This window comes from Streptomyces sp. NPDC006512, assembly GCF_040611935.1.
GTDB lineage: Bacteria > Actinomycetota > Actinomycetes > Streptomycetales > Streptomycetaceae > Streptomyces.
Window position 1 is genome coordinate 1 of sequence record NZ_JBEXPG010000074.1, and the last position, 42,694, is coordinate 42,694.

Consider the following 42,694-nt stretch of genomic DNA (forward strand, 5'->3'; position numbering starts at 1 on the left):
GATGGCGATGCGGCACGGTGTGCTGCCGCGGACGCTGCACGCCGAGGTGCCGACGCCGTTGGTGGACTGGTCGGCGGGTGGGGTGCGGCTGCTGGGCGAGGCGCGGGCGTGGCCCGAGGCCGATCGTCCGCGGCGGGCGGGTGTGTCGTCGTTCGGGATCAGTGGTACGAACGCGCACGTCATCCTGGAGCAGGCCCCCGAGGAGCCGGCCCCTGCCGAGGACGCCTCACCGCAGAGCGGTCTGGTGCCGTGGCTGGTGTCGGGTCGTACGGAGGAGGCGCTGGCCGGGCAGGCGCGTCGGCTGCGCGAGTACGCGTCCGGTCAGGAGTCGTTGGACGTGCGGGCGGTGGGTCGTGCGCTGGCGGGTACCCGGTCGGCGTTCGAGCACCGGGCCGTGGTCCTCGCCGACAACACCGGCGCCTTCCTCACCGGCCTCGACGCCCTGGCCGACGGGCAGGCGCCGGACCACGTCGTCACCGGTGTCGCACCGGGAAAACCGGCCAAGGGCAAGACGGCGTTCCTGTTCACCGGGCAGGGCAGCCAGCGGGCGGGCATGGGGCGCGACCTGCACGCCGCGTTCCCCGTCTTCGCCGAGGCCCTGGAGTCGGTGGCGGCGCACTTCGACGCCCACCTGGACGCTCCGCTGCTGCGCGTGATGTTCGCGCCCAACGACGACCCGCACGGGCAGCTGCTCGACCGTACGGACTACGCGCAGCCGGCGATCTTCGCCTACGAAGTGGCGCTGTTCCGGCTGCTGGAGAGCTGGGGCGTGCGCCCCGACGTCCTGGCCGGACACTCGCTGGGCGAGCTGTCCGCGGCGTGCGTGGCGGGTGTGCTGTCCGTACCGCAGGCGGCCGTACTCGTCGCCGCGCGGGGGCGGCTCATGCAGGCCCTCCCCGCCGGCGGCGCCATGGTGGCCGTGCAGGCCACGGAGGAGGAGGTCCGCGCCGGCCTCGCGGGCAGGGAGGGCGCGGTGGACATCGCCGCCCTGAACGGCCCCTCCTCGGTGGTCCTCTCCGGCGACGCGGACGCCGTCACGGAGCTCGCGGAACACTGGGCGGCGCGGGGACGCAAGACCAACAGGCTCAAGGTGAGCCATGCCTTCCACTCCCCGCACATGGACGCCATGACGGAGGAGTTCGGGCGCGTCGCGGCCGGCCTGTCGTACGGATCCCCGAGCATCCCCATCGTCTCGGACGTCACCGGCGACCTCCTCGGCGCGGGCGAGGCCCGCGACCCCGCGTACTGGGTGGCCCACATCCGCCGCGCGGTGCGCTTCCACGACCAGATGCGCCGACTGCAGCGGTACGGGGTCGGCGCCTTCGTCGAGGTCGGCCCCGACACCGTGCTCAGCAGCGCCGGCCAGGCCTGCCTGGAGGCCGAGCCCGGCAAGAGCGCGCCGCTGCTGGTGTCCACGGCGCACGCCGACCGCGACGGGGTGCCCGCACTGCTGACCGCGCTGGCCGCGCTGCACACCCGCGGTGTGTCCGTGGACTGGCGGGCCTGCCTCGGGGACGGGCCGTCCGCGCCCGACCTGCCCACGTACGCGTTCCAGAAGCAGCACTACTGGCCGCAGGGCGCCACCGGATGGCGCACCGACCCCGCCCGCTCCGGACCCGACACGGACGCGGCGCAGGACGCCGGCCCGGACGGCCGGCCCGGGCCCGCCGCCGAGGCCGCCTCGCGCGTCGCGGCGTGGCGGGCGCTGCCCGCCGGCGAACGGTATGAGGCGCTGCTGCGGATGGTCCGGACCGAGGCGGCCGCCGTCATGGGGCACGACGCGCCGGAGGCGGTGGAACCGGAGCGGGGCTTCCTCGACCACGGCTTCGACTCGCTGATGACCGTGAAGCTGCGCAACCGGCTGGCGGCCGTGACGGGGCAGGACCTGCCGACGACGCTGCTGTTCGACCACCCCACCCCCGCGGCCGTCGCCGACCACCTGGTGACCGGCCTGGCCGGGGCCGGGGCGGCACCGGACCTGTCCCTGTCGGACCAGCTCGACCGTCTGGAGGCCGACCTCGCGCGGCTGCCGGCGGGCGACCGGCAGCTCACCCGGGCCACCGAGCGGCTCAAGGGCCTGCTCGCGGTCCACGCTCCGGCGAGGAGTGCGGGGAGCGCGGGGCACGCGGGCGGCGAGGACCGGGACGCGCTGGACACGGCGACCGACGACGAGATGTTCGAGCTGATCGAGAAGGAACTCCGCCGTGGCTGAACACGTGGACGAGAACAACGAGACGAAACTCCGCGAGTACCTGCGGCTGGTCACGGCCGATCTCCGGCGGACCCGGAACCGGCTGGAAGAGGCCGAGGACGCGGCCCACGAGCCGGTGGCGATCGTGGGCATGGCATGCCGGTTCCCCGGAGGCGACGGGGACATCGCCTCGCCGGACGCGCTGTGGGAGTTCGTGGCTCAGGGCCGGGACGCCATCGCCGGCTTCCCCGAAGACCGGGGGTGGGACGTCGACGCCGTATACGACCCCGAGCCGGGAACCCCGGGCAAGACGTACTCCCGTCACGGCGGCTTCCTGAAGGACGCGGCCGGGTTCGACGCACCCTTCTTCGGCATCACGCCCCGCGAGGCGCTGGCCATGGACCCGCAGCAGCGTCTGGTCATGGAGGTCTCCTGGGAGGCGTTCGAGCACGCGGGCCTCGACGTGACCACCCTGCGGGGCGAGGACATCGGGGTCTACGTCGGCTCCAACAGCAACGACTACCTGCTCAACGTGCTCGACGCGCGGGAGACGGCCGAAGGCTTCATCGGGACCGGCAACTCGGCCAGCATCCTCTCCGGCCGCGTCGCCTACACCTTCGGCTTCGAGGGACCGGCCGTCTCGGTCGACACGGCCTGCTCCTCCTCGCTCGTGGCCCTGCACCTGGCCGCGCAGTCCCTGCGGCAGCGGGAGTGCTCCCTGGCGCTGGCGGGCGGCGCGACGGTGATAGCCACGCCGACCGCCTTCATCGAGTTCAGCCGCCAGCAGGGCCTGGCGCCCGACGGCCGCTGCAAGTCCTTCTCGGCGACCGCCGACGGCACCACCTGGTCCGAGGGCGCGGCGGTGCTGCTCCTGGCCAGGCTCTCCGAAGCCCGGCGCCTGGGATACCCGGTGCACGCCGTGATCCGCGGCAGCGCGGTCAACCAGGACGGCGCGAGCGCGGGACTGACCGCGCCGAACGGGCCCTCGCAGCGCCGGGTGATCCGCCAGGCCCTCGCCAACGCGCGGCTGACAGCGGACCGCATCGACGCCGTGGAGGCACACGGCACCGGCACCCCCCTCGGCGACCCCATCGAGGCCGGGGCACTGCTCGACACCTACGGGCGGGCCCGCGGCGAGGGCCGGCCGCTTTGGCTGGGATCGCTGAAGTCGAACCTGGGCCACACCCAGTCCGCGGCGGGTGCGGGCGGTGTCATCAAGATGGTGCAGGCCATGCGGCACGGGGTACTGCCCCGCACGCTGCACCTGACGGAGCCCACCCCGCGCGTCGACTGGTCCGCGGGTGCCGTGCGCCTGCTGACCGAGGCCCGGACATGGCCGGACACCGGAGAGCCGCGCCGCGCGGCGGTCTCGTCCTTCGGCGTCAGCGGCACCAACGCCCACGTGATCCTGGAGGGCCCGCCCCCCGAGGAGACACGGCAGGAGACACAGCAGGCGGGACAACAGGCGGCACAACAGGAGTCACCCGAGCCGACCCCGGAGGAGGCACCGGACGGGCCTTGGACCGTCGCCGGGCCCCTGCCCTGGGTCGTCTCCGGCCGCAGCGAGGAAGCCGTGCGCGAGCAGGCCGGCCGCCTGGCGGACCACCTGGCCGCGCGCCCGCACCTGGCCCCGGCGGACGTCGCCGCCGCCCTCGCGACCACCCGGGCGGCCTTCGAGCACCGGGCCGCCGTCGTCGGCCGGGACCGCGAGGAACTGCTGGCCGGCCTGACGGCCCTGGCGGGCGGCGCCCGCGCCCCCGGTGTGGTCACCGGCCGGACGGCGCCGACGGGCGGCAAGACGGCGTTCCTGTTCACCGGGCAGGGCAGCCAGCAGCCCGGTATGGGCCGCGAACTGGCCGCGTACAGCCCCGTGTTCGCCGACGCGCTGGACGAGGTGTGCGCCCACCTCGACGGGCACCTCGACCGGCCGCTGCGCGAGGTCCTGTTCGCCGCCGACGGCACGCCCGAGGCCGCCCTGCTCGACACCACGGCCTACACCCAGCCCGCGCTGTTCGCCGTCGAGGTCGCCCTGCTGCGGCTGCTCGAAGACTGGGGCCTGCGGCCCGACGTGGTGGCGGGCCACTCGATCGGCGAGCTGACCGCCGCCTACGCGGCCGGAGTCTGGTCCCTCGCCGACGCCTGCGCCCTGGTCGCGGCCCGCGGCCGGCTGATCCAGGCACTGCCCGGCGGCGGAGCCATGGTCGCCGTCCAGGCGACCGAGGACGAGGTGCGCGCCCAACTCGCCCACGGTCGTGCGGGACTGGACATCGCGGCCGTCAACGGGCCGGACTCCGTCGTGGTGTCCGGGGACGGGACGGCGGTCTCGGAACTGGCCCGCGAATGGGCCGCGCGCGGCCGCGAGACCAAGAGGCTGAAGGTCAGCCACGCCTTCCACTCCGCCCACATGGACGGGATGACCGAGGCGTTCGCGGAAGTCGCCCGGGGCATCTCCTACCGGGCCCCCGCCCTCCCCGTGGTCTCCACCCTCACCGGCGGGCCCGTCTCCGACGAGATCCGCCGCCCGGAGTACTGGGTGCGCCACGTCCGCGAGACGGTGCGCTTCCACGACGCCGTCCGCGCGCTGCGCGACCGGGGAGCCACCACGTTCCTGGAGGTGGGCCCCGGGGGAGTGCTGACGGCCGCGGGCCGGCTGTGCCTTCCCGACGCCGCCCCCGAGACGTTCGTGCCCGTGCTGCGGCGCCGCGTGCCCGAGCCGGAGGCCGTGCTCACGGCCGCCGCCCAGGCCCACACGGCCGGCGTGTCACCGGCGTGGGACCGCCTGCTGCCCGTGGGCCGCACCCGCGTCGAGCTGCCCACGTACGCCTTCCAGCGCCGGCGCTACTGGCTGGCGGGCATGGCGGGTGCGGGAGCCGGGCAGAACCCGCGGCCGTCCGCCGCCGAACCGTCGGCCGAGCCCGTACCGGGGACGCCGCCGCTGTCGCAGCGCCTGGCCGGAGCCTCCGGGGAAGAACGCGGCCGGCTCCTGCTGGACCTGGTCCGCGAGCAGGCGGCCGCCGTGATGGGCGGCGCCGGCACCACGGAGATCGAACCCCACCGTCCGTTCCTGGAGATCGGCTTCGACTCCCTGATGGGCGTCGAGCTGCGCGCCGCGCTCGCCGCCGACTGCGCGCTGACCCTGCCGGCCGGACTGATCTTCGACCACCCGACCCCCACCGCGCTGGCCGCGTTCCTCGGCGAGCGCCTCGACGCGGCCGGCTCCGGCGCCGACACCGCCGCGGCGCCCTCCCCGTACTCCCTGGAAGCGCTGTACCGCAACGCGAACACCCTCGGCCGGCCCGAGGACGCACTGGAGCTCACCAAGGTCGCCTCCCGGCTGCGACCGGCCTTCCACACCGTGGCCGGGGCCGGGCAGGACCCGGTCACGCTGGAGCTGGCGGGAGCCACCGACCGGGCGGGGCTGATCTGCTGCCCCGCACCCGTACCGCTGTACGGGGCGCAGCAGTACGCCCGTCTCGCCGCGGCCTTCCGCGGGACCCGGGGTGCGGCGGCCCTGCTCGCCCCCGGCTTCTCACCGGGCGAAACGCTGCCCGCCGACTTCGAGGTGATGAAGGAGTTCCTCGCCGAGGGGATCCGCCGGCAGGCCGACGGCGCGCCGTTCGTCCTCCTGGGCCACTCCTCGGGCGGCTGGTTCGCCTACAGCCTCGCCGCCCACCTGGCGCGCACCGGGCCCCGCCCGGAAGCCGTGGTCCTGCTGGACACCTATCTGCTGAACGACCCGGCGCTGCACCGGATGGAGCGCGAACTCGCCCAGGGCGTCCTGGACCGCGAGGAGGACTTCGGGGCGATGACGGACGTGCGGCTGACCGCGATGGGCAAGTACTTCCAGTTCTTCACCGACTGGGTGCCCGAGGAAGCGGGCGTACCGACGCTGCTGCTGCGGGCGTCGTCGCCGCTGGGCGAGGTGGCGGAGGGTCAGGAATGGCGGCCCGACTGGAAGTTCGACAGTACGGTCCTCGACACGGAAGGCGACCACTTCACGATGATGGACGAACACGCTCCGCAGACGGCCCGGGCCGTGAACGCCTGGCTCGCGGGCCTCGCCGGCGGCAGGGGCTGATCGGCGATGACGACGACCAGCGCGCGGGACCCGCGGCCCTTCCCCTCCGGCGACCTGTGGATACGCCGCTTCCATCCGGCTCCCGAGGCCCGGACGCGGCTGCTGTGTCTGCCGCACGCCGGGGGCTCGGCCAGCGCCTACTTCGCACTGTCCAAGGAACTGACACCGCGGGTGGAGGTCCTGGCCGTCCAGTACCCCGGGCGGCAGGACCGGCGGGGCGAGCCGCTCCTCGACTCGATCGAGCAGCTGCGCGACGGGGTGGCCGGGGCGCTGACGCCGTGGCTGGACCGGCCGATCGCCCTGTTCGGCCACAGCATGGGAGCGGTGGTCGCCTACGAGGTGGCGCGGCTGCTGTCCCGGGACGGGGGCACGCCGCCCGCCCACCTGTTCGTCTCCGGGCGCGGGAACCCCGCGCAGGGGGTGAGCATGCCGCTCGACGAACTGGACGACCGGGCGATGATCACGGCCCTGGACGAGCTCGGCGGCACCGACATCGGCCTCCTCGCCGACGAGGACGTCCTGCGGATGGTCGCGCCGGCCATCCGCAGTGACTACCGCGCGGTGCGGACCTACCGCCACGGGTCCGGTCCGCTCCTGCCGTGCCCCGTGACCGCGCTGGTCGGTGACGCGGACGCGATGGCCCCGGTCGACGAGGTCGACAAGTGGCGTGAACACACCTCGGCGGACTTCCGGCTGAAGGTATTTCAGGGCGGGCACTTTTTCCTGTCGAACCAGTTCCGGGAAGTGGGGGAACTTGTGTACGATAGGCTGAGTTATTCGCTCTCCATGTGAGCGCCCGGCCGACGGATCGATTCATTCTCCGTACGGCCCCCCGCATTCCGAATCTGCAGTGGCCTGCTGCCGCGCAGCATTTCTTCCGAATTTCTTCTGATCCGGCACGAGTTTGTATCCAGACGGGGTTCCGCGTGCGACATACTCTTTTCGAATTGGGTGACATACCCCCGATCGGCACCGTTCCAGAGCAGATGTACGCCTCGGTGATCCGGCGGGACCGCTACGGCCCGCCGCACCAGGCGTTCCGCAGCGAGGTCGTGGACGTGCCCGAGGTGCGGCCCGGCCAGGTGCTGGTCCTCGTCATGGCCGCCGGCATCAACTACAACAACGTCTGGGCCTCCCTCGGGCAGCCGGTCGACGTGATCTCCGAGCGGCTCAGGCGCGGCGACACCGACGACTTCCACATCGGCGGGTCCGAGGGCTCCGGCGTGGTGTGGGCCGTCGGCGAGGGCGTCAGCCAGGTCGCGGTGGGCGACGAGGTGATCCTGTCCGGCTGCCAGTGGACGGAGACCGCCTCCGACATCCGCATGGGCGCCGACCCCATGACCTCCGGCTCGCAGTCGGTGTGGGGGTACGAGGGGAACTACGGCTCCTTCGCCCAGTTCGCCCTCGTCGACGACTACCAGTGCCACCCCAAGCCCCCCGGCCTGACCTGGGAGGAAGCCGCCTGCTTCCTGCTCACCGGAGCCACCGCCTACCGTCAGCTGTGCGGCTGGGCACCCCACGACGTACGGCCCGGCGACCCGGTCCTCATCTGGGGCGGAGCCGGCGGCCTCGGCTCCATGGCCATCCAGATCACCCGGATCCGGGGCGGCGTCCCCGTCGCCGTGGTCTCCGACGAGGAGCGGGCCCGGTACTGCCGCGAACTCGGCGCCCAAGGCACCGTCAACCGCCTCGACTTCGACCACTGGGGGCGGCTGCCCGACATCGGTGACCGGGAGGCGATGGCCCGCTGGACCGAGGGCGTACGGGCCTTCGGCCGGAGCTTCTGGGAGGCGCTGGGAGAGCGCAGGGCACCCCGCGTCGTCCTGGAGCACAGCGGCCAGGACACCATCCCGACGTCCATGTACCTGTGCGACAACGCCGGAATGGTCGTCATCTGCGGCGGAACCACCGGTTACAACGCCGATGTCGACCTGCGCTTCCTGTGGATGCGCCAAAAGCGTTTGCAGGGCTCGCACTTCGCCAACCTCCGCCAGTGCCGGGACGTGATCCATCTCGTCTCCACCGGACAGCTCGACCCGTGCCTCTCCTGGACCGGCGGGTTCGACGACATCGGCAAGGCCCACCAGTTGATGTACGAGAACCAGCACCCCCAGGGCAACCAGGCGGTGTTGGTCAACGCCCCCAGGACGGGCCTGACCACGCTTTCCTGAGACACCCCCCACCAACCCCACCCCAACCGCGCCGTCCGGGCACGCCGCGGCAGACCCCGGCACGCCCGGAACCACCAGAAACAGCGAACCGAGGAGAGACCACGATGGACCAGCTCGACATCCTGTGGAGCGAGCGCGAGATCCGCACCGTCCTGCAGCGCTACTGCCGCGGGCTCGACCGGCTCGACGAGGAACTCGTCAAGTCCGCCTACCACGAGGACGCGCACGACGACCGCGGCGTCATCCGCGGCAACGCACACGACTTCGTCAAGCAGATCGTCCCGATCCTGCGCGACGCCTACACCGGCACCCTGCACACCCTGCACGGCAGCACGATCGAGATCGACGGGGACTCCGCGGGCGTGGAGACGTACTGCACCGCCTACCACTACCGCGAGAGCGAAGGCGTCAAGCGGGTGGAGCAGTACGCCGGACGGTACGTCGACCGGTTCGAACGGCGCGACGGCGTCTGGAAGATCGCCCGCCGGCTCGTGCTCAACGAATGGAACCTCGTCCAGGAGGTGCCGCTCGACCCCGCCGAGGCCCAGGCCGGCTTCAACCCCTCCCTGCGCGACCGCACCGACGCCAGCTACCAGGTACTGCCGCTGAACGGCCCGGACGCGCCCACCCTCTGAGCCGCGCCGCCCAGCCCCGCCCGCACCGCACCACGTCCCGAGGAGTCTCGACCGTGACCGACACCGAACAGCAGCCGGCCACGCTGCCGCGGCAGCGCACCTGCCCCTTCTCGCCGCCCCCCGAGCTCGAAGAGCTGCGGGCGACCGACCCCGTCAGCAGGATGAGGTTCGCCGACGACTCCGAGGGATGGCTGCTGACCCGCCACGCGGACGTCCGCGCCGCGCTCGCCGCCCCCCGCGTCAGCTCGCACCCGGGCAAGACGCCCCAGCCGTGGCGGAACCTGGCACCCGAGATGCGCGGCGAAGAGTACCTGCCGGGCTTCCTGATCTTCATGGACCCGCCGAACCACACCCGCTACCGCCGCCTGCTGACCAAGTGGTTCACCATGCGGGCGATCCGCAAGCTCGAACCGAGGATCGAGCAGATCGTCAGCGACACCCTCGACGCCATGGAGGCCGAAGGCGGCCCCGTCGACCTGGTCCAGTCGTTCGCGCTGCCCATCCCGCTGCTGGTCATCTGCGAGCTGATGGGCATCCGCTACGACGACCGGGCCGAGTTCATGGACATGGTCCTGCGACTCCAGGACCTGGAGGCCACCCCCGAGGAACTCGGGGCCCTCGGCGCCAAGATGAACCAGTTCATGATCGACCTGTGCGCCGCCAAGCGCGAGAACCCCGGCGACGACCTGCTCAGCCACCTCATCCAGGACCCCGACGCCGTACCCGCGCTCACCGACCTGGAAGTCGCCGGCATCGGCGTGCTCATGCTGATCGCGGGGCACGAGACCTCCGCCAACATGCTGGGCGTCGGTACCTACACCCTGCTGGAGAACCCGGACCAGTGGGCCCTGCTGCGCGACGACATCACCCTGGTCGACCAGGCCGTCGAAGAGCTGCTGCGGCACCAGACCATCGTCCAGCAGGGGCTGCCGCGCGGCGTCACCGAGGACATGGAGGTGGCCGGTCACCCGGTCAAGGCCGGTGAGGCCCTGCTCGCCTCGCTGCCCGCGGCCAACCGCGACCCCGAGGTCTTCCCCGACCCGGACCGCCTCGACATCACGCGCGAGCACAACCCGCACCTCGCCTTCGGACACGGCATCCACCTGTGCCTGGGCATGGAACTGGCCCGCGTGGAGATGCGCTCGGCATGGCGCGGCCTCGTCAAGCGCTTCCCCACCCTGCGCATGGCGGCGCCGCCCGAGGACATCCGCTGGCGCGACGACCAGATCGTGTACGGGGTGTACAACCTCCCGGTGACCTGGGACGACGCTTCGTGACCGGCCGGCAGGCCGCCGCGCCCGGATGCCCCTTCGGGGCCGACGAGGCTCCCGCCTACCCCTTCCACGCCCCCGACCGGCTGGAGCCGGACCCGTACTGGGAGCCCCTGCGCCGGGAGCGGCCCCTCCAGCGCGTCACCCTGCCCTACGGCGGCGAGGCGTGGCTGGCCACCGCCTACGAGGACGTACGCAGGGTCTTCGCGGACCGCCGGTTCTCCCGCGCGCTCGCCGTCGCGCCCGGCGCCCCCCGGTTCCTGCCCCACCAGCCGCCGCCCGACGCCGTCCTGAGCGTGGAGGGCCCCGACCACGCACGGCTGCGCCGCCTGGTGGGGAAGGTCTTCACGCCCCGCAGGGTGGAGGAGCTGCGGCCCCGCATCCAGCGCACCGCCGATGCGCTGCTCGACGCCATGGAGGAGATGGGGCCTCCCGCCGACCTGGTCGAGGACTTCTCCCTGCCCTTCGCCGTGTCCGTGATCTGCGAGCTGCTCGGCGTGCCGCCCGAGGACCGGAAACGGTTCTGCACCTGGTCGGACGCCCTGCTCACCACCACCGCGCACACCCCCGTGGAGGTGCGCGACCACATGATGCGGATGCACGACTACCTCGGCGGGCTCGTCGCGCAACGGCGGGTGCGGCCCACCGAGGACCTGATCGGCGCCCTGGTCACCGCGCGGGACGAGGAGGACGGCCTCACCGAGGGCGAACTCGTCCGGCTGGCCGAGGCCATCCTCATCGCCGGCTACGAGACCTCGGCCAGCCAGATCCCCAACTTCCTCTACGTCCTCTTCCGCAACCCGGAACTGCTGGAGCGGCTCAGGAACGACCACGCCCTGATCCCCGCCGCCGTCGAGGAACTGCTCCGCTTCGTGCCCATCGGCACCGTCGACGGATTCCCCCGGACGGCCACCGAAGACGTCGACCTCGGGGGAGTCCTGGTCAAGGCCGGGGAGACGGTGGTGCCGTCGATGGGCGCCGCCAACCGCGACCCGGCCCTGTTCACCGACCCGGACGGACTGGACCTGGCCCGGCAGCCGAACCCGCACCTGGGATTCGGAGCGGGCCCGCACCACTGCATGGGCGCCCAACTGGCCCGCGTCGAACTCCAGATCACGCTGACCACACTGTTCCGCCGGTACCCCGGCCTGCGCCTGGCCGTGCCCGAGGAGAACCTTTCGTGGAAGGCGGGACTGATGGTCCGGGGCATGCACACCATGCCGGTCACCTGGTGAGGACACCGCGATGAAGCCCAGGCAGCCTTCCGACACCAGCGCACAGAGGGTGGACCGACCGCAATGAACGCCATCAACGAACGGGAACACGACCCGAAGGCCGCGGGCATGGACCCCGCGGTCCTGCGACGACTGACCGAGGTGGTGCAGGGGAGGGGAGGCGCGGCACAGCTGTGCGTCCTGCGGCGCGGCGCCGTGGTCCTGGACCGCTCGTTCGGCTGCTCCCCCGACTCCCTCTTCCTCGCCTACGCGGCCACCAAGCCCTTCGCCGCCCTCGCCGTGCACGCGCTCGCCGAGCGCGGCCTGCTGGAGCTCGACCAGCCGGTGGCCGCGTACTGGCCGCAGTTCGCCCAGCAGGGCAAGGGCCGGGTGACCGTCCGCCACGTCCTGCAGCACCGGGCCGGCGTGCCGGTCGGCCGGGGCATGCTGCGCACCATGCGGACCGCCTCCGACTGGGAGCGCTCGGTGGGCGACCTCGAAGCGGCCCGGCCCCGGTGGCCGGGAGGCGAGGTCGCCGCCTACCACTTCATGAGTTACGGATTCATTCTGGGCGAACTCGTGCAACGCGTCACCGGCCGGTCGTTCCGCGATTTCGTGACATCTGAGTTCTTCGTCCCGCTCGGTCTGGACGATTTGCACATGGGACTGCCTGACAATGCCTGGGACCGGCACGTGCCGGCGCGTGCCGACCATCCTTCCGAATGGCCCAACCAGTGGATGAGCAACAGGCGCCGATACCGGCAGTCCGTCATTCCGTCCGCCGGACTTTCCGGCACGGCAGCACAACTGGCCCGCTTTTATCAAATGCTTTTGGGAGGCGGGATCCTCGACGGTGTCCGCGTACTGCGGCCCGAGAGCGTGGCAGAGGCCGTCAAGCCGTCCAATGACGGGGAGAACGACGCCTCCCTGAAACGCCCGGTCCGCTGGTCCCACGGATTCATGCTGGGCGGGCCGGGCCAGGACCCGCGGGATCTGGCGCAGGTGATGGGCGGGGCGAGCGGCAGGAGCACCTTCGGGCACGCGGGCACCACGTCCAGCGTCGTGTGGGCCGATCCCGCGCGCGAGCTCGTGTTCGCGTACCTGTCCAACGTTCAACCCGAGTTCGGAGCCGGTATCGGGCGGCTTCGCGAGGTCAGCGATCTCGTACTCGACGCCTGCGAGGCCGGCTGATCCCGACCGCCGGCCGCCCGGCCCGCGCGTGGACGGACCCTCCTCCACCGTCCCCGCGCGGCGCTCCGCCAAACCTCTCCCTCAGGTCTCCCGCACCGCCCTTCTCCGACCCGGCCGTTGGCCGTGTGACCAGCGGCGGGTGATCTACCGCACAACCTGACGCATCGCTCGGTAGTCGCTTGATCGTGACGGATGCCAATGCAACTATGTTCATCCGCCACCTTATTCCGGCTTGCCGGAAGCAGGTGACCCCGGAGGAGGGCCGGTGCTGAAGATGCCTGAATGGATGGAACACAAAAACCCACAATGTCCAATTCGAGTGGGAGTATTAGGCCCCTTGGAGGTCCGATTCACCGAAAGGTCCGGATCGGAAGTACCGGTCAGTGGTATTCGCGTTCGCTCATTGCTTGCCGCATTGACCGCACAGCTGGGCGAGGCGATGTCGACCGAGCGCATCCTCAAAGAAGTCTGGGCCGACAACCGGCCCACCACCGACCGCAAGGCGGTCGCCGTGGCCGTCCTGCGGCTCCGCCGGGCCCTGGGCGATCCCGAAGGGCAGTGGCTGCTCACCCGCCCCTCCGGATACGTCCTGGACATCCCCCCGGAGCACCTCGACGCCGTGCGGGCCGAGCGCCTGGTGCGGGAGGGGAAGGCGGCCCTGGCCGCAGGTGACCCGCGCAGCGCGTCCCAACTCCTCACGAGCGCACTCGCCCAGTGGCGGGGAGACCCCTACGCGGATGCCCAGGCCACCTCGACGGTGGTCCAGCGCGTCATCGAACTGGAAGGCCTGCGCGCCGAGGCCATCCAGGCCCGCATCGACGCCGATCTCGAACTGGGGCGCCACCAGGAGCTGGTCGGCGAACTGCGTTCGCTGACCGCCGCGAACCCCCTGCACGAACCCCACTGGCTCCAGCTGATGCTCGCCCTCTACCGGTCCGGCCGGCAGGCGGAAGCGCTGGCCGCCTACATGACCCTGCGCCAGGCCCTCGCCGACCACCTGGGCGTGGACCCGGGCCGGCAGCTCCAGGAGCTCCACCTGCGGATCCTGCGGGCCGACGTCGGCCTGCTGACCGGATCCGCGACCGCGGTGTCACCGCGACCGCTGCTGATGAGCCGTTCCTAGCGCGCGTACCGGCAGGGGCTGCTCGTCGGCGTTCCCACGGCGAGCCCGTCACGGCGCAGCCGACACGTCCTGTCTGGAGGGAATCGAAAATGCCCACTGAGGAGCTGACGGACAGCTTCCGGCACGCCATGTCCTCATTCCCGAGCGGAGTGACGATCGTGACCACGGTCGACGCCGAGGGGAAGTGGTGGGGATTCACCGCCACTTCCTTCTGCTCGCTCTCCCTCGACCCACCGCTGGTACTGGTCTGCCTCTCCGTCAACGCACAGTGCCACCCCGCCTTCTCGGCGGCGAGCTCGTGGGTCGTCCACGTGCTCCCGCCCAGGCACCGGGACCTCGCCCTGTGGTTCTCCTCCAAGGGCGTCGACAAGTTCTCCCGGGGCGAGTTCACGACGAACGCCGAAGGCCACCCCCTGCTCGAGGGGGCCAGCGCCGTACTGGAATGCGCGGCGACCGCCCGCCACGACGGCGGCGACCACTCCATCCTCGTGGGCGCGGTCACGCGGGCGCGCGTGAACGAGGAAGAGCCGGCGGTGTACTTCCGACGCGAATTCCACACCCTGACCCCGCTCCTCGAACCGAGCTCCCAGGGCTGACCGGACACGCGAACCGTTGTAGTCTGCGGCGACCGCCCTTGACCTGCGCACAGCGGGCAGGGAGCAGACACACCGGGAGTATTCGCATGCTTCGTACCATGTTCAAGTCGAAGATCCACCGGGCCACGGTGACCCAGGCCGACCTGCACTACGTCGGGTCCGTCACCATCGACGCCGATCTGCTCGACGCGGCCGATCTGCTGCCGGGTGAGCTCGTCCACATCGTGGACATCACCAACGGTGCGCGGCTGGAGACGTACGTCATCGAGGGGGAGCGGGGCTCCGGTGTCATCGGGATCAACGGGGCGGCGGCGCACCTCGTGCACCCCGGCGACCTGGTCATCCTGATCAGCTACGCGCAGGTCGACGACGCCGAGGCCCGTGCGCTCGTGCCGCGCGTCGTCCACGTCGACGCGGACAATGCGATCATCGAGCTGGGTGCGGATCCGTCCGCCCCCGTACCGGGCACGGACCAGGAGCGCAGCCCCCACGCGGTGGCTGTCTGAGGGGAGTCGGGGCGATGGCGGTCGAACTGAGGGACGAGCGCGGGGCCGGGCGGCTGCTGGCCGTCGAGGACGGCGGGGTGGTCGGACACATCGCCTACTTCGTCCTCGCCGCCGAGCCGCACGCCCTGGTGGCGGTCCACACGGTCGTCGAGCCGGGCCACGAGGGCCGGGGGATCGCCGGGACGCTGGTGGCCTCCTTCTACGAGCGGGCCGCCGCCGAGGGCGTCCCGGTCGTCCCGCTCTGCCCCTACGCGGCGAGCTGGGCGGCCAAGCACCCCGACCAGGCGCCCGAGGCCCCGGCCGAGGTCGTCGAGGCCGCCAAGGCGCAGCTCAAGGGCGACCCCGACCTGTGGTGACGCGGCTGACGCTGCTCCCACACCTCGCCGGCCCACGTACCGGTCTTCGACGCGCTCCGGGACCGGCACCATCCGGGCGCCGTACTGCGGCACCTGGTGGCCCCCGAGCTGCTCGACCGGGCCCGGGCGCACGGGCCCGGCCCGGTGGCCCCGGACGTCCTGGCACGGCTCGACGGCGCCGACGGCCCGGTGCTGGTCACCTGCTCGACGATCGGGGCGGTCGCGGAGTCCCTCGCGCCCGCCCTCGGCGTACCGGTGCTGCGGGTGGACCGGCCGATGGCCGCCGCGGCCGTCCGCACCGGGCGGCGGATCGCCGTACTGGCCACCGTGGAGTCGACGCTCGCCCCGACGGCCGCCCTGCTGGCCGAGGAGGCGGGCCTGGCCGAGGAGGCGGGACAGGCTGGTGGAGCGGCCGGCCGGCCGCTGTCGGTCCGCACCCACCTCGTCGCCGGGGCCTGGGCGCTGTTCGAGGCCGGGGACACCGCCGCCCACCTCCGGGCCGTGGCCGCGGCGGCGGACGCCGTCACCGACGCGGACGCCGTCGTCCTGGCCCAGGCCTCCATGGCCGGAGCCGCCGACCTCGTACGCACCCGGCTGCCCGTGCTCTCCAGCCCGCGCCCCGGCCTCGCCGCCGCACTGGACCTGGCGGCCCGCGCGTAAGGCGCCCCCAAGTACCCCCCAAGTACCCCTGAAGTACCCCTGGGGCGGCGCTAATCCGCGTGCGCTTGCCCCGGGCCGCCGCTAGGGTCGCGCTGATCGTTTTCAGTCAGGGGAGGGCTCGTGATCATGCAGCAGACCAGGCCGGGGGGCCGGGCCGGAAGCGCGCTCAGACGCGCCGCAACGCTCGCGCTGGCCGGCGCGACGGCCGCGACGGGACTCGTCGCACTGGCCCCCGCCGCAACCGCCGCAACCGCCGCGACTGCCGCAACCGCCGCGACCGCCGCACCGGCGGGTACCGCCGCGACCACCGCCCGGCCGGACGGCACGGTGCACGGCGCCGTCGAAGGCTGGACCCGGGTGTCCAGGAAGCACCCGAACGCCGCCTACTGGAAGTCCGCCGACGCCCTGCGCGCCGGCAACGAGGGCGGCTCCGCGGGCCTGTCCCGCTCCTTCCTGCGGCTCGGCACCGGCAACCTCGACGGCGCCCAGGTCACCGGCTCCACCCTGCGCATCCGCAACACGGGCGCGGGCTCCTGCACGGCCGAGCCCGTCGAGCTGTGGAGCGTGGACCCCGTCTCCGCGAAGACGACCTGGAACAAGCAGCCCGCCAAGCGCACCAAGCTGGCCACGGTCACCGCCGCCAAGGGCCGCCCCGGCTGCGCCGCCGGGAACCTGGAGTTCGACGTCACCGCGCTCCTCAGGGACGCCGCGGCCGCCGGCCGGAGCGACGTCACCGTCGGCCTCTACGCCACCGACGAGAACGACACCTCGGCCTGGAAGCGCTTCGACGCGAAGACCGCCTCCCTGGAGACCTCGGTCACCACACCGCCGGCCGTCTCGGGCCTGCGGACCGCCCCCGCGACCGCCTGCACCGGCGGCCTCGTCGGCAACACCCAGGTCAGCCTCCTCGCCGTCGCCGAAGGCCCGGCCGGCGACCTGAAGGCCGAGTTCCAGCTCTTCGGGGCCGGCGCCACCACCCCCGTGCGCACCATGGCGGTCCCCGCCGGTACGAACGGCCAGCCGGCCGTCTGGCCCGTCGCCGACGCCGACCTGCCCACGGGCCACTACACCTGGAACGCCCGCGCCGTCGCCGCCGGGCAGGCCTCCCCGTGGTCGCCGAGCTGCGCCTTCTCCGTGGACCGCGAGCGGCCCGGTGCCACCCCGGTGATCTCCTCGGCCGAGTTCCCCGACGGCTCGGGCGGCGCGCCGGAGAACACCGGCGCCGCCCGTACCCCGGGCACCTTCACCTTCGCCGGCGGCGGGGTCGAGGACCTGGCGAAGATCGTCTACTGGTCGGACGAAGATCCGGCCGGGCGCACCGTGGCCGTCGGCGGGAGCGCGGTCATCACCCCGCTCCGCACCGGTCCGCACACCGTGTACGCCTACAGCGTCGACAAGGCGGGCAACCGCTCCGACACGGCCGTCTACCTCTTCTACGCGAAGCGCCCCGCCACCCCCGACGCCCCCGGCGACCTCAACGGTGACGGCCACCGCGACCTGTGGACGCTCGGCCCCGACGGCCGCCTCCAGTTCCGCGCGGGCAGGGGCGACGGCACGTTCGCGGCGCCCACCGACGCCGGCGCCACCCTCGCGCCCGGGTCCCGGATCGTCGCGAGCGGCGACTGGGGCGAGGACGGCTACAACGACCTGGTCGTCCTCGCTCCCGGCGTCGACGGCCGCGAACTGTGGGTGTACCCGAACAACGGCCTCGGTGCGGTCGAAGCCGACGACCGGTTCGACCTGAGCGTCCGCGACGACGCCAACAACCACTGGCGCGACGCCTCGCAGCTGGTCTCCGCCGGCGACGTGAACGCCGACGGCCGCGACGACCTGCTGGTCGGGCAGGGCGGACGGCTGTGGCTGTACCACGGCGCCGTCGGCCTGCTGGACCGGCGCACCGCCCCCACGCCCGTGGGCGGGACCGACTGGGCCGCGTACACGGTCGTCGCCCCCGGTGACACCGACGGCGACGGCGCCGCCGAGCTGTGGCTGCGCGAGGACGCCACCGGTGACCTCCACTCCGTCGCCGGGGCGAAGACCGCCGACGGCACCCTCGACCCCGCGAGCTGGGGTTCGCCCGTTCGGGTGAGGGTGGGCACCGGATTCGGTCAGGCCGCCCACCCCGTAGTCGGCTCCGGGGGCGACCTCACCGGTGACGGGCGCGCCGACCTGTGGGCCACCGGCTCCGACGGCCGGACCGTACTGTTCCGCGGCACTGCGACCGGAGTCGACCCCACCCCGGTCCCCCTGGGCTGACCAGCCCCCGCGCCGACACGGCGCCCCCCCGGCGGCACGGGCCGTCGGGGGGCGCCGTCCGTTCGCCCGGATCCGGGGGGCGTGGCCGGCCGGATCGGGGGAAGGTGGGACACATGGTGCGCAACGCAGAGCAGACCCAGCCCCCGCCGCCCGAGCCCGATCCGGTCCCCGCGCCGGTCCCGCCGCTGCCGGACCCCTCGCCCGTACCGCGCCCGGTACCGCCCGTTCCCGGACCGTACCCCGAGCCCGACCCGGTGCCCCCGCCGCCCGGGCCCGCGCCGATCCCGCAGCCCGGCCCGCTGAGCTGAGGACGGTATTGAGCAGGAGCCGGAGTTCTGGGCAGGGGTACTGAGCAGCAGTCCTGAGCAGGACATGGTCAACTTGCCCTTGAGTGCGGCTGGTTGTGGCCCTTGCCAGACATGTGGCACGCCGTTAGGTTGTGCGGTTCCTGCATGTCTTCAAGGGGGCTCCCATGGGTGTACGGGGCCGGCACCGCCGGTACCAGCCGAGCAGCATCAACCGGGCCTCGCTCGCCGTCACCGCCGGTGGCGCGGGGATCGCCCTTCCGCTGATCGGCGCCGGGGTCGCGAACGCCGCCTCCGTGGACACGTGGAACAAGGTCGCCAACTGCGAGTCGACCAACAACTGGAAGATCAACACCGGTAACGGCTACTACGGCGGACTCCAGTTCAGCCAGAGCACCTGGCGGGAATTCGGCGGCACCGCCTTCGCTCCCCGCGCCGACCTGGCCACCCGCGAGCAGCAGATCGCCGTCGCCGAGAAGGTCCTGAAGGGCCAGGGCCCCAAGGCATGGCCGGCGTGCGGCCCGCAGGCCGGCCTCAGCCGCAGCGGCCCCGCACCCGCCCTCGGCGGCACCCAGGCCGCACCCCCGGCGCAGAAGCCCGCCGCGCAGAAGACCGCCCCGGCCCCGCAGAAGACCCAGCAGCCGCAGGCCCCCAAGGACCGGATCCAGCCGACCAAGGCCACCACGGGGGCCCCGGTCACCCTGCCCCGTCCGACCGGGACCTCCGTCCTGCCGAACCCGTACGTCGTCGCGCCCGGGGACTCGCTCTCGGCCATCGCCACCGACCAGCGCGTGGAGGGCGGCTGGCAGGCCCTGTACGAGACCAACCGGGCCACCGTGGGCGCCAACCCCAACCTGATCTTCCCGGGGCAGCGGCTCACCCTGCGGATCACCACCGCCCCGCCCGCACAGAACCCGGAGAAGCCGCCGCGCACCGCGGACCCGGTCAAGCCCGTGGAACCGGCCGCGCCCAAGCCGGAACAGAGCAAGCCCACCGAGAAGCCCAAGCCCACCGAGCAGCCCCGGCCGGAGCAGAGCAAGCCGGCCGAGAAGCCGAAGCCGACCGAACAGCCCAAGCCGACCGAGCGGCCGAAGCCCCCCGAACAGGCCAAGCCCGCCGAGAAGCCGAAGCCGAAGCCGGAACCGGCCGCCAAGCCCGCCGAGAAGCCCGTCCCCGCCCAGCCTGCCGCCGGCGGGTTCTCCGCGCCGGTCGACGCCGCCCTCGGCACCGCCTACCGCGTCGCGGGATCGTCCTGGTCCAGCGGCTACCACACGGGCGTCGACTTCCCGGTCCCCACCGGCACCACCGTCAAGTCAGTGGGCCCCGGCACGGTCCTGTCGGCCGGCTGGGCCGGAGCCTACGGATACCAGGTGGTCATCAAGCACTCCGACGGCCGGTACTCCCAGTACGCCCACCTCTCCGCGCTCGGCGTCAAGGCCGGGCAGCAGGTCTCCGGCGGCCAGCGGATCGGCCGCTCGGGCTCGACGGGCAACAGCAGCGGCCCCCACCTCCACTTCGAGATGCGCACGGCCCCCGGGTACGGATCCGACATCGACCCGTTGAAGTACCTGCGCGGGCACGGCGTCCGCATCTGACCCCCGTACGTGCGGCGGCACGGCCGTGAGCAGGATCAGGCCGGCCGCCGCCAGCACGCCGCTCGTCACCGCCGCCAGCGCCCCGGCGGTCCCGTAGCGGAAGCCCTCGTCGAACAGGGAGATCCCCACCGCCGCCGCGACCACCGGATTGACGACCGTCACGGTGGCCAGCGGCGCGGTCAGCCCCGCGCCCCGGTACGCCGCCTGCGACAGCAGCAGCCCGCAGGACGCCAGTACGGCGATCGCGGCCAGGTCCGGCCACAGCCCCGCCAGGGCGTCCGGGGCGAAGCCCTCCGCCACCGACTTGGTGAACACCGACGCCATTCCGAAGGCCGTGCCGGCCGCCGCGGCCAGCAGCACGCTGCGCAGCACCGGCCGCTCCACCCGGTGCGCCGCCAGGAACAGGGCCGCCCCGCAGGCCGCCGTCACCAGCAGCAGCAGGACCCGCTCCCCGCCCGCCAGGGCCTCCCGGCCGGCGCCGTCCCCGCCGGTCAGGGCGAGCAGCCCGGCCAGGCCCGCCGTCGCCAGGACCGCGCCCCGCCACGCGGCCGCGCCCGCCCGGCGGCGCACGAAGACGGCCGCCATCGGCAGCGCGAACACGATCGTCAGCGCCCCCAGCGGCTGGACCAGGCTCAGCGGCCCGTACGCCAGCGCCACCACGTGCAGCAGCGCGCCCACGCCGTTCAGCCCGACCGCCACCCACCAGACGGCCCGCCGCAGGGGCGCGTACCCGCGGCCGGGCGAGGTCGCCGCGACACGTTCCTGGACGATCGCACCCCCCGCGTACGCGACGGCCGACACCAGGCAGAGCAGAACCGACAAGGCCAAGGCACTCATGAAATCCACCATGCCCCACCCGTGCGGGCGATTCATCCGCCCAGAGGCCCCATGATCAGCATCTGAGTCATCCTCCTGGCATACACCAGGAGGAGTACGACGAGGCTCCGCGCGGGCGCGAGCGAGTACGTCGCCACCCCGCTCCGGGCCGGCTCCGGCGGCGTACGGAGCGTCACGATCCCCTCCATACCGTCACAGATCGCTCGCGGTGCGTGAGGCGGACGGGGACGGGTTTGGTCCCCGGCGCGTCGGCTCCGTACAGTGGCGGTTTTGGGGACTTCCGCAGTGCGCGGATGCGAACGAACGAAGAAGGAACGGCAGCGGCCATGACGGTGACCGAAGACAACCACGCATACGGGCCGGGCATCGACCCCGAGCGGCTTGCCCTCTGCCTGAGCGTGATCGACGAGCTGGACAAGCTCGACGTCGACCACCCGGACGCCATCACCGTACGCCGTGCCACCGCGGGCCTCTACCGGACGGTCAAGCAGCGCCGCCGCCAGGAGCGCCGCGCCGCCAAGACCGCCAACGACAAGGCCGTCACCGAGGCGACCGCGACCGGTTCCGCCGAGCGCATCGACGACGAGACCCAGGGCAACGCCCTGACCGCCGCCGCCAAGGGCCCGATCGCCGGAATACTCCAGCGCCCCCGCTCCTGCTACATCTGCAAGACCCGCTACGTCGAGGTCGACGCGTTCTACCACCAGCTCTGCCAGGACTGCGCCGCCTTCAACCACGCCCGCCGCGACGCCCGCACCGACCTGACCGGCCGCCGCGCCCTGCTCACGGGCGGCCGTGCCAAGATCGGCATGTACATCGCGCTGCGGCTGCTGCGCGACGGCGCGCACACCACCATCACCACGCGTTTCCCCAACGACGCGATCCGCCGGTTCAAGGCGATGCCCGACAGCTCCGAATGGCTGCACCGCCTGAAGATCGTCGGCATCGACCTGCGCGACCCGGCCCAGGTCGTCGCGCTCGCCGACTCGGTCGCCGCCGAGGGCCCGCTCGACATCCTGATCAACAACGCGGCCCAGACCGTACGCCGCTCCCCGGGCGCCTACAGCGAGCTGGTCGCCGCCGAAGGCGCCCCGCTCCCGGCCGGCGAGCTGCCCGCCGCCCAGGTCATCGGCACGTTCGGCAGCGGCACGGTCGACCGCGTCGCGGCGCTGCCCGCCGGCAAGGGCGAGAAGCTCACCGCCCAGGACGTCACCGAGCTCGCGCTGGTCTCCGGCTCCGCCTCCCTGGAGCGGATCGCCGCGGGCACCGCCATCGACGCGGGCGGCCTCGTCCCGGACCTGCACGACACCAACAGCTGGATCCAGACGGTGTCCGAGGTCGACCCGGTCGAGCTCCTCGAAGTCCAGCTCTGCAACTCCACCGCGCCGTTCATCCTCATCAGCAAGCTCCGCCCGGCGATGGCCGCGGCCGAGGCCGGACGCCGCTACGTGGTCAACGTCTCCGCCATGGAAGGCGTGTTCAGCCGCGGCTACAAGGGAGCCGGCCACCCGCACACCAACATGGCGAAGGCCGCGCTGAACATGCTGACGCGCACCAGCGCGCAGGAGATGTTCCAGAAGGACCAGATCCTGATGACGGCCGTCGACACCGGCTGGATCACGGACGAGCGCCCGCACCCGGACAAGATCCGCCTCGCGGAGGAGGGCTTCCACGCTCCCCTGGACCTGGTCGACGGCGCCGCCCGCGTCTACGACCCGATCGTCCGCGGCGAGGCCGGCGAGGACCTGTTCGGCGTATTCCTCAAGGACTACGCCCCCGCCAACTGGTAGCCCCCGAAGGCGGCCGAGGCCCGGAAGGCCCCTGCGGCCCCGCGGCCCCGGTCCTCGGTCAGCCCCGCCCGCGCGCGCGGGCGGCGAGCAGTTCGAGGACCGGGCGCCAGTCCTCCATCACCCCCGCGTCCAGGCCCGCGGCCGCCGCCGTCTCGGAGGCCTGGCGCAGGGTTTCCGCGTCCGGGGCCGTGGGCAGCCGGGCGATGCCCGCCACGCGGGCCCCCAGGAGCGGACGCACCTCCCCGGGCAGGCCGTGCAGCAGTCCGGCCACCTGGAGTTCCTTGTCGGACGGGTACGAGCGCCGCAGCAGCGCCGCCGTCCTGAGCCCGTGATCGCGGCCCCGGTGCGCGTCCAGCAGCTCCATCAGCTCGTCGACACTGCCGATCTCCGGTACTTCCGACCCCGCCACCACCGCTCCCTCCGTCGTCCGCGCGCACGCGCCGCGCCGTCGAGCAGATCAGCTTGCCCGGCACACGGGCGTACGACTTACTGAACTCGGGGCGAAAACATGCGGTCCAGCGTGGATTTTACCCTTCCATCGAGCGGGGTCGCGCTCATATGTGTACCCTGATCCGCAAGGAGCCCCCACCCGGGCCCCGCTCCACCAAGGCGCCACCGCGTCCGGAAACTCTTATATTTCCCTATCTCCGGCGCGCGTCAGAGTCCGCCGGGTTACGCGACACGAGGGAGTGCGCGGTGACTGAAACGAAGAACCCCGACCAGACCGTGGAGCGAACGGGATGGGGGGCGCACGCGAAGTCCGACGAGCTGGGAAGCCTCGAGGTGTGGGCGCGTTCCGCCCCGATCCGCCTGGCGGGCTACGAGGACGACCTGGCCGAACCCCACATCCTGCCCGGCATCGACTAGACCGCGTCCCCCGGCATCCCCGACCCGGATGCCGGTCCGGTCCGGCCCCCGCGCCCACGGGCGACGGGGGTCCGGCGCGCGCGGAGGAGTTCCCGTTCCGCGTCCGCCGTCGGCGTGATCGCTGTCGGCGATCACCGCTTCCCCGGCCGCCGCCCGGCGGGCAGTCTCGGTCCATGAAGCTGCTGATGCTGGGTGGTACCGAATTCGTCGGGCGCGCGATCGTTGACGACGCCCTTGACCGTGGCTGGGAGGTCACCGTCTTCCACCGGGGTCACCACGCGGCCCCGCCCCGAACCTCCGTACGGCACGGGGACCGTACGGCCCCCGAGGGCCTGGCCGCCCTCGCCGAGGGGGAGTGGGACCTCGTCGTCGACACCTGGGGCGGCGCTCCCACCGTCGTGCGCGACAGCGCCCGCCTGCTGGCCGGCCGCGCCGGGCAGTACACGTACGTCTCCAGCCGCTCGGTGTACGCCTACCCCTCTCCCGCCGGTCTCGGCGAGGGCGCCCCGGTCGTCGAGGGTTCGCCGGACGCGGACGCCGTCGCCTACGCCGAGGACAAGCGCGGCGGCGAACTGGCCGCGGAAGCCGCCTTCGGGGAGCGCGCGCTGCTGGTGCGGGCGGGTCTGATCGTCGGCCCGTACGAGAACGTCGGCCGGCTGCCGTGGTGGCTGAACCGCGTGGCCCGCGGCGGCCCCCTCCTCGCCCCCGGCCGCCCCGGCCTGCCGTTGCAGTACATCGACGTGCGCGACCTCGCCCGCTGGACCCTCGACTCGGCCGCGGCGGGCCGCGGCGGCGCCTACGACCTCGTCTCCCCCGCCGGCCACACCACCATGGGCGGCCTCATCGAGGCCTGCGCCGCCGCCACCGGCGGGGTGGTCGAGCCGCGCTGGACCGAGGACGCGGTGATCGAGAAGGCCGGCATCGAACCCTGGACGGAACTGCCGATCTGGCTTCCCGAAGGCGAGCTGCACGACCACATGTTCGGCGCCGACGTCACCAAGGCGCTGGAAGCGGGCCTGACGTGCCGCCCCTTCGAGGAGACGGCCGCCGACACCTGGGCCTGGCTGCGGACCCTGGGCGGCGAAGCCCCGCAGCGGCCCGACCGCCCGAAGAAGGGCATCTCCGCCGAGAAGGAGGCGGCGCTACTCGGGCTCTGAGGTGCCCGCGTCCGCGAGCCGGGTCGGCGGCATGTACTCGCGCACCAGCGTGCGGTGCCACCACGCACCCGTCTCGCGGAGCTCCCGCCGGGTGGTGAACCGGTACCGGTAGAGCCGGGCCCGTACGAAACGCGGCGGGGCGTCCGGGAAGGGGTTGTGGCGCAGCAGCCGCAACGTGTCCCGGTCGCCCGCCAGCAGCCGCTCCGCGAACGGCCCGAACCAGTCCCGCGCGTATCCGGGGGAGAGCGCCGCGAACCACATGAGCCAGTCGAGGCGCAAGTGGTAGGGGGCGAACTGGCGCGGAACCCGCCGCAGTTCACCCGGCTTGCCCTTGAAGCCGTACTCCCGCCAGGCGCCCTCCTCGTGGGGCAGCCGGTCGGCGGTGCCCTCCACCACCACCTCCATGCGGACCCGGCCGACCGTGCCGAAGGCCCCGTACGTGTTCACCAGGTGCAGTCCGTCGTAGGAACGGTTCATCACCTGACCGCGGGAGATCATGTTGGCGACCGGGTGCCGGCTGAGGACTAGCACCAGTACGGTCACGGCGCAGACCAGGACCACGTACCAGAGCGGCCCCCCGCGCGAGGCGGCGGCGGGCGGGGCGCCCGCGATCCGGGTGAAGTCGACGGCCGACAGGGCCAGCGTGATCGTCAGCCAGTTCAGCCAGGCGAAGTTGCCGGACAGCACCAGCCACAGCTGGGTCGCCACCATCACGGCGGCGGCGTACGAGGCCACCGGCTGCGGAGCGAACAGCAGGAACGGGACCACGAGTTGGGTCACGTGGTTCGCGGCGCACTCCACCCGGTGCAACGGCTTCGGCAAGTGGTGGAAGAACCAGCTCAGCGGCCCGGGCATCGGCTGCGTCTCGTGGTGGTGGTAGAGGCAGGTGAGCTCGCGCCAGCAGGAGTCGCCGCGCATCTTGATCAGACCGGCGCCGAACTCCACCCGGAACAGCACCCACCACAGCAGCCACAGCACCGGCGCCGACGGCCCGGCCCGGGCGTTGCCCAGGAAGACCGCGAGGAAGCCCACCTCCAGCAGAAGCGACTCCCAGCCGAAGGAGTACCAGGTCTGCCCCACGTTCACGATCGACAGGTACAGCAGCCACAGCACGGCCCACGCGGCCATGGCCGCGCCCAGCGGGACCACGTCGCCCGCGCCCGCGGCCAGGGCCGCCGCGAGCGCCACGCCGGCCCAGGCGCAGCCCGCGAAGAGCCGGTCGGAGTAGCGGATGTGGAACAGGCTCGGGGCGCGCCGGAAGGGCACGTACCGTACGTACCGCGGGACGGGCAGCATGCCGTGGGACCCGATCAGGGCCCGGAACTGAAGGGCGGCCCCGAGGAAGGCGAAGAGGTAGACGCCGGCCAGGGCCCGCTGGAAGACCAGCCGGGCCAGCCAGTATCCGGGGGCGGTGAACCAGTCCATCCCCTCCAGTATCAGGCGGCGGCGGCCAGCCTGCGCAGGTGGCGGCCCAGCAGCCGGGCGTAGCCGAGCTGGAGTACGGGGACGAGCGGCCCGCCGAGGCGGGTGTACCAGGCGGCGGGCCGGCTGAAGGCGGTGACCTCGAACCACACGGTGCCGTCCTCGGCGAGCTCCACCAGGAACGACTCCTCGCCGCTCTCGGGATGCCCGGCCCGGGTGCCGTAGGCGAATCCGGCCCGGTCCGGGGCGTCCGGGACCCAGATCACCTCGCACGGAACGGTGATCCGCAGCCGGCCGACTCCGAGCCCGACCTCCACCCGCGCCCCGGGCACGGCGGGCCCGTCCGCCCGGACGCTCGCCCCGGTCGCCCGGTGCATCCGGAACTCCCTGACCGCGGCGCCGGCCGCCTCGAACACCTCACGACCGTGCCCGATGGGGGTGCGGTGGTGCAGGTGGTGGTACCCGGCGGGCAGCGGCCGCCGGCGGGTCGCTCCGCGGTCGGGGTAGTTGAGGGTGTCCCGGCCGGTGCCGGTGAGGCGGGTCATGACGGTCTCCGTTCGGTGGGTCGAGGTCGAGGTTGAGGTCGGTGTCGCGGTCGCGGTCACGAGCGGGCCGTGACGAGGGCGCGGTCGGTGCGGACCGTGCCCAGGCGCCGCCAGGCGAGCAGCGAGCACAGGGCGAAGCCCAGTGCGTTGCCGAGGCCGTGGGTCGCGGCCATCCAGGTCAAAGTGGGGTGCGCGATCCCGGTGGCCTGCCCGACCGCCCACCACAGGGCGAGCAGCATCGTGGCCACCAGCACCGCCGCCGACACCGCGAGCAGTGCGCCCGTGACCCGGTCGCGCGCGGCGGTCCTGACCTCGCGCCAGGTCACGAGCGCCACGGCCCACATCCCTGCCGTCAGCACCACCGCCCCCAGCAGTTCGGCCCAGTCGGACACGAAGTATCCGAGGAGCACGAACAGCGTTCCGGCGGGGACGCTGTACGCCGCCCAGCGCGCCCACGGCTGCGCGTCGGACGCCCGGCAGACCAGCCCGGCGATCAGCGCGGCCGTGAATCCCGCGTAGTGGAAGTGCGGGACGGTCAGGGCCAGGATGTCGAGGTCGAAGCCGAAGAGGCGGTACCCGGCCCGCTCGGCGACCAGCGCGGTCCCGGCGACCGACGGCGAGACGAGCGCCGTCAGTACGGCCACCTCGGCGGGGGCGAGCGAGCGGGTCCGCAGCAGCCGGGCCGGAGCCCGGGCCGCCAGGGCCAGTGCGGCGAGGGCGTAGAGTGCCGCGAGCGCCGTGGCGGTGGCGCCGCGCGGCAGCCACAGGCACAACGCGCCGGGCAGGGCGGCGAGCGGCCACAGCCGGGCCGCGCCGCGCAGCCCCGTCGGGTCGATCAGACGCAGGCCCACGGGGACGACGTAGAACATCCCCAGGGTGACGATCAGGTTGACGAGTACCGTCACGACCCACTCCTTTGAACGTGTTCAACTCACGGGCGTGACCCTACGCGGATTGTTGAACATGTTCAAGGCGCTGGTGTGACGGGTCGTCGGCGCTCCACTTGCGGCGCTCCCGAAGATGCGGCAGACAAGAGGTGACAACCCGGGGCGAACAGGGAGATCAGCGTGAAAGACGTGAATGACGTGCCCGCACCGATGACATCCCGTCAGGCTTCGCGCCGTCACGTACCGACCTGCACGGCCCTCTTCGCCCTCGTCGGCCTGCTCGCCGCGGGCTGCACGGGCTCCGCCCCCGAAGAGACGAAGGGCCCGCCGGCCGAGAGCAAGGAGGTCCTGCTCCAGCCCGTGGGCGCCGCCGGCTCCACCCCCTTCACCGCCTCCTTCGCCACCCGCGAGTCCGCCCCCGTGCAGCCTCCGCTGCCGAACCCGAGCGGCCGCGGCATCCGCACGGTCAACGCGGCCACCCCCGGCCTCTACGGGGGGACGCAGCGGTTCGGCAGCTGCGACGTGGAACGGCAGGTCGGGTTCCTCGCCGGCGACGAGGCCAAGGCCCGCGCCTTCGCGCAGGTCTCCGGAGTCGAACAGGCCAAGCTCCCCGAGTTCCTGCGCGGCCTCACCCCGGTCGTCCTGCGCGCCGACACCCGGGTCACCAGCCACGGATACCGGGACGGGCGCCCCGAGGACTTCCAGGCCGTCCTCCAGGCCGGGACGGCCGTCCTCGTCGACGCCCACGGCATGCCCCGGGTCCGCTGCGGCTGCGGCAACCCGCTCGTCGCGCCGCGCGCCGCGAGCGGCAGCCCGGTCACCAAGGGCGATCCGTGGCCGGGCTACCAGGCCAACCAGGTCATCGTCATCGAACCGACCCCCCGCGCCCTGGACAACCTGGTCATCGTCAACGTCGCCGACAACACCTGGATCGAGCGCAGGACCGGGGACGACGGCGCCCAGGACAAGACCCCGAGGGTGCTGCCGGCGTACGACCCGTCCGACGGGATCCCCGACGGCCCCGCCACCCCGCCCGGAACCTCGGCCTCCGACCCCTGCACCGCGGCGGACCCCCACAGCCTCGACCGGACCAGCCCGCCGGTCTCCCCGTCGGTCCCGCCGGCGGGACCGCCGTCCGACGTGCCGTCCGACGTGACCGGGGGCGTTCCCGGCGGCGTTCCCGGCGAGGTGCCGGCCGACCCGGGGGCCGACGCACCGCTCGACCCCGCCACCGGTGTCCCGCTGGACGTCCCGACCGACCTGACCGGCGAATTCCCGACCGACCCGACCGCCGACGTCCCCCTGGACCTGTCGCCGGACGCACCGCTGGACACCGCCCTCGACGTGCCCCTGGACCTGCCCCTGGACGTGCCCGCCGATGTTCCCGGCGCACCCGGCGCACCCGGCGTGGCCGACCTCCCCGGCTCGCCCGGCCCCCACACCGAGCTGCCGGCCGACGGGTCCTCCGGCGTCCCCGGCGGGGTTCCCGCCGATCCCGGGGCCTCGTCCGGGCTGCCGCTGGCCGGCCCCCAGTCCGCGGTGCCGGGCGCCGGCACCCCCGCGCCGTGCCCGCCGGGCGCGGACGCCCTGCCGGGCAGGCCCCCGCAGCAGCCCGCGGACCCGCAGCAGCCCGCGAACCCGCAGACGCCGCCCTCCGGCCGGCCCGCGGACCCCGCGCCCAACCCGCGTTCCGACGCACCCGCCGACGTACCGTCCGACCTGCCCCCGCAGGCCCCGAACGACCCCGCCCTGCCCCAGGACCCGGAGGACGCCCCCTGGCTGGAGGACCTGCTCGACCCGTACCTGCCCGAGGGCCCGAACACGTCCCCCGACCTGCTGACCGAGCCCTCCGAGGAGACCGGGTACCTGGAGAGCGCCTGACCCGCCGCTGTGTCATGGTGGACCGGTGCCGAGCACCACATCGCTGCCGGACGACTGGCCCGCACACGCGGACCGGTCGCTGTCACTGAACCGGATGGGCAGTTTCGACTGGGACCTGGTCACCGGGCTCATGCACCTGGACTCAGCCGCCCTCGACGTCTTCGACACGACCGCCGACGCCTACGACGGGCGGCCCGAGTCCCTGTCCCCGCGCGTCCCGCCGGCCGAGGCCACCCGGCTGGACGCGCTCGTCTCCAGCGCCCTCAAGAGCGGCGTCGACAGCTACGGCGCCTACTACCGCATCCGCTGCCGCGACGGCACGCTCCGCTGGACCCACACCCAGGGCCGCGTCATGCGCGACCCGGACGGACGCCCGCACCGGATCATCGGCATCGTCCGCGACGCCACCGAAGAACTAAGCCATTCCGCCGAACGCCTCGGCCTCGACGACGAGCGGCGCCGCCAGACCTCCGTCGTCGAGAGCACCACGGCGGCCCTCGCCCACGCCCGGACCGTCAAGGACGTCATCGACGCCCTCGGAGACGCCCACGGCCTGGAACGCCTCGGCTCGATGGGCATGGTCATGGGCCTCGTCGAGGCCGGCCGCATCCACCTGGTGGCCGAAGGGCCCCAGGGAAGTTTCGTCCCCGGCACGCGCTATACCCGCATCGACGAGCCGTACCCGATGAGCGAGGTCGTCCGCTCGCTCCAGCCGCGCTTCCTCGACTCGGCGGAGGAGTTCGCGAACGGCTACCCGGGCCTCTGGGCGAAGATCTCCCCCATGCGGATCTCCGCCGCCGCGTACCTCCCGCTGATCGCCCAGGCCCGCCCGATCGGCGCCATCGGACTCCTCTACCAGGACAAGGACGGCTTCACCCAGGACGAACGGAACCTGCTGGTCGCCCTCGGCAGCAGCATCGCGCAGAGCCTCCAGAGGGCCATGCTGCTGGAACAGGAACACGACCTCGCCGAGGGACTCCAGCAGGCGATGCTGCCCCGGCGGATCCCTACCGTCCCCGGCGCCCGGATCGCGGTCCGCTACCGCTCCGCCCGGATGGGCCAGGACATCGGCGGGGACTGGTACGACGTCATCCCGCTGCCGGGCGGCCGGGTGGGCGCCGTCATCGGCGACGTCCAGGGCCACGACACGCACGCGGCCGCCGTGATGGGCCAGCTCAGGATCGTCCTGCGCGCGTACGCCGCCGAGGGGCACTCGCCGGGCACCGTCATGGCACGGGCCTCGGTCTTCCTGCACGAGCTCGACACCGACCGCTTCGCGACCTGCACCTACGTGGAGGCCGACCTCTCCACCGGGGTCCTCCAACTGGTGCGCGCCGGCCACCTCGACCCGCTGCTGCGGACCCGCGACGGGGACTGCCGGCGGCTGCCGGTGGAGGGCGGCATGCCGCTGGGCCTGTCGGCCGAGTTCGGGCGCCTCGAGTATCCGGTGACCACCGTGGAACTGGACCCGGGAGAAACGCTCCTGCTGTGCACGGACGGGCTGGTGGAACAGCCCGGCGCCGATCTCGACGACGGCATCCAGTTCCTGACCGCGCTGGTCCGCAACGGGCCGGCCGACCTCCAGCTGCTCGCCGACCGGCTGTGCGAGGTCGTCGACGAACGGGGCGGCGACGACGACATGGCCCTGCTCCTGCTGCGCCGCCAGGGCGAGGACACCCCGCAGGGCGGCGGCCGGCTCCAGCAGCACGTGGCCCCCGGCGACCCCGAAGCCCTCGTCGCCGCCCGGCACATGATCGGCGCGGCGGTACGGGCATGGGGTGCGCGGAGCCGGGCCGACGAGATCGAACTCGTCGCGGACGAACTCATCGTGAACGCCCTGATGCACACGGACGGCCCGGCGATCGTGACCCTGCGCGTCCTGGCCGGCCCGGAACGGCGCCTGCGCGTGGAGGTGGAGGACCGCTCCAGCGCCCTCCCGCGCCGCCGCGAGGCGGGCGACTCGGGAGTGTCGGGCCGCGGCCTGATGCTCGTGGACCGCCTCGCGGACGTCTGGGGCGTGGAATCGCGGGGCAGCGGCAAGTGCGTATGGTGCGAGTTCGTCATGACCTGACCTGACCCGGCCCTGGCCTCCCCGGCCGAGGGACGCCCACCCGGCCGAGGGACGCCCACCCGGCCGAGGGACGCCCACCCGGCCGGGGGACGCCCACCCGGCCGGGGTCGGGGACGGGGTGGGGGGTCGTCCGGGGCTAAAACGTGATTTGTTGGCGCCCTGCCCCGCCCGGCAAAGCACTCCGGACAAGGCGCCATAAATCATGCCCGCCCCGGACGACCCCCCACCCCGTCCCCGACCCCGGCCCCACCCACAGCCCGGCCAGGGCGCCGGCACCCCCCCGCCCGCTCTCCGCTCGCGTTCCGCCCGGGGCGGCGGCACCCTGGGAGGATGCCCGAGCTGCCGGAGGTCGAGGCCCTGCGGGGGTTCCTCGACGCGCACCTCGCCGGGCGGGTGGTCGAACGCGTCCTCCCGCTCGCCGTCAGCGTGCTCAAGACCTACGACCCGCCGCTGACCGCCCTGGAGGGCCGGCCAGCCGGCCCCACCGCCCGCCACGGCAAGTTCCTCGCCCTGCGGATCGGCGACCTCCACCTCGTCACCCACCTGGCCCGGGCCGGATGGCTGCGCTGGCAGGACACCCTGCCGGCGCAGCCGCCGCGCCCCGGGAAGGGCCCGCTCGCGCTGCGCGTCGCACTGGACGACGGCGCCGGCTTCGACCTCACGGAAGCCGGCACCCAGAAGCGCCTCGCGGTGTACGTCGTGCGCGACCCCCAGGAGGTGCCGGGCATCGCCCGCCTCGGCCCCGACCCACTCGCCGCGGACTTCGACCGGGACGCCTTCGCCGCGCTGCTCGCGGGGGAGCGCCGGCAGATCAAGGGCGTGCTGCGCGATCAGGGCGTCATCGCGGGGATCGGCAATGCCTACAGTGACGAAATCCTGCACCAGGCCCGCGTCTCGCCCTTCAAACTGGCGGCCTCCTTCGACGAGGACCAGGTCACGCACCTCTACGACGCCGTCCAGGACACCCTGCGCACGGCCGTCGAGCGCGCCCACGGGGTGGCGGCCGGACGGCTGAAGGCGGAGAAGAAGAGCGGGATGCGGGTCCACGGCCGGACGGGCGAGCCCTGCCCGGTGTGCGGGGACACGGTCCGGTCGGTGTCGTTCGCGGACTCCTCGCTCCAGTACTGCCCGACCTGCCAGACCGGCGGCAAGCCCCTCGCGGACCGCAGGCTCTCCCGCCTCCTCAAGTAGCGGGGGCCCTGCGTAGACTCCGGCCCCATGGCCGCCGAGCAGGAGCAACAGCAGCCGCCGCCCCGGCGGGAGGTCGTCACCGGCGTGCCCCGGGGGACCCGCCGCAGGCCGCCCGCGCACGCCCCGGCCTGCTCGGAGATCTCCGAGCAGACCACGCTGGGCACCACCTACGTACGGGCCCTGATGCGCAGCCAGCTGCGGGCCGGAATGGGTGCGCTGGCGGTGCTCGCGCTGCTGCTGGCCCTGCTGCCGCTGGCGTTCCTGCTGCCGCGGTCGGCTGCGGGGCCGATCGTCTGGGTCGGGCTGGGCCTGGCCGCGTACCCGGTGATGTGGGTGATCGCCCGCTGGTACGTGACCCGGGCCGAACGCAACGAGGCCGACTTCACGGGCCTGGTCACGGACCCGTCCGACACCCCGTAGCACGGCCGGTCCCCACCCCGGCCCCCAAACCCCAACCCCCGGCCCCCACCCCTAGAACAGGTGCATCGCCAGATGCCCCAGCGGAAGCCCGAGCTGCCAGGCCGGTGTCCACACGCGGGCGTTCTCGTCCAGCCCCGGCGGGGTGTCGGCGTGGCCGTGGCGGCCCGGGTCGAGATTGGTGGCGAACAGCTCGGTGTGGTCCAGCCAGCGCCAGGCCGCCCGCGCCAGTTCGAGGTCGGGGTCCTCCGCGTCGCCGCGTTCGCGGGCCTCCTCGCCCAGCGCGAGGAAGCGGGTGTGCACCCAGTCGCGCCAGGGGTGCCCGTACGCCGTCAGGGACAGCCACTCGTCGAGCTGCGAGACGACCCGGATCCCGGAGAGCTCACCGGCCGCGTCCGAGAGGTAGATCGTCAGCGCGAGCGTGTCGCGCCCGGCGCGGAACTCCAGTGTGCTGACCGGGATCAGCCGGCCCGTGCGCAGCAGCTCGTCGGCGATGTACTCGGCGTAGAGCCACGCCATGGGCACTGCCAGTCCGCCGTCACTGGTGCCGTTCGAACCCTCGGGCTGCACCGTTCCACCTCTCCCGCGCGTCGAGCTTCCCGCCGTCACCCCTGAGCCTTCACCGCACGACTCGTGGAGCGGGGGATGTTTACTCAACTTGAACGGACTGATGCCCCAATCGATGCGGTCCTTGTCCGGTTCGTGCGCATGGCGGGCGATCCTTGAGTGTTTCTCCGGTGCCGGTCCAGGGCGGCGATGGGCTGCCCCCGGTGATCAGGCGCCGAGTCCGTATCCCTGGAGGCCCTTCCGGAGGGCGCGAAGGGCGTAATACGTACGGGATTTGACCGTTCCGGCCGGAATGCCGAGCTCCGCCGCCGCTTCGGCCACCGAGCGGTCCTCGAAGTAGACCTGCACCAGTACGTCCCGGTGTTCCGGTCCCAGGCTGCCCACCGCCCGCCGGATGTCGATCGCGGTGACCGAGCCGGCGACCGCGTCGACGGGCGCGGGAGCCTGCTCCAGGCCGTCCGGGTCGACCTCCTGCGGGCGGGCCAGCCGCGCCCGGCGGGCGTCGATCGCGAGCCGCCGGGCGACCGTGAACAGCCAGGGCCGCATGGACTCGTGGGCGCTGGCCAGTACTTCCGGATGCTGCCAGACCCGTACGAGGGTCTCCTGTACGAGGTCCTCCGCGCGCTGGGCGTCCCCCGCCGTGAGGCCGAGCAGGAATCCGAACAGGGCCCGCCCGTGGTCGCGCTGGAGTTCGGCGAGAGCCTCGGGTTCCGTGTGCTGGAGGGTGGGGGAGAGCGGCACGAGTGGCTCCTTCCGGGGGTCCGCCGGGGTCTCGGGTCCCGCTGGGGCGGTCCGGCCCACTCACCCTGACCTGCGGGGAGCCCTCCGGGAACCGTCCGGCGCGGCCGTTGCGCCCAAGCACCCGGGTCATCCGGTGGGCGGCCGCGCCCGACGACGAACGGTCGAACGGCGCGGCGAACGGACGGGGCCGTCGGGGTGAGGCGACGCGGGCGGACGGCACCGTTCCTTGACTTCCGCCGTCTTCTCCTATGGATTGCGGATCAGATGATCCGATAGTCATACAAAAGGGAGCCAGGGCTGATGAGCACACGCACCCGACGGGCACTCGCGCTGCTGTCCGCCCTCCTGCTGCCGGCGGCCGCCGCCGGCTGCTCCACCGCCGGCGGCCCCGCCCCGGCCCGGCTCGGTTCCAGCGCCGCCGCCGGCCCGTCGTCCGGTACCCCCGGCCCGAGCGGCACCGCCGCCCCCGGCGCGGCCGCGAAGGGCTTCACCCTGGTGGCCAGCGGCGACGTACTGCCGCACACCTCCGTCATCAAGCGCGCGGCGGCGGACGCCGGGGGCGACGGCTGGGACTTCCGGCCCATGTTCTCGGGGGTCGAACCGGTCGTCTCGGCGGCCGATCTCGCGCTCTGCCACATGGAGACCATCTACGGGGAGGACGGCGGACCCTTCAGCGGCTACCCGGCCTTCGTCTCCCCGCCCGAGGTCGCCGACGGCCTGAAGGCCGCCGGGTACGACGGCTGCTCCACGGCCTCCAACCACACCCTCGACGACGGCGCGGACGGCATCCGGCGCACCCTCGACCGGTTCGACAAGGCGGGCCTGGGCCACGCGGGCTCCGCGCGGACGGCCGCCGAGGCGGCGAAGCCGACCGTGTACACGGCGGGTTCCGCCAAGGTCGCGCACCTCGCGTACACCTACGACACGAACGGCTACCCGCTGCCGGACGGCCAGCCGTGGGCGGTCAACCTGATGCAGCAGGACCGGATCGTCGCGGACGCCCGGGCGGCCCGCAAGGCGGGCGCGGACGTGGTGCTGGTCAGCCTGCACTGGGGCACGGAGTGGGAGACCGACCCCGACGAGACCCAGCTGTCGCTGGGCAAGGCGCTGACCGCCTCGCAGAGCGACGGCAGGCCGGACATCGACATGATCCTGGGCACGCACGCGCACATCCCGCAGGCCTACGAGAAGGTGAACGGCACCTGGGTCGTCTACGGCATGGGCGACCAGGTGGCCGGCGAGATGTTCAACCACTCCGGCGCCCGCGACCTGCGCGGCAACTACGGCTCGATCGGCCGCTTCACCTTCGCCCCGCCGGCCGCGCCGGGGCAGCGCTGGCAGGTGACGAAGGCCGAGTTCGTCCCGCAGATGATGGACCTCGGCGCGGGCCGGGTGGTCAACCTCCCGGCCGCCCTCGCCGAGGATCCCGGCCGCGGTGACTACGAGGACGCCCAGGAGGCCGTGACCGACGCCGTCCTCAGCCGCGGCGCCGCCAAGGACGGACTGAAGGCCTCCCGCTGAGCCAGGGGCTACGGCACCACCGTCACCGGCCACCGCCCGGCCTTGACCAGGCGGATGGCGACCGAGCCGATGATCCGGTGGCCGGCCTGTTCCGAGGCGCCGACGATCACCGCGTCCGCCTTCAGCTCCCCGGCGGCGCTCACGAGCCCGGCGTACGGGTCCCCGCGGAAGGTGTGGAACTGCCAGCGGACGTCGAAGATGCCCTTGAGGCGCTCGGCGGACTCGCGGATCTCCGCGACGATGCCCTCCGCGATCTCCCCGGTGGTGTCGGCGACGGGTGCGCCCAGTGAGGCACCGGACGGCATCACCGGCTGGACGTAGACCAGGGCGAGGAGTGCGTTCTGGCGGCGGGCGAGGCCGGCGGCGTACGCGGCCGCCCGCAGGGAGGAATCGGAGCCGTCAACTCCGGCGAGGATGACCTTCGGGCCGTCGGTGCCGCGCTCGAATCCCGTGTTCACGTGCTCTGTCACCCTCCCGAGGCTATCGGGCTCGCCGCGCGGACCCGCGCGGCCCTCCCTACAGTGCGAACCATGACTGCCACCGTGGAGGAGACCCGCGGGACCCGAGGAACCGGCAACCGGTTCCTCAACCGGGTTCCCGACGCCTTCGGCGCGTTCTTCGGAACGCTCGGGCTGCTGTGCGCCCTGCTGGCGCTCTCTCCCACGCTGCGGCGGCTGCTGCGGCCCGTCGTCCGCTTCCTGGACCAGTTCGTGGTGCCGGTCAGCGAGAACCTCGCGTACGCCGTCTTCCTCTTCCTGCTCGCCGCCGCCCTCGGCACCCGCAAGAAGATCGCCTGGTGGATCGTCGTCACCTATCTGGCCCTGCTGATCCTGGTCGACGTACTGATCATCGCCGACGGTGACTACTGGGTCGGCGGTCCCTCGATGGCCCTCGCGGTGGCGGCCATGATCGTCCTGATCGCGGCCCGCGGCGAGTTCTACGCCGCCTCCCGGCCCGGCGCCGTCTGGCGGGCCATGCTGGTCCTCGGCCTGGGGCTGCTCGCCGCGGTCCTCCTCGGCTGGGGCCTGGTGGCGCTGTTCCCCGGGAGCCTGCCCAAGGGGCAGTGGCTGGACTGGGCGGCGAAGCAGGTATTCGGCGGGCTCTTCTCCGCCCGGCAGTTCGACGGGCACCCGCCCCGCCCGCTGTACTTCCTCCTCGGCCTGTTCGGCGCCCTCGCCCTGCTGAACGCGGCCATGACCCTGTTCCGTTCCCAGCGGATGACCGCCGCCCTCCACGGGGACGAGGAGCCCCGGCTCCGCGCCCTCCTCGGCGCGTACGGCCGGGCCGACTCCCTCGGATACTTCGCGACCCGACGCGACAAGGCCGTGGTCTTCGCCCCGAACGGCAAGGCGGCGGTGACGTACCGGGTGGAGGCCGGCGTCTGCCTGGCCAGCGGCGACCCGGTCGGCGACCCCGCCGCCTGGACCCCCGCCATCGACGCGTGGCTGGCGGTGGCCCGCCGCTACGGATGGCAGCCGGCCGTCATGGGCGCCTCCGAGGACGGCGCGACCGCGTACGCCCGCTCCGGACTCAGCGCCCTCCAGCTCGGGGACGAGGCGATCCTCCACGTCGCCCACTTCGACCTCGACGGCCGGGACATGCGCGTCACCCGGCAGGCCGTGAACCGGGTCAAGCGGACGGGGGCCACCACCGTCATCCGCCGCCACGCCGCGCTGTCCGAGGACGAGATGCAGATGATCGTCGACCGGGCCGACCGGTGGCGCGACACCGAGACGGAACGCGGCTTCTCCATGGCCCTCGACCGGCTCGGGGACCGCGAGGACGGGGACTGCCTGCTCGTGGAGGCCCTCGACGCGCAGGGCGAACTGATCGCGCTGCTGTCCTTCGTCCCCTGGGGCAAGGACGGCATCTCCCTCGACCTGATGCGCCGCGACCGCTCCGCCCCGAACGGGGTCATGGAGTTCATGGTCGCGCAGCTGTGCGCGGCCGCCCCCGGCCTCGGCGTACGCCGGATCTCCCTGAACTTCGCCGTGTTCCGCTCCGCCTTCGAGGAGGGCGGCCGGATCGGCGCCGGGCCGGTCCTCAAGCTGTGGCGCAAACTCCTGCTGTTCTTCTCCCGCTGGTGGCAGCTGGAGGCCCTGTACCGCTCCAACGTCAAGTACGGGCCCGAGTGGTACCCGCGGTTCCTCTGCTACCAGGACGCAGGCTCCCTCGCCCGGGTCAGCCTCGCCTCCGGCATCGCCGAGGGGTTCGTCTCCGTACCGAGCTTGCGCACCCTCTGGGGCAACGGCCACCCCAAGGGCCTCACCAACCCCGCCACCACCGCGGGCCTGCCGTCCATCGACTCCCTGGGCCTGGACCTGGTCGGGGAGGACGGCGAACGGGCGAGGGCCGAGCGGCTGCCCGACCAGGTCCGGGTCCGCCACGCCAAGATGGAGCGGATCCGCGCCGGCGGCACCGACCCCTACCCGGTCGTGATCCGCCGGCGCACCCACACCGTCGCCGAGCTGAAGGCCGCCCACCCCGGCTACCCGCCGGGCGCCCGCACCGGCGAACGGGTCACCCTCGCCGGCCGGGTGATGGTCGTGCGCGACCTCGGCGGCGTCGTCTTCGCCGTCCTGCGCGACTGGACCGGCGACACCCAGCTGATGCTCACCCGGGACGAGGCCGGACCCGCAGTACTCGGATCCTTCACCTCCCAGGTGGACTTCGGCGACCACGTGGTGGCGAGCGGCGAGGTCGGCACCAGCAGGTCCGGCGCGCTGTCGGTGGTCGTCGACGACTGGCAGCTCACCGGCAAGTGCCTGCGCCCCCTCCCCGACAAGCGCAAGGGCCTCGCCGACCCGGAGGCCCGCGTCCGGCGCCGCTACCTCGACCTGGTGGCGAGCCCCGAGGCGCGGGACGTCGTACGGGCCCGCTCCAGCGCAGTGCAGGCCCTGCGCCAGGGGCTGCTGGACCGCGGCTACCTGGAGGTCGAGACCCCGATGCTCCAGCAGATCCACGGCGGCGCGAACGCCCGGCCCTTCCGCACCCACATCAACGCCTACGACCTCGACCTGTACCTGCGCATCGCCCCCGAGCTGTACCTCAAGCGGCTGTGCGTCGGCGGCATGGAGAAGGTCTTCGAAATGGGCCGCACCTTCCGCAACGAGGGCGTCTCCTACAAGCACAACCCCGAGTTCACGATGCTGGAGGCCTACCAGGCCTTCGCCGACTACGACGTCATGCTCGACCTCACCCGCGACCTCATCCAGGGCGCGGCGACGGCCGCCTTCGGCTCGCCGATCGCCCACAAGGCCGGGCCGGACGGCAAGCTCGTCGTCCACGACATCTCCGGCACCTGGCCGGTCAAGACCATGTACGGGGCGATCAGCGAGGCCCTCGGCGAGGAGGTCGACGCCGACACCGAGGAACACGTACTGCGCCGGCTCTGCGACCGGGCCGCCGTCCCGCACGCCCCCGAGGACACCCGCGGCGACGTCGTCCTGGAGATGTACGAGCGGCTCGTGGAAGAGCGGACCAAGCTGCCCACCTTCTACAAGGACTTCCCGACCGACGTCTCCCCGCTCACCCGGCAGCACCGCAAGGATCCGAGGCTCGCCGAGCGCTGGGACCTGGTGGCCTTCGGCACCGAACTGGGCACCGCCTACTCGGAACTGACCGATCCCGTCGAGCAGCGCCGCCGCCTCACCGCGCAGTCGCTCCTCGCGGCGGGCGGCGACCCGGAGGCGATGGAACTCGACAACGACTTCCTCGACGCCCTGGAATACGCCATGCCGCCGACCGGCGGACTCGGCATCGGCGTCGACCGCCTGGTCATGTTCCTCACGGGCCTGACGATCCGCGAGACGCTGCCGTTCCCCCTGGTGCGACGCGGCTGAACGGGTGAGCGAGCGGGGGAGCCTCCGCGCCTCTCGACATCCGCGGGGATGTCGTTGATACGTAGTAATAATGAAAAATGACGAGCCGACAGTAGGGCGACGCATGCTCCTGCGTACCGCCGTCTTCCTCGGAATCGCCGCCGCGTCCGGACTGGTCACCGCGGGCGAGTCACACACCCCGCCCCAGGGCGCCGCCGGGCCCGCCCCGGCGGGGGGCCCGCCCGCCGGAGCCCCCGGACTGCTCCCCGCCGGACCGCCCGAAAAGTCCTACCGGCTCCGGCCGATGACCGCCGAGGCGCCCGCGCGGCCGCCCGTCACGAAACCCGCCGTACGCGCCCGGCCCCTCCTCGCGCTGCCCGACGACGCGGCCCACGCCAGCGCCATGGCGCTCACCTTCGACGACGGCCCCGACCCCCGCTACACCCCCGCCATCCTCGACACCCTCGCCCGGTACCAGGTCCGGGCGACGTTCTTCGTCTGCGGGGAGATGGCCACCGACAACCGTGACCTGCTGCGCCGGATGGTCACCGAAGGGCACGTCATCGGCAACCACACCTGGACGCACCCGCTCATCCCCCAGCTCAGCCGGCCCGCACTGCTCTCCGAGATCGGCCGCACCAGCGAGGTCGTCCAGCAGACCGTGGGGGAGGCGCCCCTGTGGTTCCGGGCCCCCTACGGGGCCTGGAACCGGGCCGCCTTCGAGATCGGCGCCGATCTGGGCATGGAGCCGCTCGCCTGGACCCTCGACACCCTCGACTGGAAGGAGCCCGGGACCACCGCCATCGTCTCCCGGGTCGAGGCGGGAGCCGGGCCGGGCGTGATCGTGCTGAACCACGACGCCGGCGGCGACCGCACGCAGAGCGTCCAGGCACTCGCCACCTACCTGCCTCAACTCCTGGCGCGCGGCTACCGGATGACCCTTCCCGTGCTGCCGCCCCGCTGAGACGGCGGCCCTCGGCGGGCGGGATCTCCGTCGGCGGGCCCGCCGAGGGATGAGCTCCGTCGGCGGGCCCCCGCGCGAGCGGCTTCGGCCGGACGGCCGGCCCGGTGCGAGCGGCCCGGTGCGAGCGGTCCGGTACGAGCGGCCCTGCCTCAGCAGTCCGGCCTCAGCGGGCCGCCACCATCCGGGCGAAGACGACCACGTTGCCGTCGTAACCCTTGTCCTTCGAGTAGCCGCCGCCACAGGTGATCACCCGCAGCTCCGGGTGTCCGGTGTCCCCGTACACCCGGGCACCGGGAAAGGCGTCCTTGGAGAACACCTCCACGCCGTACACCTCGAACACCGCCGTGCGTCCGTCGTAGCGCTCCACCTCGATCCGGCTGCCCGGCTTCGTCGACCCGAGGCCGTAGAACACCGCCGGGCCCTGCGCGTTGTCCACGTGGCCCACGATCACCGCCGATCCCTGCTGGCCCGGCGAGATGCCGTTCAGGTACCAGCCGGCGAGGTTCCGGTCCTGTGGCGGCGGTGCGTCGATCCAGCCCTGGGCGTCCAGCCCGACCGTCATCACCGGCGCGTCCACGCTGATCGACGGGATCCGGATGCGCTGGACCGACGAGTGTTCCAGCACCTCCATGTCCGACGGCGGCGTGGGCGGATTCGCCGGCAGCTGGTCCGCGCGCACGGCGACCGCCGCCGCCGCGGTGGGCTGCGGGGGGCCGTCCTCGGCGTTCGCTCCGTTGCGCATCATGGCGAGGCCGCTGAGCATGACCAGCGCGAGCACGCCCCAGGGGGAACGTCTCCTCGGCCGCTGCTCACTCTCGTCCTCGGTCATGGCTCTCCCTTCCCGACGCGGGGGTCCCGACCCGCGTTCCATTCCCACCCCGGTACGCCCTACTTCACGCACGTTAAGGGCGACCGCACGAGACGGCGATCGGGGAGGGGCGAACGGGTGGCGGGGCCGGCACGCGACCGGAAGGGGGCCGTAAGGGGTGCACCCATCCAGGTAATCGTCACATAAATGACTGACGCCTCGTGACCTGCGGATCCGTCAGATTCCCCGCACGCGCTTCGGCGTGTCGCTCAACCGGGCGGCCCAAAGGTGGAAATGCGCTGGTTGCGGACCACCCCGAGGGTTCGTGATGGGAGGCGTTCTCGTCGATCTGCCCGGAGCCACCGCCCCGGGGCGCTTTCCGCTGGAGGTTCCACCATGCGTGTTTTCCGCGCTCTCACCGTGACCGCGGCGGCTTGCGCCGCGATCGGACTCAGTGCCACGTTCGCCACCGCGAACTCCCCGCAGGGCGGCGGCAACGGGCCCAGCAACGTCACGGTCAACCCGTACTCCGTACACCAGGGTTCCGTGATGCAGGTCAGCGCGGCGGGCTGCGGCCGCGGCGGCACCGTCTGGTCGCACGGCAACTTTCCGCAGACGAACCTTTCGGCCGGCTCCATCGGCTTCGCCACCGTCCGGATCTTCAACCACGCCTCGCCGGGCCACCACACGCTGTCCGTCAAGTGCCACGACAACAGCCTGGTCGCCACGCACCGCTTCACGATCCTCGCGGGCAACGGCGCCCAGGGCGGCATCGGCGGGTCCTTCGGCCCGTCCGCCGCCGAAACCGCCATCGGCGCGGGTCTGGTCGGCGCCGCGGCGCTCGGCGCGGGCGTGCACGTCATGCGCCGTCGTCGCCCGGTCGCGGCGGGCCGGGCCTGACCCCGTCCGCCGTACGGGCCGGCCGTGGCTGCCCGACCTGACGTACCGCCGGGGGGCCCCGGGCCCGGGGGGGGGGCCCCGGGGCCCCGCGGGCGGCGGCCGGGGCCCCCCGCCCCCGCGGGGCGGTGGGGGTGCCCAAGCGCCCGGGGCGGCCCGGCG

The 42,694-nt window shown here is 73.2% G+C and carries 35 protein-coding genes and 1 pseudogene; 27 read left to right on the forward strand and 9 right to left on the reverse strand.

Translation table 11 applies throughout. The annotated features are described in order from the left end of the window. The 16 genes from ABZZ17_RS34810 to ABZZ17_RS34885 form a co-directional block, all read left to right on the forward strand. The coding region (locus ABZZ17_RS34810) for an acyltransferase domain-containing protein (RefSeq protein WP_356882394.1) at positions 1 to 2,212 on the forward strand (2,212 nt) is incomplete at its 5' end. Next, the gene (locus ABZZ17_RS34815; protein WP_356882396.1) at positions 2,205 to 6,269 is read left to right on the forward strand and encodes a beta-ketoacyl synthase N-terminal-like domain-containing protein; all 4,065 of its coding nucleotides are present in this window, start codon (positions 2,205 to 2,207) and stop codon (positions 6,267 to 6,269) included. The genes ABZZ17_RS34810 and ABZZ17_RS34815, both read left to right, overlap by 8 nt. Before the next feature lie 6 nt (positions 6,270 to 6,275). Next, on the forward strand, positions 6,276 to 7,061 hold the full coding sequence (locus ABZZ17_RS34820; protein ID WP_356882398.1) for an alpha/beta fold hydrolase: 786 nt from the start codon (positions 6,276 to 6,278) through the stop codon (positions 7,059 to 7,061). Between the two features lie 134 nt (positions 7,062 to 7,195). After that, the gene (gene ccrA / locus ABZZ17_RS34825) at positions 7,196 to 8,440 is read left to right on the forward strand and encodes a crotonyl-CoA carboxylase/reductase (protein WP_356882400.1); all 1,245 of its coding nucleotides are present in this window, start codon (positions 7,196 to 7,198) and stop codon (positions 8,438 to 8,440) included. A gap of 104 nt (positions 8,441 to 8,544) precedes the next feature. After that, the gene (locus tag ABZZ17_RS34830; protein WP_356882402.1) at positions 8,545 to 9,075 is read left to right on the forward strand and encodes a nuclear transport factor 2 family protein; all 531 of its coding nucleotides are present in this window, start codon (positions 8,545 to 8,547) and stop codon (positions 9,073 to 9,075) included. Between the two features lie 53 nt (positions 9,076 to 9,128). Beyond that, positions 9,129 to 10,352 (forward strand): cytochrome P450, encoded by a 1,224-nt coding sequence (locus tag ABZZ17_RS34835; RefSeq protein WP_356882404.1) that lies wholly within the window; start codon positions 9,129 to 9,131, stop codon positions 10,350 to 10,352. Beyond that, complete coding sequence (locus ABZZ17_RS34840; RefSeq protein ID WP_356882406.1) at positions 10,349 to 11,581, forward strand: cytochrome P450; 1,233 nt, start codon at positions 10,349 to 10,351, stop codon at positions 11,579 to 11,581. The genes ABZZ17_RS34835 and ABZZ17_RS34840 overlap by 4 nt, the downstream gene beginning before the upstream one ends. 63 nt (positions 11,582 to 11,644) lie before the next feature. Next, positions 11,645 to 12,751, forward strand: a complete 1,107-nt coding sequence (locus ABZZ17_RS34845; RefSeq protein WP_356882408.1) for a serine hydrolase domain-containing protein — start codon at positions 11,645 to 11,647, stop codon at positions 12,749 to 12,751. Between the two features lie 286 nt (positions 12,752 to 13,037). Further along, positions 13,038 to 13,874 carry an AfsR/SARP family transcriptional regulator gene (locus tag ABZZ17_RS34850; RefSeq protein ID WP_356882455.1) on the forward strand — a complete coding sequence of 279 codons (837 nt, stop codon included), beginning with the start codon at positions 13,038 to 13,040 and terminating at the stop codon, positions 13,872 to 13,874. A gap of 89 nt (positions 13,875 to 13,963) precedes the next feature. Next, positions 13,964 to 14,470 (forward strand): flavin reductase family protein, encoded by a 507-nt coding sequence (locus ABZZ17_RS34855; protein ID WP_356882410.1) that lies wholly within the window; start codon positions 13,964 to 13,966, stop codon positions 14,468 to 14,470. 86 nt (positions 14,471 to 14,556) lie between these two features. Continuing rightward, positions 14,557 to 14,976 carry an aspartate 1-decarboxylase gene (panD, locus tag ABZZ17_RS34860; protein WP_356882413.1) on the forward strand — a complete coding sequence of 140 codons (420 nt, stop codon included), beginning with the start codon at positions 14,557 to 14,559 and terminating at the stop codon, positions 14,974 to 14,976. Between the two features lie 14 nt (positions 14,977 to 14,990). Further along, the gene (locus tag ABZZ17_RS34865; RefSeq protein ID WP_356882415.1) at positions 14,991 to 15,332 is read left to right on the forward strand and encodes a GNAT family N-acetyltransferase; all 342 of its coding nucleotides are present in this window, start codon (positions 14,991 to 14,993) and stop codon (positions 15,330 to 15,332) included. 96 nt (positions 15,333 to 15,428) lie between these two features. Beyond that, the gene (locus ABZZ17_RS34870; protein ID WP_356882417.1) at positions 15,429 to 15,992 is read left to right on the forward strand and encodes an aspartate/glutamate racemase family protein; all 564 of its coding nucleotides are present in this window, start codon (positions 15,429 to 15,431) and stop codon (positions 15,990 to 15,992) included. Between the two features lie 126 nt (positions 15,993 to 16,118). Then, positions 16,119 to 18,248, forward strand: a complete 2,130-nt coding sequence (locus ABZZ17_RS34875; RefSeq protein ID WP_356882419.1) for an FG-GAP-like repeat-containing protein — start codon at positions 16,119 to 16,121, stop codon at positions 18,246 to 18,248. A 113-nt stretch (positions 18,249 to 18,361) separates the two neighbouring features. Further along, positions 18,362 to 18,556, forward strand: coding sequence for a hypothetical protein (locus ABZZ17_RS34880; RefSeq protein WP_356882421.1), 195 nt, complete (start codon positions 18,362 to 18,364; stop codon positions 18,554 to 18,556). 164 nt (positions 18,557 to 18,720) lie between these two features. Beyond that, positions 18,721 to 20,148 carry a transglycosylase family protein gene (locus ABZZ17_RS34885; RefSeq protein ID WP_356882423.1) on the forward strand — a complete coding sequence of 476 codons (1,428 nt, stop codon included), beginning with the start codon at positions 18,721 to 18,723 and terminating at the stop codon, positions 20,146 to 20,148. Between the two features lie 24 nt (positions 20,149 to 20,172). Here the strand turns inward: ABZZ17_RS34885 and ABZZ17_RS34890 are convergent. Further along, a pseudogene (locus ABZZ17_RS34890) lies at positions 20,173 to 20,985 on the reverse strand (DMT family transporter); the annotation flags it as partial. Positions 20,986 to 21,311: 326 nt separating this feature from the next. Here ABZZ17_RS34890 and ABZZ17_RS34895 point away from each other — a divergent pair. Next, positions 21,312 to 22,775, forward strand: coding sequence for an SDR family NAD(P)-dependent oxidoreductase (locus ABZZ17_RS34895; RefSeq protein WP_356882425.1), 1,464 nt, complete (start codon positions 21,312 to 21,314; stop codon positions 22,773 to 22,775). Positions 22,776 to 22,833: 58 nt separating this feature from the next. Here ABZZ17_RS34895 and ABZZ17_RS34900 read toward each other — a convergent pair whose 3' ends face one another. Then, positions 22,834 to 23,139 (reverse strand): hypothetical protein, encoded by a 306-nt coding sequence (locus tag ABZZ17_RS34900; RefSeq protein ID WP_356882456.1) that lies wholly within the window; start codon positions 23,137 to 23,139, stop codon positions 22,834 to 22,836. A gap of 332 nt (positions 23,140 to 23,471) precedes the next feature. Here ABZZ17_RS34900 and ABZZ17_RS34905 point away from each other — a divergent pair, with 332 nt between their 5' ends. Both ABZZ17_RS34905 and ABZZ17_RS34910 read left to right on the forward strand, forming a co-directional pair. Beyond that, complete coding sequence (locus tag ABZZ17_RS34905) at positions 23,472 to 23,642, forward strand: hypothetical protein (protein ID WP_356882462.1); 171 nt, start codon at positions 23,472 to 23,474, stop codon at positions 23,640 to 23,642. A gap of 173 nt (positions 23,643 to 23,815) precedes the next feature. Beyond that, on the forward strand, positions 23,816 to 24,799 hold the full coding sequence (locus ABZZ17_RS34910) for an NAD-dependent epimerase/dehydratase family protein (RefSeq protein ID WP_356882427.1): 984 nt from the start codon (positions 23,816 to 23,818) through the stop codon (positions 24,797 to 24,799). Here the strand turns inward: ABZZ17_RS34910 and ABZZ17_RS34915 are convergent. The 3 genes from ABZZ17_RS34915 to ABZZ17_RS34925 are packed head-to-tail and all read right to left on the reverse strand — an operon-like array spanning position 24,785 to position 27,671. Then, on the reverse strand, positions 24,785 to 26,224 hold the full coding sequence (locus tag ABZZ17_RS34915; protein WP_356882429.1) for a lipase maturation factor family protein: 1,440 nt from the start codon (positions 26,222 to 26,224) through the stop codon (positions 24,785 to 24,787). The genes ABZZ17_RS34910 and ABZZ17_RS34915 overlap by 15 nt on opposite strands. Positions 26,225 to 26,235: 11 nt before the next feature. Beyond that, positions 26,236 to 26,766 carry a DUF1990 domain-containing protein gene (locus tag ABZZ17_RS34920; RefSeq protein ID WP_356882431.1) on the reverse strand — a complete coding sequence of 177 codons (531 nt, stop codon included), beginning with the start codon at positions 26,764 to 26,766 and terminating at the stop codon, positions 26,236 to 26,238. 56 nt (positions 26,767 to 26,822) lie between these two features. Continuing rightward, positions 26,823 to 27,671 carry a YndJ family protein gene (locus ABZZ17_RS34925; protein WP_356882433.1) on the reverse strand — a complete coding sequence of 283 codons (849 nt, stop codon included), beginning with the start codon at positions 27,669 to 27,671 and terminating at the stop codon, positions 26,823 to 26,825. A gap of 162 nt (positions 27,672 to 27,833) precedes the next feature. On the opposite strand from ABZZ17_RS34925, the gene ABZZ17_RS34930 reads away from it, so the two are divergent. From ABZZ17_RS34930 to ABZZ17_RS34945, 4 genes are all read left to right on the forward strand, one after another. Beyond that, positions 27,834 to 29,534 carry a DUF6777 domain-containing protein gene (locus tag ABZZ17_RS34930; protein ID WP_356882435.1) on the forward strand — a complete coding sequence of 567 codons (1,701 nt, stop codon included), beginning with the start codon at positions 27,834 to 27,836 and terminating at the stop codon, positions 29,532 to 29,534. 7 nt (positions 29,535 to 29,541) lie between these two features. After that, a complete protein-coding gene (locus ABZZ17_RS34935; protein WP_356882458.1) occupies positions 29,542 to 31,605 on the forward strand; it encodes a SpoIIE family protein phosphatase in 2,064 nt (687 codons plus the stop codon). A gap of 330 nt (positions 31,606 to 31,935) precedes the next feature. Continuing rightward, positions 31,936 to 32,796 (forward strand): DNA-formamidopyrimidine glycosylase family protein, encoded by an 861-nt coding sequence (locus ABZZ17_RS34940; RefSeq protein ID WP_356882437.1) that lies wholly within the window; start codon positions 31,936 to 31,938, stop codon positions 32,794 to 32,796. A gap of 27 nt (positions 32,797 to 32,823) precedes the next feature. Further along, the gene (locus ABZZ17_RS34945) at positions 32,824 to 33,216 is read left to right on the forward strand and encodes a hypothetical protein (protein WP_356882439.1); all 393 of its coding nucleotides are present in this window, start codon (positions 32,824 to 32,826) and stop codon (positions 33,214 to 33,216) included. Between the two features lie 51 nt (positions 33,217 to 33,267). On the opposite strand, the gene ABZZ17_RS34950 is transcribed toward ABZZ17_RS34945, so the two are convergent. Beyond that, on the reverse strand, positions 33,268 to 33,732 hold the full coding sequence (locus ABZZ17_RS34950; RefSeq protein ID WP_356882460.1) for a hypothetical protein: 465 nt from the start codon (positions 33,730 to 33,732) through the stop codon (positions 33,268 to 33,270). A 255-nt stretch (positions 33,733 to 33,987) separates the two neighbouring features. Further along, positions 33,988 to 34,521, reverse strand: coding sequence for a sigma-70 family RNA polymerase sigma factor (locus tag ABZZ17_RS34955; RefSeq protein WP_356882441.1), 534 nt, complete (start codon positions 34,519 to 34,521; stop codon positions 33,988 to 33,990). Between the two features lie 300 nt (positions 34,522 to 34,821). Between ABZZ17_RS34955 and ABZZ17_RS34960 the strand changes: the two genes are divergently transcribed. Continuing rightward, entirely contained in the window at positions 34,822 to 36,042 is a 1,221-nt protein-coding gene (locus tag ABZZ17_RS34960) for a CapA family protein (protein ID WP_356882443.1), read from the forward strand. Positions 36,043 to 36,050: 8 nt separating this feature from the next. On the opposite strand, the gene ABZZ17_RS34965 is transcribed toward ABZZ17_RS34960, so the two are convergent. Continuing rightward, positions 36,051 to 36,512 carry a universal stress protein gene (locus tag ABZZ17_RS34965; protein ID WP_356882445.1) on the reverse strand — a complete coding sequence of 154 codons (462 nt, stop codon included), beginning with the start codon at positions 36,510 to 36,512 and terminating at the stop codon, positions 36,051 to 36,053. A gap of 60 nt (positions 36,513 to 36,572) precedes the next feature. Between ABZZ17_RS34965 and lysX the strand changes: the two genes are divergently transcribed. After that, positions 36,573 to 39,884: a bifunctional lysylphosphatidylglycerol synthetase/lysine--tRNA ligase LysX gene (gene lysX, locus ABZZ17_RS34970; RefSeq protein WP_356882447.1), complete on the forward strand. Its 3,312-nt coding sequence runs from the start codon at positions 36,573 to 36,575 to the stop codon at positions 39,882 to 39,884. Positions 39,885 to 39,987: 103 nt separating this feature from the next. Further along, positions 39,988 to 40,827 carry a polysaccharide deacetylase family protein gene (locus ABZZ17_RS34975; protein WP_356882449.1) on the forward strand — a complete coding sequence of 280 codons (840 nt, stop codon included), beginning with the start codon at positions 39,988 to 39,990 and terminating at the stop codon, positions 40,825 to 40,827. 163 nt (positions 40,828 to 40,990) lie between these two features. Here the strand turns inward: ABZZ17_RS34975 and ABZZ17_RS34980 are convergent, their stop codons facing one another. After that, positions 40,991 to 41,656 (reverse strand): class F sortase, encoded by a 666-nt coding sequence (locus ABZZ17_RS34980; protein WP_356882451.1) that lies wholly within the window; start codon positions 41,654 to 41,656, stop codon positions 40,991 to 40,993. Between the two features lie 375 nt (positions 41,657 to 42,031). Between ABZZ17_RS34980 and ABZZ17_RS34985 the strand changes: the two genes are divergently transcribed. Beyond that, positions 42,032 to 42,535 (forward strand): hypothetical protein, encoded by a 504-nt coding sequence (locus ABZZ17_RS34985; RefSeq protein WP_356882453.1) that lies wholly within the window; start codon positions 42,032 to 42,034, stop codon positions 42,533 to 42,535. Positions 42,536 to 42,694: the final 159 nt, after the last annotated feature.

Bases quoted from the DNA above. Each gene is read 5' to 3' on its own strand.
- ABZZ17_RS34820 (WP_356882398.1), top strand. From the start codon at position 6,276: ATGACGACGACCAGCGCGCGGGACCCGCGGCCCTTCCCCTCCGGCGAC.
- ABZZ17_RS34830 (WP_356882402.1), top strand. From the start codon at position 8,545: ATGGACCAGCTCGACATCCTGTGGAGCGAGCGCGAGATCCGCACCGTC.
- ABZZ17_RS34845 (WP_356882408.1), top strand. From the start codon at position 11,645: ATGAACGCCATCAACGAACGGGAACACGACCCGAAGGCCGCGGGCATG.
- ABZZ17_RS34850 (WP_356882455.1), top strand. From the start codon at position 13,038: ATGGAACACAAAAACCCACAATGTCCAATTCGAGTGGGAGTATTAGGC.
- ABZZ17_RS34855 (WP_356882410.1), top strand. From the start codon at position 13,964: ATGCCCACTGAGGAGCTGACGGACAGCTTCCGGCACGCCATGTCCTCA.
- panD (WP_356882413.1), top strand. From the start codon at position 14,557: ATGCTTCGTACCATGTTCAAGTCGAAGATCCACCGGGCCACGGTGACC.
- ABZZ17_RS34865 (WP_356882415.1), top strand. From the start codon at position 14,991: ATGGCGGTCGAACTGAGGGACGAGCGCGGGGCCGGGCGGCTGCTGGCC.
- ABZZ17_RS34875 (WP_356882419.1), top strand. From the start codon at position 16,119: ATGCAGCAGACCAGGCCGGGGGGCCGGGCCGGAAGCGCGCTCAGACGC.
- ABZZ17_RS34880 (WP_356882421.1), top strand. From the start codon at position 18,362: ATGGTGCGCAACGCAGAGCAGACCCAGCCCCCGCCGCCCGAGCCCGAT.
- ABZZ17_RS34885 (WP_356882423.1), top strand. From the start codon at position 18,721: ATGGGTGTACGGGGCCGGCACCGCCGGTACCAGCCGAGCAGCATCAAC.
- ABZZ17_RS34895 (WP_356882425.1), top strand. From the start codon at position 21,312: ATGACGGTGACCGAAGACAACCACGCATACGGGCCGGGCATCGACCCC.
- ABZZ17_RS34900 (WP_356882456.1), bottom strand. From the start codon at position 23,139: ATGGAGCTGCTGGACGCGCACCGGGGCCGCGATCACGGGCTCAGGACG.
- ABZZ17_RS34910 (WP_356882427.1), top strand. From the start codon at position 23,816: ATGAAGCTGCTGATGCTGGGTGGTACCGAATTCGTCGGGCGCGCGATC.
- ABZZ17_RS34915 (WP_356882429.1), bottom strand. From the start codon at position 26,224: ATGGACTGGTTCACCGCCCCCGGATACTGGCTGGCCCGGCTGGTCTTC.
- ABZZ17_RS34920 (WP_356882431.1), bottom strand. From the start codon at position 26,766: ATGACCCGCCTCACCGGCACCGGCCGGGACACCCTCAACTACCCCGAC.
- ABZZ17_RS34940 (WP_356882437.1), top strand. From the start codon at position 31,936: ATGCCCGAGCTGCCGGAGGTCGAGGCCCTGCGGGGGTTCCTCGACGCG.
- ABZZ17_RS34945 (WP_356882439.1), top strand. From the start codon at position 32,824: ATGGCCGCCGAGCAGGAGCAACAGCAGCCGCCGCCCCGGCGGGAGGTC.
- ABZZ17_RS34950 (WP_356882460.1), bottom strand. From the start codon at position 33,732: ATGGCGTGGCTCTACGCCGAGTACATCGCCGACGAGCTGCTGCGCACG.
- ABZZ17_RS34960 (WP_356882443.1), top strand. From the start codon at position 34,822: ATGAGCACACGCACCCGACGGGCACTCGCGCTGCTGTCCGCCCTCCTG.
- lysX (WP_356882447.1), top strand. From the start codon at position 36,573: ATGACTGCCACCGTGGAGGAGACCCGCGGGACCCGAGGAACCGGCAAC.
- ABZZ17_RS34975 (WP_356882449.1), top strand. From the start codon at position 39,988: ATGCTCCTGCGTACCGCCGTCTTCCTCGGAATCGCCGCCGCGTCCGGA.
- ABZZ17_RS34980 (WP_356882451.1), bottom strand. From the start codon at position 41,656: ATGACCGAGGACGAGAGTGAGCAGCGGCCGAGGAGACGTTCCCCCTGG.
- ABZZ17_RS34985 (WP_356882453.1), top strand. From the start codon at position 42,032: ATGCGTGTTTTCCGCGCTCTCACCGTGACCGCGGCGGCTTGCGCCGCG.